At 69.0% G+C, this 57671-nt stretch carries 53 protein-coding genes and 2 pseudogenes (1 of these 55 running past the window's edge); 35 read left to right on the top strand and 20 right to left on the bottom strand.

From position 1 onward, the window contains the following. A protein-coding gene (locus VIG79_RS15345) for a dihydrofolate reductase family protein (protein ID WP_331887220.1) crosses the window boundary here: on the top strand, positions 1 to 414 show its 3' portion. 249 nt of this gene lie to the left of the window's left edge; the window shows 414 of its 663 coding nt (coding positions 250-663); the start codon falls outside the window, past its left edge; its stop codon occupies positions 412 to 414. Positions 415 to 485: 71 nt separating this feature from the next. On the opposite strand, the gene VIG79_RS15340 is transcribed toward VIG79_RS15345, so the two are convergent. Beyond that, positions 486 to 1352, bottom strand: a complete 867-nt coding sequence (locus VIG79_RS15340; RefSeq protein ID WP_331887218.1) for a GNAT family N-acetyltransferase — start codon at positions 1350 to 1352, stop codon at positions 486 to 488. Positions 1353 to 1440: 88 nt separating this feature from the next. Here VIG79_RS15340 and VIG79_RS15335 point away from each other — a divergent pair, with 88 nt between their 5' ends. From VIG79_RS15335 to VIG79_RS15325, 3 genes are all read left to right on the top strand, one after another. Then, positions 1441 to 1899, top strand: a complete 459-nt coding sequence (locus VIG79_RS15335) for a VOC family protein (protein WP_331887216.1) — start codon at positions 1441 to 1443, stop codon at positions 1897 to 1899. Continuing rightward, complete coding sequence (locus VIG79_RS15330; RefSeq protein WP_331887214.1) at positions 1896 to 2474, top strand: dihydrofolate reductase family protein; 579 nt, start codon at positions 1896 to 1898, stop codon at positions 2472 to 2474. The genes VIG79_RS15335 and VIG79_RS15330 overlap by 4 nt, the downstream gene beginning before the upstream one ends. A 188-nt stretch (positions 2475 to 2662) precedes the next feature. After that, positions 2663 to 4243, top strand: a complete 1581-nt coding sequence (locus VIG79_RS15325) for a Na+/H+ antiporter (RefSeq protein WP_331887212.1) — start codon at positions 2663 to 2665, stop codon at positions 4241 to 4243. A 132-nt stretch (positions 4244 to 4375) separates the two neighbouring features. On the opposite strand, the gene VIG79_RS15320 is transcribed toward VIG79_RS15325, so the two are convergent. Further along, a complete protein-coding gene (locus tag VIG79_RS15320) occupies positions 4376 to 4654 on the bottom strand; it encodes a GlsB/YeaQ/YmgE family stress response membrane protein (protein WP_331887210.1) in 279 nt (92 codons plus the stop codon). Positions 4655 to 4767: 113 nt separating this feature from the next. Here VIG79_RS15320 and VIG79_RS15315 point away from each other — a divergent pair, with 113 nt between their 5' ends. Then, on the top strand, positions 4768 to 5442 hold the full coding sequence (locus VIG79_RS15315; RefSeq protein ID WP_331887208.1) for a response regulator transcription factor: 675 nt from the start codon (positions 4768 to 4770) through the stop codon (positions 5440 to 5442). Positions 5443 to 5496: 54 nt separating this feature from the next. Here VIG79_RS15315 and VIG79_RS15310 read toward each other — a convergent pair whose 3' ends face one another. Further along, positions 5497 to 6669: a peptidoglycan-binding protein gene (locus tag VIG79_RS15310; RefSeq protein ID WP_331887206.1), complete on the bottom strand. Its 1173-nt coding sequence runs from the start codon at positions 6667 to 6669 to the stop codon at positions 5497 to 5499. 265 nt (positions 6670 to 6934) lie between these two features. Here VIG79_RS15310 and VIG79_RS15305 point away from each other — a divergent pair, with 265 nt between their 5' ends. From VIG79_RS15305 to VIG79_RS15285, 5 genes are all read left to right on the top strand, one after another. Next, a complete protein-coding gene (locus VIG79_RS15305) occupies positions 6935 to 7468 on the top strand; it encodes a DUF1269 domain-containing protein (protein ID WP_331887204.1) in 534 nt (177 codons plus the stop codon). 11 nt (positions 7469 to 7479) lie between these two features. Next, a complete protein-coding gene (locus VIG79_RS15300) occupies positions 7480 to 8487 on the top strand; it encodes a type I asparaginase (RefSeq protein ID WP_331887202.1) in 1008 nt (335 codons plus the stop codon). Between the two features lie 5 nt (positions 8488 to 8492). Continuing rightward, the gene (locus tag VIG79_RS15295) at positions 8493 to 9227 is read left to right on the top strand and encodes a potassium channel family protein (RefSeq protein WP_331887200.1); all 735 of its coding nucleotides are present in this window, start codon (positions 8493 to 8495) and stop codon (positions 9225 to 9227) included. 41 nt (positions 9228 to 9268) lie between these two features. Then, entirely contained in the window at positions 9269 to 9967 is a 699-nt protein-coding gene (locus tag VIG79_RS15290) for a hypothetical protein (protein WP_331887198.1), read from the top strand. 82 nt (positions 9968 to 10049) lie between these two features. After that, a complete protein-coding gene (locus tag VIG79_RS15285; RefSeq protein WP_331887196.1) occupies positions 10050 to 11753 on the top strand; it encodes a SulP family inorganic anion transporter in 1704 nt (567 codons plus the stop codon). Here VIG79_RS15285 and VIG79_RS19885 read toward each other — a convergent pair. After that, positions 11743 to 12095: pseudogene (locus tag VIG79_RS19885) on the bottom strand (M24 family metallopeptidase). The gene VIG79_RS15285 and the pseudogene VIG79_RS19885 overlap by 11 nt on opposite strands. 89 nt (positions 12096 to 12184) lie before the next feature. Here VIG79_RS19885 and VIG79_RS15275 point away from each other — a divergent pair. Beyond that, positions 12185 to 12322: a hypothetical protein gene (locus VIG79_RS15275; protein ID WP_331887192.1), complete on the top strand. Its 138-nt coding sequence runs from the start codon at positions 12185 to 12187 to the stop codon at positions 12320 to 12322. 171 nt (positions 12323 to 12493) lie between these two features. Here VIG79_RS15275 and VIG79_RS15270 read toward each other — a convergent pair whose 3' ends face one another. The 4 genes from VIG79_RS15270 to VIG79_RS15255 form a co-directional block, all read right to left on the bottom strand. Then, positions 12494 to 14026, bottom strand: a complete 1533-nt coding sequence (locus tag VIG79_RS15270; protein WP_331887190.1) for an MFS transporter — start codon at positions 14024 to 14026, stop codon at positions 12494 to 12496. Beyond that, positions 14023 to 14256, bottom strand: a complete 234-nt coding sequence (locus VIG79_RS15265) for a hypothetical protein (protein WP_331887188.1) — start codon at positions 14254 to 14256, stop codon at positions 14023 to 14025. The genes VIG79_RS15270 and VIG79_RS15265 overlap by 4 nt, the downstream gene beginning before the upstream one ends. A 693-nt stretch (positions 14257 to 14949) precedes the next feature. Further along, entirely contained in the window at positions 14950 to 15168 is a 219-nt protein-coding gene (locus VIG79_RS15260) for a hypothetical protein (protein ID WP_331887186.1), read from the bottom strand. Positions 15169 to 15351: 183 nt separating this feature from the next. After that, on the bottom strand, positions 15352 to 15549 hold the full coding sequence (locus tag VIG79_RS15255; protein ID WP_331887184.1) for a hypothetical protein: 198 nt from the start codon (positions 15547 to 15549) through the stop codon (positions 15352 to 15354). A gap of 436 nt (positions 15550 to 15985) precedes the next feature. Between VIG79_RS15255 and VIG79_RS15250 the strand changes: the two genes are divergently transcribed. From VIG79_RS15250 to VIG79_RS15235, 4 genes are all read left to right on the top strand, one after another. Then, a complete protein-coding gene (locus VIG79_RS15250; RefSeq protein WP_331887182.1) occupies positions 15986 to 18358 on the top strand; it encodes a LuxR C-terminal-related transcriptional regulator in 2373 nt (790 codons plus the stop codon). 237 nt (positions 18359 to 18595) lie between these two features. Continuing rightward, the gene (locus tag VIG79_RS15245) at positions 18596 to 18970 is read left to right on the top strand and encodes a hypothetical protein (RefSeq protein ID WP_331887180.1); all 375 of its coding nucleotides are present in this window, start codon (positions 18596 to 18598) and stop codon (positions 18968 to 18970) included. Positions 18971 to 19007: 37 nt separating this feature from the next. Beyond that, on the top strand, positions 19008 to 20447 hold the full coding sequence (locus VIG79_RS15240) for an anaerobic C4-dicarboxylate transporter family protein (RefSeq protein ID WP_331887178.1): 1440 nt from the start codon (positions 19008 to 19010) through the stop codon (positions 20445 to 20447). Between the two features lie 48 nt (positions 20448 to 20495). Then, positions 20496 to 21848, top strand: a complete 1353-nt coding sequence (locus tag VIG79_RS15235) for a M20/M25/M40 family metallo-hydrolase (protein ID WP_331887176.1) — start codon at positions 20496 to 20498, stop codon at positions 21846 to 21848. A gap of 32 nt (positions 21849 to 21880) precedes the next feature. On the opposite strand, the gene VIG79_RS15230 is transcribed toward VIG79_RS15235, so the two are convergent. Beyond that, positions 21881 to 23869, bottom strand: a complete 1989-nt coding sequence (locus VIG79_RS15230; RefSeq protein ID WP_331887174.1) for an alpha/beta-hydrolase family protein — start codon at positions 23867 to 23869, stop codon at positions 21881 to 21883. A 175-nt stretch (positions 23870 to 24044) separates the two neighbouring features. On the opposite strand from VIG79_RS15230, the gene VIG79_RS15225 reads away from it, so the two are divergent. The 3 genes from VIG79_RS15225 to VIG79_RS15215 all read left to right on the top strand — a co-directional run bounded on the left by VIG79_RS15225 (position 24045) and on the right by VIG79_RS15215 (position 27597). Beyond that, complete coding sequence (locus VIG79_RS15225; RefSeq protein WP_331887172.1) at positions 24045 to 25259, top strand: alpha/beta hydrolase; 1215 nt, start codon at positions 24045 to 24047, stop codon at positions 25257 to 25259. Between the two features lie 231 nt (positions 25260 to 25490). After that, positions 25491 to 25733, top strand: a complete 243-nt coding sequence (locus VIG79_RS15220; RefSeq protein ID WP_331887170.1) for a hypothetical protein — start codon at positions 25491 to 25493, stop codon at positions 25731 to 25733. An 88-nt stretch (positions 25734 to 25821) separates the two neighbouring features. Then, positions 25822 to 27597, top strand: coding sequence for a glycoside hydrolase family 15 protein (locus tag VIG79_RS15215; protein ID WP_331887168.1), 1776 nt, complete (start codon positions 25822 to 25824; stop codon positions 27595 to 27597). A gap of 58 nt (positions 27598 to 27655) precedes the next feature. On the opposite strand, the gene VIG79_RS15210 is transcribed toward VIG79_RS15215, so the two are convergent. Beyond that, positions 27656 to 28624: a DUF6069 family protein gene (locus VIG79_RS15210; RefSeq protein WP_331887166.1), complete on the bottom strand. Its 969-nt coding sequence runs from the start codon at positions 28622 to 28624 to the stop codon at positions 27656 to 27658. A 13-nt stretch (positions 28625 to 28637) separates the two neighbouring features. On the opposite strand from VIG79_RS15210, the gene VIG79_RS15205 reads away from it, so the two are divergent. After that, positions 28638 to 29990 carry a threonine/serine ThrE exporter family protein gene (locus VIG79_RS15205; protein WP_331887164.1) on the top strand — a complete coding sequence of 451 codons (1353 nt, stop codon included), beginning with the start codon at positions 28638 to 28640 and terminating at the stop codon, positions 29988 to 29990. Between the two features lie 66 nt (positions 29991 to 30056). Here VIG79_RS15205 and VIG79_RS15200 read toward each other — a convergent pair whose 3' ends face one another. Both VIG79_RS15200 and VIG79_RS15195 read right to left on the bottom strand, forming a co-directional pair. Then, positions 30057 to 30458 carry an SHOCT domain-containing protein gene (locus tag VIG79_RS15200; protein WP_331887162.1) on the bottom strand — a complete coding sequence of 134 codons (402 nt, stop codon included), beginning with the start codon at positions 30456 to 30458 and terminating at the stop codon, positions 30057 to 30059. A gap of 141 nt (positions 30459 to 30599) precedes the next feature. Then, on the bottom strand, positions 30600 to 32141 hold the full coding sequence (locus VIG79_RS15195) for an MFS transporter (RefSeq protein WP_414672642.1): 1542 nt from the start codon (positions 32139 to 32141) through the stop codon (positions 30600 to 30602). Between the two features lie 324 nt (positions 32142 to 32465). Here VIG79_RS15195 and VIG79_RS15190 point away from each other — a divergent pair, with 324 nt between their 5' ends. From VIG79_RS15190 to VIG79_RS15180, 4 genes are all read left to right on the top strand, one after another. Continuing rightward, positions 32466 to 32906, top strand: a complete 441-nt coding sequence (locus VIG79_RS15190; protein ID WP_331887158.1) for a DUF6325 family protein — start codon at positions 32466 to 32468, stop codon at positions 32904 to 32906. 75 nt (positions 32907 to 32981) lie between these two features. Further along, a complete protein-coding gene (locus VIG79_RS15185) occupies positions 32982 to 33257 on the top strand; it encodes an SHOCT domain-containing protein (protein WP_331887156.1) in 276 nt (91 codons plus the stop codon). Positions 33258 to 33299: 42 nt separating this feature from the next. Next, complete coding sequence (locus tag VIG79_RS19880; RefSeq protein WP_414672641.1) at positions 33300 to 33575, top strand: SHOCT domain-containing protein; 276 nt, start codon at positions 33300 to 33302, stop codon at positions 33573 to 33575. Positions 33576 to 33583: 8 nt separating this feature from the next. Beyond that, the gene (locus VIG79_RS15180; protein ID WP_331887154.1) at positions 33584 to 34033 is read left to right on the top strand and encodes a hypothetical protein; all 450 of its coding nucleotides are present in this window, start codon (positions 33584 to 33586) and stop codon (positions 34031 to 34033) included. A gap of 49 nt (positions 34034 to 34082) precedes the next feature. Here the strand turns inward: VIG79_RS15180 and VIG79_RS15175 are convergent, their stop codons facing one another. Beyond that, complete coding sequence (locus tag VIG79_RS15175; protein ID WP_331887152.1) at positions 34083 to 34562, bottom strand: hypothetical protein; 480 nt, start codon at positions 34560 to 34562, stop codon at positions 34083 to 34085. Between the two features lie 25 nt (positions 34563 to 34587). Between VIG79_RS15175 and VIG79_RS15170 the strand changes: the two genes are divergently transcribed. Next, positions 34588 to 35184, top strand: coding sequence for a hypothetical protein (locus VIG79_RS15170; protein ID WP_331887150.1), 597 nt, complete (start codon positions 34588 to 34590; stop codon positions 35182 to 35184). A gap of 135 nt (positions 35185 to 35319) precedes the next feature. After that, the gene (locus VIG79_RS15165; protein ID WP_331887148.1) at positions 35320 to 35733 is read left to right on the top strand and encodes a DUF7144 family membrane protein; all 414 of its coding nucleotides are present in this window, start codon (positions 35320 to 35322) and stop codon (positions 35731 to 35733) included. A gap of 15 nt (positions 35734 to 35748) precedes the next feature. Here VIG79_RS15165 and VIG79_RS15160 read toward each other — a convergent pair whose 3' ends face one another. The 3 genes from VIG79_RS15160 to VIG79_RS15150 all read right to left on the bottom strand — a co-directional run bounded on the left by VIG79_RS15160 (position 35749) and on the right by VIG79_RS15150 (position 38987). Further along, on the bottom strand, positions 35749 to 36573 hold the full coding sequence (locus VIG79_RS15160) for a hypothetical protein (RefSeq protein ID WP_331887146.1): 825 nt from the start codon (positions 36571 to 36573) through the stop codon (positions 35749 to 35751). Between the two features lies 1 nt (position 36574). Next, complete coding sequence (locus VIG79_RS15155) at positions 36575 to 37870, bottom strand: cation:proton antiporter (RefSeq protein WP_331887144.1); 1296 nt, start codon at positions 37868 to 37870, stop codon at positions 36575 to 36577. A gap of 127 nt (positions 37871 to 37997) precedes the next feature. Beyond that, entirely contained in the window at positions 37998 to 38987 is a 990-nt protein-coding gene (locus tag VIG79_RS15150; protein WP_331887142.1) for a YihY/virulence factor BrkB family protein, read from the bottom strand. 137 nt (positions 38988 to 39124) lie between these two features. Here VIG79_RS15150 and VIG79_RS15145 point away from each other — a divergent pair, with 137 nt between their 5' ends. Beyond that, entirely contained in the window at positions 39125 to 40642 is a 1518-nt protein-coding gene (locus tag VIG79_RS15145; protein WP_331887140.1) for an ATP-binding protein, read from the top strand. Between the two features lie 48 nt (positions 40643 to 40690). Here the strand turns inward: VIG79_RS15145 and VIG79_RS15140 are convergent, their stop codons facing one another. Further along, on the bottom strand, positions 40691 to 42424 hold the full coding sequence (locus VIG79_RS15140) for an alpha/beta hydrolase (protein ID WP_331887138.1): 1734 nt from the start codon (positions 42422 to 42424) through the stop codon (positions 40691 to 40693). A gap of 1485 nt (positions 42425 to 43909) precedes the next feature. Here VIG79_RS15140 and VIG79_RS15135 point away from each other — a divergent pair. After that, the gene (locus VIG79_RS15135; RefSeq protein WP_331887136.1) at positions 43910 to 44242 is read left to right on the top strand and encodes a hypothetical protein; all 333 of its coding nucleotides are present in this window, start codon (positions 43910 to 43912) and stop codon (positions 44240 to 44242) included. A 305-nt stretch (positions 44243 to 44547) separates the two neighbouring features. After that, positions 44548 to 44694 carry a hypothetical protein gene (locus VIG79_RS15130; protein WP_331887134.1) on the top strand — a complete coding sequence of 49 codons (147 nt, stop codon included), beginning with the start codon at positions 44548 to 44550 and terminating at the stop codon, positions 44692 to 44694. Positions 44695 to 44869: 175 nt separating this feature from the next. Here VIG79_RS15130 and VIG79_RS19875 read toward each other — a convergent pair. From VIG79_RS19875 to VIG79_RS15115, 3 genes and pseudogenes are all read right to left on the bottom strand, one after another. Further along, positions 44870 to 45073: pseudogene (locus tag VIG79_RS19875) on the bottom strand (DUF899 family protein); the annotation flags it as partial. Between the two features lie 176 nt (positions 45074 to 45249). After that, complete coding sequence (locus tag VIG79_RS15120; RefSeq protein WP_331887130.1) at positions 45250 to 45897, bottom strand: GAP family protein; 648 nt, start codon at positions 45895 to 45897, stop codon at positions 45250 to 45252. Between the two features lie 762 nt (positions 45898 to 46659). Next, the gene (locus VIG79_RS15115; protein ID WP_331887128.1) at positions 46660 to 48033 is read right to left on the bottom strand and encodes a hypothetical protein; all 1374 of its coding nucleotides are present in this window, start codon (positions 48031 to 48033) and stop codon (positions 46660 to 46662) included. An 862-nt stretch (positions 48034 to 48895) separates the two neighbouring features. Here VIG79_RS15115 and VIG79_RS15110 point away from each other — a divergent pair. The 7 genes from VIG79_RS15110 to VIG79_RS15080 all read left to right on the top strand — a co-directional run. Beyond that, positions 48896 to 49354, top strand: coding sequence for a DUF6325 family protein (locus tag VIG79_RS15110; RefSeq protein WP_331887126.1), 459 nt, complete (start codon positions 48896 to 48898; stop codon positions 49352 to 49354). A 1-nt stretch (position 49355) separates the two neighbouring features. Then, positions 49356 to 49505 (top strand): hypothetical protein, encoded by a 150-nt coding sequence (locus VIG79_RS15105; protein WP_331887124.1) that lies wholly within the window; start codon positions 49356 to 49358, stop codon positions 49503 to 49505. 715 nt (positions 49506 to 50220) lie between these two features. After that, complete coding sequence (locus tag VIG79_RS15100) at positions 50221 to 51246, top strand: 3-oxoacyl-ACP synthase III (RefSeq protein ID WP_331887122.1); 1026 nt, start codon at positions 50221 to 50223, stop codon at positions 51244 to 51246. 68 nt (positions 51247 to 51314) lie between these two features. After that, a complete protein-coding gene (locus VIG79_RS15095) occupies positions 51315 to 53816 on the top strand; it encodes an alpha/beta fold hydrolase (RefSeq protein ID WP_331887120.1) in 2502 nt (833 codons plus the stop codon). Further along, on the top strand, positions 53813 to 54853 hold the full coding sequence (locus tag VIG79_RS15090; protein ID WP_331887118.1) for an NAD-dependent epimerase/dehydratase family protein: 1041 nt from the start codon (positions 53813 to 53815) through the stop codon (positions 54851 to 54853). The genes VIG79_RS15095 and VIG79_RS15090 overlap by 4 nt, the downstream gene beginning before the upstream one ends. 251 nt (positions 54854 to 55104) lie before the next feature. Further along, on the top strand, positions 55105 to 55431 hold the full coding sequence (locus VIG79_RS15085; protein WP_331887116.1) for a family 1 glycosylhydrolase: 327 nt from the start codon (positions 55105 to 55107) through the stop codon (positions 55429 to 55431). 2 nt (positions 55432 to 55433) lie between these two features. After that, the coding region (locus tag VIG79_RS15080; protein WP_331887114.1) for a glycoside hydrolase family 3 C-terminal domain-containing protein at positions 55434 to 57671 on the top strand (2238 nt) is incomplete at its 3' end.

Here is a 57671-nt window from a genome sequence, read left to right as displayed (position 1 = left end):
TGGACCGATGACGGCTGGCGCGGATGGTGGGGTGACGAGCCCCCGTTTCGGACACCGGTGTTCGTCATGAGCCACTTCCCCCATCCGACCGTCGAGTTCGGGAACGGGACGAGCTTTCACTTCGTGGACGGCGCACCGGAGGACGTGCTGCAGCGTGCCCAGGAGGCGGCCGGCGGTCTCGACGTCCGGATCGGAGGGGGACCTTCCACGGTCCGCCAGTTCCTCGAGGCCGGACTGGTCGACTTCATGCACCTCATGATCGTGCCCATCACCCTCGGTCGCGGGGTGTCGCTGTGGGAGGGCACGGACGGTGCCGAAGCGGCCTTCGCCGTCGAGTCGATCGGCTCCCGCAGTGGCCTGACGCATCAGCTCTGGAACCGCATCGAGCCGAGGTCACCCTCCGGCCAACGCTGAGTGCTCACCACCGGGCTCGACGGACACCCGCGCCGTGAGGAACGGACCGCTCGACGTCCGGTGCCGGGAGGTCAGCGCTGGTAAGCGAAGTCGGTCACGTCAGTCAGGGGGCGGTAGCCGGCGGACGCGTACGTCGCGACGGCGGCGTGGTTCGAGCTCGGCGTCGCGACCGTCGCACTGGAGGATCCCAGGTGGTGCAGGGCTGCCGCCGCGGCGAGGCTGATGGCAGTGCCGTACCCGTGTCCGCGATGGTCCCGGTGCACGCCCACCGGCTCCAGCAGGCCGGGCCGGCCCGGACCGGCCGCCCACACCGTGACCGCCGCAACCGCGTCGTCATGATCGTCGTACCCCACCAGGCAGCGAGCCTTCCGGTATGCCGGCGACTGCGACATCGCCACCCACCGCTCCGCGGTGAACGTCGACCGGTCGAAGGCTCCCCGCTGCACCGCTACCCGGTCGCCGACCCGCTCGGTCTCGACGACCTCCACGCGTAGGTCGGGACCGTTGACCGGGTCACTCAGGTCACGGACCAGCGGCGTCCACGGATCACCGTCGACCCACCCGTGGGACCGGAGCCGCGAGCGGAACGCTGTCCCGAACCGGGCTTCGACGACGACCCTGTCCCCGCGCAGCCCGGCCCGCGTCGGGTCCTCCAGATCGCCGACCAGAGCCTGCGCAAGGTCCTCGTCAAGGTCGGCCGGCGGTGCGATCGCCATCCGGACCAGCGAGTCCCCGTCGACGAACCCGATCGCCACGGTCGTGTCGTCGGCCGTCCACACCCGCAGCGCCTCGGCCAGCGTGCCGGCCCCGAAGCGCCAGGCCCATCCCAGGTCACCTGGGTGCAGCTGGACCGGGAGACCGTCCTGCTGCCACGACGAGAGCTCCGCCACCAGCGCGTCGAGATGGTCCACCGTCGGCGTCGATATGTCGACCTGCATCCCCCCATCCAAACCGAGAGTCCGGCCTGGTGCCCACCCGTCAGCCGTAGGCCGGTGAGTTTCCTTGGTTCAGATGGTCGGTCGAGTCATGAAGGTTCTGTTTCCTGCGCTTCGGGTGGCCCACCTCGACACGTCCCTGGCGTTCTACAGGTCCGTCGGGTTCGAGGTCGTCGGTCAGGTGGGAGGAGGCGACAGCACCCGGATGGCGATGCTGGCGCTGCCCGACGAGAACGAGGTGTCGCTCGAGCTGGTCTGTTCTGGAGCCCCCGGCCCGGTGGCTCCAGGTGGTCTCGACCACCTGGCCGTCCAGGTCGACGACCTCGCGGCCACCCGAGCGGACCTGGCCGCCGCCGGAATCGACGTCGGCCCGGTCGAGGCCCCCGGCGGGCTCGACGGGCCGCATACGGCGTCACTGGTCGACCCTGACGGCTACCACCTCGAGCTCGTCCAGTGGCCCCCGGGTCACCCGACCGGGATGATGCGCGCGGACTTCGAGCCCGCGACCCGAACGCCGCCCACGGACAACACGACGGAGGTCACCAGATGACCGCGATCCGCCTCGACATGACCATGTCCCTGGACGGCTTCATCGCCGGTCCGGACGACCGGCCCGGGCAGGAGATGGGACTCGGCGGCTTCCGGCTCTTCAACTGGCTCGACGACCGCGCCGGCCCAGGTCCCAACGGTGAGGTGTACGCCGAGAGCATGGCCACCGGCGCGATCATCTCCGGCCGGCGGACGTTCGAGCTGGCCGGCCGCTGGAACGGCGACCACCACGACGGCGTCCCCATCCTCGTTCTGACCCACCACGTCGCCGACGACGACGCGCCACCAGGATCCGCACGCTTCTACACCGACGTGGGCGAGTGCGCCGCCGCGGCCCGGGAGGGCGCCGGCGGTAACGACGTGATGGTCCACGGTGCCGGAGCCGCCAGGGCGCTCATCCGGGCCGGCGAGCTCGACGAGATCGAGGTGCACGTCGTGCCCGTCCTGCTCGGCGCAGGGCGCCCGCTCTTCGCCGGCCTCGAGGACACGGCCGGACCGGTCGAACTCGAGGCGGTGCGAGTCGTGCAGGGTCGCGACGCCACTCACCTGCGCTATCGCGTCGTGCGCACCCGCTGAACCGCTCATCGAGGGACGTACGGTCAACGTCGAGCCGGCCGCCGGCCGTTGACGGGCAACCGTGACGCTAACATCGGCCGCTCGTGGCGGAATGCATCGGCCGCCGGTGAGCGCTGTAGTGGGCACGTGATCGTCAGATCTCTGATCCGGCGGGCGTACATCTGCGTCGGAAGAGCGAGGAGCGCGCCGTGCTCGGTCTGGAGATGGTCGTCGTCGTCGGCGTGGCGCTGGTGCTGTGTGGCGCTCTGGCCCAACGGTTCCCGGTAGCACCGGCGATCTCGCTGTTGGCGGTCGGAGCGCTGCTCGGATTCGTGCCGGCGCTCCGCGACGTCCAGCTGCCTCCGGAGGTCGTGCTACTGCTGTTCCTGCCGGCCCTGCTGTACTGGGAGAGCCTGACCACCTCCCTGCGGGAGATCCGCAGCAACCTGCGCGTCGTCGTCCTGACCAGCACGGTGCTGGTGGTGGCGACCGCCGCCGCCGTCGCCGCGGTCGCGCACCACCTGCTGGGCATGGGTTGGGGACCGGCATGGGTGCTGGGCGCGGCCCTCGCGCCGACCGACGCCACGGCCGTCGGTGTCCTCGCGCGCGCCCTGCCTCGCCGCACCGTGACGGTGCTGCGCGCGGAGAGCCTCGTCAACGACGGCACCGCCCTGGTGATCTACGGGATTGCCGTCGGCGTCACGGTCGGCCAACAGGATCTGGGGTTCTGGCCGGTCTCCTGGCTCCTCGTGCTGTCCTACGGCGGAGGAGTGCTGGCCGGCGGACTGGTCTGGCTGCTGAGCTCTCAGGCACGCCGCCGGATCGACGACCCCACTCTCGAGAACATCGCCGTGCTGGTCACCCCCTTCGCGGCGTTCCTGCTGGCCGACCTGGTCCATGCGTCCGGGGTGCTGGCCGTGGTGGTGTGCGGCTTGCTGATGAGCCAGACGGCGCCGCGCATCACCAGCGCCGCCGCGCGCCAGCAGATGGTGGGCTTCTGGTCGCTGGCCACGACGGTGCTGAGCAGTGCACTCTTCCTGCTGGTAGGCCTGCAGGGGCATGTGGCGGTCCGCAACCTGACGAGCACGACCTCCGTCCGCGCTCTGGTCGACATCGTGGTGGTCACCGCGGTCGTGATCGGCACGCGCTGGTTCTGGCTGTACACCACGCCCTACCTGATCCGGCTCGTGGACCGCCGGCAGGCCCAGGCGGCCCGACGGATCGGCGCGCGTCAGCGAATGGTCTCCGCCACCGCTGGGTTCAGAGGTGCGGTGTCCCTGGCCCTGGCCCTGGCCGTGCCGAACCAGCTGGACTCCGGAGCTCCCTTCCCTGACCGTGACCTCATCATCGTGATCACCTGCGGCGTCATCGTGCTTACCCTGCTCCAGGCAGTGTTCCTGCCGGGCGTCGTGCGATCGGCCCGACTCCCGGTCGACACCTCCGTGGACGAGGAGCGGCACCTGGCCGAGGTCGCGACGACCGACGCCGCATACGAGGCGATCGGGGTGACCGCCCGACATCTCGGTAGTGACGAACGCGTGGTGGACCGCGTGCGGCACGAGATCGACAAGAGACGCAAGCTGCTCGCCGCCGACGGTGCCGGCGACGACCCGGTCGTGCTGCACGACGACCAGTACACCGCGCTGCGACTGGCCCTGCTCGGTCGTGAACGCGCCACCCTCGTGCAGCTGCGGGATGAACAGCAGATCGACGACATCGTACTGCGACAGGTCCAGGCCCGTCTGGACCAGGAGGAGGTGCGGCTGAGCCGGACCTCCCCGGTCGACTGACGACCCCTGCCGCTGCGGTCCGACCGACTCGCCGAGTCTGGCCGGTCGGTTCGCCCCCTGTTGACGACCCGACCGGCCATTCCCGAGGCCCCGCCGCTGCGGCAGGGCCTGCTGAGCGCCGGACCAGCGCTGTCAGTGGGTGACGGAGCGACGTCCGCCGACACGGCTCCAGATCAGCAGCACGATGATGGCGCCGATGATGGAGCCGATGATCCCGGCCGGTTGGAGGAACCCGTCCTGGGCGTCCTTGTGGAAGAGCAGGTAGCCGAGGAATCCGCCGACGAAGGATCCGACGATCCCGATCACGATCGTCATGACGATCGACATGTCCTGACGGCCTGGCACGATCAGCCGGGCGAGGGCGCCGGCGATGAGGCCGACGATGATCATGGTGATGATGAGTCCGAGCATGGCAAGTCCTTTGGGTGGAGGACGGGGCCGGGTCGGCTGGTCCGTTGTGGTCTCACAGAACCACCCCTTAGGGCGAGTGCGGTACACCCCTAAGGGGGGTTATTGTCGGCCTCATGACCGCCCCCAGCACGCTGACACGGCCTATCACCGTGGCCCTGGTCGACGACTACGACGTGGTGGTCATGGGCGTGGCCAACATCCTGGACCAGTACCGCAACCAGGTCGTCGTGGCGGAGCTCGACACCAACCGCCCGGTCAGCGACGTCGTCGACATCGTCCTGTACGACTCGTTCGCCCAGCCGGAGTCCGACCACGACGAGATCAGCGTCCTCATCAGCAACCCGAACGCTCACCGGGTCGTCGTCTACACGTGGAACTTCGCACGTGACCTCGTCGAGGCCGCCCTGCAGCAGGGGGTCAGCGGCTATCTCTCCAAGGCGCTGCCGGCCCGTGAGCTGGTCGCCGCCCTGCGCAGCGTGCACGCCGGCGAGATCGTGGTCAGCCCGACCCCCGGTCGGTCTCGCCCGATCACCGGTCTGGACTGGCCGGGACGTGGCGAAGGCCTCTCCGACCGCGAGTCCGAGATCCTCGCGCTGATCACCCAGGGTCTCAGCAACGCCGACGTCGCCCGGCTCACCTACCTGAGCCCCAACACCGTCAAGTCCTACATCCGCACGATCTACCGCAAGATCGGCGTCGCCAGCCGCACCCAGGCGGTCCTGTGGGGGGTCCGCAACGGCTTCACCCCCGACGGCCGTCGGATCGACCACTGGCGCGGCGGCCCCTGACCCCACCGACCACCCTCAGCCCCCGGTCATCCCGGGCGCGGGACTCACGTCGCGTTACGACGTCGCCGACACGGATGCGGTGGTGCTGGACGGAGGTGGGCTACTGGCCGGAGCGGTGCTGGAGGACGACGGGGATTTCGCCTCGGCGATGGCCTTCTCCAACGCGGTGACCGTGGCAGCATCGACCGTCCCGGTCACCGGAACCCCCAGCTTGGTCTGGAACGCCTTCAACGCGTCGGTCAACGCCGGTGTCCAGTTGCCGTCCACGGGTCCGTCCCAGAACCCTGCGAGCTTGAGCGTCTGCTGCACGGCAGCCGTCGAAGCAACCGCAGTCTGGGCGGCGGCGCCGCCCTTGGCCTGCAGGTCCGCCTGCAGGGCAGCGGCGGTCGCCTTGTCCATGGTCCCCGTGACGGGCAGTCCGTGAGCCTTCTGCAATGCCTCGACGGCCTCCACCGTTGCCGGCCCGTAGACCCCGTCGACCTCACCCTTGTAGTACCCGGCGTCGCCGAGCGAGCCCTGGAGGGCCGCGGTGTAGTCGTGAACGGCGGCCTGGGCCTGCTCCTGCTGCGGGTCGGTGAGGCAGCCGGCGTCGGCGAACAGCGCCAACCACGACATCTCGAGAGCGACCGCCGCGGCGTTGAACCGCTGGGCGGCCTGGACGAGCGGGGTCTCCGGCGTGATGCCGGCCATCGCCGTCTGGAAGTCACTGTCGGCCTGCTTGACCCGGTTGGTCGTGGCGGTGGGCACGAGCGGAGCCGGCGTCGTCGTGCTCGACGTCTTCGGAGAGGCCGGCGGGGTCGACGTGTTCCCTTGAGCTTGGGCCTGGGCGACCTCGAGGGCCGTCTTCGCCGACGCGAGCTCCTGCTCGGCCGCCAGAACCTGATGATGCGCGGTGACCGCGGCCTCGGCGCCGTCGAGGGCAGTCTGCCGAGGCGCCGCCAGCTCCTGGCCGGAGCTCCTCACGTCGCCCACCGTCGGCGCCGTGGCGTTCAGGACGTCGCCGTAGCGGTCCACCGCTGTGATGTACGTCTGGCTGGCGGTGCAGAACGCCGTCGACGCCGCGGTGGCGTTCGCCTTCGCGGCCGACAACGCCGTCTCCTTCTGCGTGACCCGCGCCTGCGCAACGGCCACGGCACCGTCGCCGGAGCCGCTACTACACGCTGTGACCCCGACGATCACGGCAGCGACCGTCGCCAGCGCCCGGACCACCCCGTGGGGACGCCTCATCGGGTCACGACCACGCGGCCCGCACCGAGAGGTGTGTTCGCCATTCTCCGGCGACCCGGAAAACACGTCGTCACGACTCACCTGCCCATCACTCGGACTGCACGCCGCGGCCAGCTCGACCGCCGACCGGACACCTGCGCCGACTGTTTCGCGCCCGGCGGTCGTGCGTCGTCACCCATCGAAGATGAGGCGCCCTGTGGCGAAATGGCCAAGGCTGAACGCGGACGCGCGCCTCTCGTGTGCATCGACGAAGTGGAGGTCTTTCATGGCATTCGACACGTTCATGGTCATCGCGGGCGTCTACGCAGACGTCGAGTCCGCGGAGGCCGACTACGAGCTCGTGCAGGAGCTGCACCGCAGCGAAGGGCTCATGGACGCCTACGACGCGGCGGTCATCCACCGCCGTCCGGACGGCAAGGTGAAGATCACCAAGAAGCATGAGACCCCCACCCGGGTCGGTGGGGTGCTCGGTGGTGGAGCAGGCCTTGCTACCGGACTCGTCGTCGCGCTGTTCCCGTTCGCGGCGATCGGCGGTGGGCTGCTCCTGGCGACGACGGCTGGCGGTGCGGCTCTCGGAGCACTGGCCGGACATGCCGCCGCCGGCATGAGTCGTGAGGACCTCAAGCAGCTCGGCGAGTCCCTGGACGCTGGTGAAGCCGGTCTGGTCGTCGTTGGTGTCACGGACATGGAAGCCCGGATCGAGCAGGCGATGCGCCGTGCCGAGAAGCTGGAGAAGAAGGAGCTCAAAGCCGACACGGAGGCTCTCGAGCGCGACGCGAAGGAAGCCGCCAGCGAGTAGCGGACGCCGGAATGGGCGAGCGCGTGTTCGTGCTGCATACCGGTGGCACGATCGGGATGGTCGAGACCCCGCAGGGTCACGCTCCGGTGGCCGGCGCGCTCGGTCCGTACCTCGACTGGATCGTCGCGAACTCGGGGGGCGAGCTGGCGCCCATCTCCTTCCTGGAGCTCGACCCACCGATCGACTCGGCCAACGCGACCCCCGACGACTGGTGCACCATCGCGCGCACGCTGTTCGAGCGCCGCGAGGACCATGACGGCTTCGTCGTCCTGCACGGGACCGACACGATGGCCTACACCTCGTCGGCACTCTCGTTCCTGTTGCCCGGTTTCGGCCGCCCGGTCGTCGTCACCGGCTCCCAGATCCCGGTAGCCCGAATTCGCAGCGACGGACGGCAGAACTTCGTCGGGGCGGTGCAGGTCGCGGCCCGGTCCGACGTCGACGAGGTGACGCTGCTGTTCGGCGAGGTTCTGCTGCGGGGGAACCGGGCCACGAAGATGGACGCCTCCGGCCTCGATGCCTTCGACTCACCACGGTTTCCCCCACTCGCCGACATCGGCATCGAGATCGTGGTGCGCCGAGAGCTCGTCCGCCCGCCCGAGGAGAGTCCGAGACTCACCGCCGGGCGGCTCGGCCACGTCGCCGCCATGCGACTGTTCCCAGGATTCTCGGCATCCATCCTGGCGAACCTCTGTCGACCGCCGCTGCAGGGACTGGTCATCGAGGCGTACGGAGCCGGCAACGGACCCGCTAACGACCGGGACTTCCTGGCGGCGATCGAGACCGCCGCCGGGCAGGGAGTGGTCGTGGTGGTCGTGACCCAGTGCGTCCGCGGATCGGTGCAGCCTCGGGCCTACGCGACGGGCTCGGCGATGCTGAACGCGGGAGCAGTGCCCGGCTACGACATGACGCCGGAAGCCGCGCTGACCAAGCTCGCCGTCCTGCTCGGACAGGACCTCGACCCGGCAACGGTCGCGCAGATGATGCAGCGGGACGTTGCCGGCGAGCTGACGAGGTGACGTAAGTGGGCTCGGACGAGCGCTCCTCCGACCAGCAGCCGGCCGAGAGGCCCCAGGCCCCGGACGAGTCCGGGGACACACTTCGGATGGGGTCCCCGCGACCTTCGTTGGTGGTCCGCGGTGCCGGTCGCTACGAGGTTCTGCTCGTGCTGCTGGCGATGGTCCTCGTCCTCTCCCCGATTGTGAGCACCGCTCTCGAACCGGTGATCATCGCCCTGCTCGGCGGCGTCCTCGTCTACGCGCTGTGGACGTCGCGGGCGGCGATCGGCGTGGTGTGGGTCGCCACGGGCCTGGCGCTGGCCTGCGTCCTCTCCTCGGCGGTCGCGCCCGTCTGGATCGGCTCCTCCCGGGTGGTCTACGCCCTGGTCAGCATCACCCTCAGCATCGGTGCCATCGCGGCGATCGTGACGCACCTGACCCGCCGACGCTCGGCCACCTCGGCGACGTTGGCCGGCGCCGTCGCCATCTATCTCCTGCTGGGCCTGATCTTCGCCGACGTGTACCTGTGTCTAGCCCAGCTCTCCGGCGTCGCCTTCTTCGCGCAGACGGCGTCGCCGACCTCCGTCGCCTACCTCTACTTCAGCTACACCACCCTGACCACCGTCGGTTTCGGGGACCTGACCGCGGGCACCGACCCGGGTCGCATGCTCGCCGTGGTCGAGGCACTGATGGGCCAGCTCTACCTCGTCACCATCGTCGCCTTCATCGTCGCGACCCGACGACCCCGCACACGGTCTTGATGACCGGATAGCCCGAGTCTGACTCAGAGGAGCGACGAGAGATGAGCACGGACGAACCCGTAGCCGCACTGTTCCGCCCCTTCTGGCGAAGCCGGCGGGCAGCGGCCATCGCCGGGATCCTCTTCGGCGTGCTGCTGCTGACCGCCATGGTGATGACGCGCATCGCCCTCGCCGAGGGCAGCCTCGTCGTTCTCCAGTCGGATCCGCAGCGGCGCACGCTGATCCGGTTCAGTCTCGGGCTGGTCCCCTTCGCCGGGATCGCCTTCCTGTGGTTCATCGGTGTGATCCGCGAGCAGCTCGGCGCCGTCGAGGACCGGCTGTTCTCGACGGTGTTCTTCGGGAGCGGGCTGCTCTTCCTGGCCATGCTGTTCGTCGGCGCCATCACGTCGTCGAGCCTGCTGGACATGCTCGACCGGCCGGGTGTCGATGCAGGCCTCTGGGACTTCGGCCGGGACAACGCGCAGGGGCTCTTCGCCATCTACGCCATGCGGATGGCCGCCGTCTTCACGCTCTCGGTCAGCACGGTCGGTATGCGGGCCGCCGCCATGCCCCGGTGGGTCTCCTTCCTCGGGTACGTCGTCGCGCTGGGTCTCCTGGTCGCCTCCAACGGGCAGCCCTGGCTCCAGCTGGCCTTCCCCACCTGGGTCCTGCTGGTCAGCATCGTGATCCTTGTTCGGTCCTCGCGGTCCCCGACCACCCCGGCGACCGGGACTGCGGGCAGGGACACCCCTGACGGGTGATCCAGAAGGACGTTGCCTGTGGCAGCGTCGATCGAAGCCACAGAGGAGGACCGACCATGCGACGTGACGTTCGGCGACCGCGATGAGCACCGTGACGTCGGAGGAGGCGCCTGGACGGCTCGTCCGACTGCTACCCATCGTCGGCTGGCTGAGGACGTACGACCGGAGCTGGCTTCGCGGTGACCTGATCGCCGGCGTGACGGTCGCGGCGCTCATCGTTCCGAAGAACCTGGGGTATGCCGGCATCGCGGGGATCCCCCTGCAGAACGGTCTCTACGCCGCCGCCGCCGCCGCCATCCTCTACGCCATCTTCGGCACGTGTCGGCAGATCTCCATGGGCCCCAGCTCTGGCCTGGCCGCCGTGGCCGCCAGCGCCGTCGCCACCGCCGGGCTCACCGACCCCGGCGACATCGCCACGTTCGTAGCGGGGATCACCCTCATCTCCGGGTTGCTGTTCCTGCTTCTCGCCGTGCTGCGGATGGGGTGGATCGCCCAGTTCCTCTCCCGGGCCGTCGTGACGGGATTCCTGTTCGGGGCCGCGATCGACGTGGTGATCGGTGAGCTGCCCAAGATCACCGGCACCGACACCTCCGGATCCAACTCGTTCCAGGAGCTGGTCTCGTGGTTCGGGACGCTCGGCGACGTCCACCCCACGACGCTCGTCGTCGGCGTCGTGTCGCTCGTCGTGGTGTTCGGGATAAGGACGGTCGCGCCTCGGGTTCCAGGAGCGCTCGTCCTCGTCGTCGGTGGGCTCCTCGCGTCGTACCTGTTCGACTTCGGCGCTCGTGGCGTCTCCCTCGTCGGCGACGTCCCGAGCGGGCTCCCCACCTTCGGCATCCCCAGCCCGTCCCTGATGCTGGAGCACGCCGACACGGTCGCCGTCGCCGCGGTCGCGCTGATGCTGATCGGCTTCTCCCAGACCGCCGGCGACGCACGGGCCTTCGCGGCCAAGCACCGCTACCAGATCGACGTCAACCAGGAGTCCGTGGCCCAGTCGGCCGCCAACATCGGCTCGGGCGTCCTGCACGGCATGCCCGTCTCGACCAGCCTGTCGGCCAGCTCGCTCAACGACCACTCAGGGGCGAAGACCGGACTGGCATCGATCACCTCCGGAGTCACCGTCCTGCTGACCCTGCTGTTCCTCGCACCCCTGTTCTCACAGCTGCCCAAGCCGGTTCTCGGTGCGCTGATCATCGAGGCCGTCGTGATGGGCATGATGAACCTCCCGGAGATGCGGAGGATCTACCGCGTCCAGAAGTTCGACTTCTGGGTGGCCATCGCCGCCATCATCGGCACGCTGGCGTTCGGCGTGCTCGCGGGCGTCATCATCGGAATCGGGCTGTCGCTGCTGTGGCTCGTGGCCGTCGCCACCCATCCGCGGATGGCCGTCCTGGGACGGGAGCCCGGCACCCAGGTCTTCCGCGACGTCGTCGAGAACCCGGACGATGAGCAGATCCCCGGCGTCGTGATCCTGCGGCTCGACGGGGGGCTGTTCTTCGCCACGGCGGACGCCCTCGGTGACAGGGTCCGCACGCTGGTCCAGTCCCCCGACCTCAGGTGTGTGGTGCTCGACTGCGAGGGAATCAACTTCTTGGACTCTCAGGGGTCGGCATCGATCGACGATCTTCTCGAAATGTGCGATCAGGCGGACGTGACCCTTCGGCTCGCTCGGGTCAAGCCGGCGGTGCGCGCCACCCTGGAGCGGGAAGGGACGATCGAGCGGCTGGGCTCCGAGCATGTTCACGGCAACGTGCACCGTGCGGTGGAGGCCCAGCTCAACGCGTGACCCACGGTCCGGCGGTGCGCGGCTGGCTGACGACCTGCATCTCGTGCGGTGTCTGGTTGAGCCGGCGTCCACTGCCGTCGGGCAGGACCGTGACGATGTCCTCGATACGAATGCCGAACTGACCCGGAACGTAGATGCTCGGTTCGACCGAGAAGCACATCCCAGGCCGGACCGGTAGCGTCTCACCCTCCACCATGTACGGCGGTTCGTGGGTAGTGATCCCGATGCCGTGCCCGGTCCGGTGGACTCACGCTCCTCGTCGGTGGCCTCACCCACGTGGACGGTTCGTGTCGTGTCCGACCCGTACCCGTACTTCGGCCCTCCGAAGCCGAGCACGACCATGTCGCCGTCCTCGATGACCCGTTCGCCGATCTCGTGATGCGGTTCGCCCCGTGGGGGCCCGACCCCACCACCGTGAAGTCCAGCGGTGAATGTCCGAACTGCCGCAGCAGCCCGGCCAGATCCGCGGCGACCTCGGTCCGGCGGCCGGCGAACCGCACCTGGAGAATCTGCTCGTATGCCCGGTCGGCCGCTGCCGCGGCCGCCGCCAGCCGCTCGGGTCCCGGTGACGGGGATCAGCAACATGGCGACCGGCGCACCCGGTCAGGTACATCAGGTCCGGGCCCCGGGGTCAGCAGTAACGCCGCGAGTCCCGCTTCCCCGGCTACCTGCGCCGCTCGTGCCCGCCGCGCAGCGAAGTCCGCGACGCTGAAGGGACCGGCCCCGTCGACACGGCGTCCTCAGCCACGGGGCCTGCCTCCGTCGCGCGGTCCGCGATCCGTTGACGCAGCGTCCTGCGTCGGTGTTGCCGACGTCACCATCGTGTGCGCGACCGCGGCGGCCGAGGCGGCGGCGTCGGCCAACGTGCCCTCTGGCGGGCGGTAGCGTCCCATGATCACGGCCATGAGGACACCGGCCGCGCTGAAGACCGCCATCACCCAGGAGGCCGTTCCGAGTCCGGCTGACAACGCCTCCGACGGCGACCCTCCGGCGGCGGTCTTCGAGACCGTCACGGAGCTGTAGATCGACGCGGCGAGCGCTGTCGCCACGGCGGCGCCGACGTACCTCGCCATGTTCGAGACCCCCGATGCCTCGCCGACCTGGTTGGACGAGACGGAGGCGGTGGCCGCGGAGGACGCCGGTCCGTTCGACAGTCCCATCCCGACCGCGACGGCGATCAGCGGAAGCACGAAGGCCCCGTACCTCCAGTCGCTCTGACTGATCCCGATCACGACGAAGCCCACGGCGGTGATGGCGAACCCGGCGGCGACCACCTGCCGACCACCGAACTTCTTCGCCAACCGCGGGACGAGAGGAGCGACGATGACGAGTCCGACCGTGGCCGGGAGGGTGGCCAGCCCGGCCTGCAGCGGCGAGAAGCCCAGAGCCACCGGGTCCTGGAAGTAGAGGCTCAACAGGTACATGAGGGCGTTGATGGTGCCGGCGCCGATGAGGATCGCCATGGTGGACCCGACGAGAACGCGGTTGCGCAGCAGCGCGAGGTCGAGCAACGGGACGGCGACCCGTCGTTCGACCGCAACGAAGGCCACGCCGGCAACCACAGCTCCGACGAGACAGCCCAGCGTGGCCACCGACGTCCAGCCCCACGTACTGCCCTGGCTCAGAGCGAGGATGAACGGGGCGAGGGTGAGGGCGACCAGGACGGTTCCGGCGTAGTCGATGGACCGCGGCCGGTTGGGGTCGCGCGACTCGGTCACCGTGCGGGCGGTGATGGCGATGCACACGACAGCCACCACGGCATCGATCCAGAACAGTCCCTGCCAGCCGGTCAGACCAACGAGGAGACCGCCCACCAGGGGTCCAGCGGCGGCACCGACCGCCGCAGCGGCACCCCACAGCGAGACCGCGCGAAGCTGAGCCTCCCCCTTGTTCGCGACGGAGAGCAGGCTCAGACCGCAGGCGAGGATGGTCGAACCGGCGGCGCCCTGGATCATGCGACCGGCGATCACCATGCCTCCGGTCGTCGACAGCGCGATGAGCACGCACGACGCGACGAACAGGAGCAGTCCCAGCTGGAAGATCCGGCGGCGACCGAAGACGTCACCCAGTGAACCTGCGGTGATGATCACCGCCGCACCCACCAGGGAGTAGCCGGTGACCGCCCACTGCAGCGTCGTCACTGACATACCGGTGTCCTCGCTGATCGCCGGCAGCAGGATGCTGACCGCGGAGGTGTTGGCGTTCACGACCAGGGTGGAGAGGCAGGTGGCGGCGAGCACGCCTCCGGCTCGGGTGGTAGGTGTTGCCGTCACGGGCGCACCGCCCCCGCATACCGTTGCAGGAAGAGGGCTTCGGCCAAGGCCATGGTGGCGATCTCCGTCGGGTCGACGCTCTCGTTGGGCGCATGGATCAGACAGAGTGGTTCCTCGACGTCCATCAGCATGATCTCGGCCTGGGGAAAGGTTTCGGCGAAGACGTTGCACAGTGGGATGGAGCCGCCGTGCCCCTGGACGACCGGGTCCACACCGTACGCGTCGCGCATCGCGCTCCTCATCGGCTCGTGGTGGCCGGTACCGCGCCTTCGGCCGTGGAGTCCAGGGCTGACATCCTTGCCTCCTTCGACGTTTCCGAACCAACGGCCGGCTGGACCCGCCGATCCCGGCTCTGCCGCAAGGTGAGCTGGGCTCCCGGGGCGCGCGGACGATTTACCGTGACATCCGCGCACCGACGCAAACTCACCCGTTGCGCATGAGATGAACAGCCCCGGCGCGAGGCATCAGTGCTATGCGCTAGGGGGCCGCCGGCATCGAACATGGTCTGCGCGGTACAGGGTGTTGCCGTGCTTGCCCAAAGCCCGCGCACCGGGTTGACCGTCCGGCGGTGAAGTGACGCCCGCCTCAGTGCCGTCGGTCTGTCCTCGTCACGGCGGCGCCGGCTCGTCGCCGACGTCAACGACGTCGACGAGACCAACCCCGGGGGTCCTAGTGGGTTATGGAGAGGCTCGCCGCCAGCCTGGAGGTTGCGGGGCGGGAGAATGGTCACTCCACCACGCAACCTCGAGCTGTGGTCACCGCAACGGTTTGCGCCCACTGACGCGCGATTCGCGAGAAGGCCCGGTGATCGAAGCAGAGTCGGCAGTCACGGCAGGAGCGTCGGCGGTGCGTACCCCTGCACTACGTCCCCACGCTGCAGCGGACCGCCGGCACCAGCGAGCAATATCGGTGGTGGACCTCGCTCACCAGGTTGTCGGTGTCGGCAAGGTGGGTCCAGAGCCTGGATCATCCTGCTGGTGCGAGCAGACGGCCAGGATGTCGTGGTCCGGCAGGCCGAGGAAGCCCAGGCACCGGTCCTCGAGGGCGAGCTGGCACTCGACGAGCCGTGCGCAGGTACGGCGGACCACGACGTACGCGAGCTGCGGGGCTGGAAGGGTGCGGCGGGGGGACAGGGCTGCCATCGCGACGTACCTCAGCCGCCAAGCCGGCTTCGAGCGGGCTGTCGCCGACGTCACGATGGCCTAGCGGCCAAGAACCCGCCAGACCATGCGCCACTCGAGCGGGCCGCGGCGGCGGGAGCGGTGACCGTCAGGGCAGGGCCTGAGTGAGTCCAGGTGGCCTGGAAGCCCCTCCTGCCAACCCGGTCAGACCCGTCGAATGTCGACGAGCTCCAAGCCCAGGGCCTCAATGCGCTCGATCAGACCGTGCAAGGCCGCTTGGTCCAGTTCCCCGGACAGCACGGTCGCCGGGGGTTCAACCTCGACGGCAACGTCGGCAAATGCCTGTCGGGCGGCTGGGCCGACCTCTCCGAGCACCCGCACCTCATACACCAGTTTGGCCATGTCGACTCCGCTCTGTACGTGTAGGTAGCATGGTCCGTCGCAACCGTCACTGCGTCACCCGAGCAAGATGAGGCGTGGCGGTGCTGCCAGAAGGGGCCGGTTTTCCCTAGCCTCTTTCCATCGGACTACCTTGAATGTGCTCGCGTCATACGCTTCGAGGCCAACGAGTGACGGGTGACGACGAGTGGCGCAAGTGGCTTGGGCCCTGGGGCAGGTCAAGGTGGTACCTCCCCAGCTTCGGGTCAGGGAGGTCGAGCGGCCCCGCCTGTTGGCGATGCTGGACCGGGCGATTGAGCGTCCGGTGACGGTGATCTGCGCTGGTCCAGGTTCCGGGAAGACGGTGCTGGTCAGTCAGTGGATCCGGGCGCGCTCGCATCGGGTGGTGTGGCTGTCGCTGGACCCTGGGGATGATCGGGACTCGAGGTTCTGGACGCTGGTGCAGTTTGCGCTGCAGCAGCACGTCCCGGTTGCCGACGCGGTTTCTCCGGACCCTGGTTGGTCGCTGGCTGAGCATGCTGCGGATCAGCTGGCTGAGGCGGCCGGCGAGGCCGATGATGTCCTGGTTCTGGTCCTGGACAACGTCCATTTCCTGAGTGACCCGGAGGTGATCGCGAGCCTGGACGCGGTGTTGCGGCATCCACCGCCAAATCTGCGGGTGGTGATGACCGCTCGCAGTGACCCGATCATGCCCCTGCATCGGTATCGGCTTCAGGGGAACTTGTCGGAGATTCGGGCGGCCGAGCTGGCGATGACCATGCCGGAGGTGGGGCAGCTGCTTGCCGTGCACGACATCCGCCTTTCGGCCGAACAGGTCGAGCTGTTGGCTGAGCGAACCGAGGGATGGGTTGCGGGGCTCTGCCTGTCGGCGTTGCAGATGGAGGAAAGCTCAGACCCGCAGCGCTTGGTCACGGACCTGGCCATGGACCGGGGCAGCATCGGGGAGTACCTGATGGAGGAGGTGATCTCTGCTCAGCCGCACGCGGTCCAGGAGGTCCTCGTCCGCTCCAGTATCTGCGACCCCGTATCGGGTCCGCTGGCGGACGCCATCTGTGAGAGCGAGTTGTCGGGTTCCGCGCTGGCCGAGCTGGCGAGCACGAACGGTTTTGTGATCCCCCTGGACCATCAGGGCCGTCAGTTCCGCTACCACCCGTTGCTGCGGGAGGTGCTGCGGCACCTCCTGAACGGTAAGCCGGCGGCCGTTCAGCGCCGCGGCCAGGAGAACGCCGCCCGCTGGCACGCCGCCGACGGGAACCTCGTTGAGGCGTTGCAGCACTCGGTTGTCGCGCAGGACTGGGAGTTCTGTGCGGAGCTGCTGGCCCGCGGCGCGGCCGAGGTGCTGTTTCTGCGAGCGACCGGCCGCCCGGTCAGCGGGATCGGGCGGTTCGCCGACGCGACGCCCGATCCCGGTCACGACATCGGCCGGGACTGGGGGGTTGGGGTCCTCGCAGCGCAGGCCGCCGTGTCGGTGGCGCTCGGACGGTACGACCGTGCCCGAGGGCTGCTCGACCGTCTGGAGCGCTGCCATCTCGACCAGGGATCAGCCGTTCTGCACGCCTTCGCGAGCGTGTTGGTGGCTCGCCAGGACGGGGACGCCCAGCGCATGGATGAGGCGGCCAGCATCCTGGTCGACCACGACGGGCAAGGCGCCTTCGGGACGTTCGCCCTGTACGAGAAGGGGTCCCTGCACCTGTGGCAAGGCTCGGACACGGTTGCGGAGTCGCTGCTGCAGCAAGCCCTGAAGCAGGCGACCGCCGAGTCCCTCCACGCGATTGCCCTGCGGTGCGTAGGACGCCTGGCCATTGCGCACTGCACGGCCGGAAAGGTGACGTTGGCCGCCGAGTTCCTGAACCAGGGAGCCGCGCTGCTGCAGGCATATCCCTGGATCCCGGAGGAGTTCCGCGTCGCCTACCACCTCGGCGGGGCCGAGGCTGCCCTGATGCACGGAGACCTGGACCTGTACTCCAGGTTCCTGCGCCTGGTCGACGCCGCCTTGGCACCGGATACGGATCCGGCCCTGTCCTACCTGCAGGCGCTGATCCGGGCCACGGCTTACCAGAGCGCCGGCCGCTACGTCGAGGCCCGAGACGTCCTCCTGAACAACACCGGCAGCGAGCTTCCCGACACCTGGGTGTTGAGGATCCGCGCCGACATCCTGCTCCTGGAGCTTCAGGCACAGATGGGTAAGCCCCAGAAGAGCATCGAGCGGCTCGAGTCGCTGGCCCGGGTCAACGAGTCGACCAGCAGCCGAGGACTGCTCGGCGTCGCCCGCGCCCAGTACGCCGCCCGCGACATCGACGCCGCCAGCCAGGTGGTCCGCCGCATCGTCACCTCCCACCACGCACCACCGGTCCCGGTCCTGATCGAAGCGCTACTCCTCACCGCCGAGATCGCCACCGCCCAGGGCCACGAGACCGCCGCCGTCGAGGCGGCCACCACCGCCGTCCAGCTCGCCGCGACCGAGCAGATAGTCCTCCCGTTCATCCCCGCCGGCCCGCGCCTCCACGCGCTCCTGCACCGCCACCCCGCCCTGATCAACCTCTGGCCGGCACCCCTGGACGACGCCCCTGAACACTGGGCCCGTGACCTGCTCGCGGACCGCGAGAACAAGCAGCTGGCCGAGAACCTCACCGAGCGCGAAGTCTCCATCCTCAACTGGCTGACTACCACCATGACGATGGCGGAGATCGCCGCCGAGCTGTACGTCTCCACCAACACCGTCAAAACCCACGTCGCCGCCGTCTACCGCAAGCTCGAAGCCACCAACCGCCGAGAAGCCATCGTCCGCGGCCGCCAGCTCCACCTCATCTAACGCATACCGGGCCTCGAAGGCCTGCCGAGGGCCCGTCAGGTCATCTCACCCCCGAGGTATGACGTGGTCGAGGCGAGGACCCGCCAACGTTGTCATGACGGTGCCGTCCGAACTGGCCGGTGACCCCGAGTCCTCGGGCCGGGCTTGCACCGATTGCAGGGAGGTGCGGTGGACAGGATTGAGCCAGTGAGGACGGTCGGCCGACGCGTTGGACGTCGCCTGGTCGGGGCCGCAGTGATGACGGCCATGGTTCTCGGCATCGCCTCGTGCGGTGGGCAACAGGAGCAACGGTCCGCACAGAACCTCTGCGGCCGTTACCAGGAGCTGGTCGCCAGCGTCGACGAGGTCAAGGCGGCCGCGACCGGCACGCCGACCGCGGACGCCATCCGCCGGAGGTCCGAGGTCGCGCTGGCCAGACTTGATGAGTTGCAGGCCGTGTCGGAGGGGCGGTTCGACACCCTGATCTCGACCCTGCGAGCCGCGATCAACGACGTCAAGCAGTCAGCGGCCAACGCCGGCGCGGCAGCCGCGCAGGCGCGTGTGGAAACTCTTCAGCAGGTCGCCGAGAGCGTGGCCCCGCTGAAGCAGCGGCTTGACGTCCAGTGCAGTTGACCGGTTGAGCGCCTGGGTCTGAGGAAGGGACACGGATATGAGCGTTAGCTTCGTCCTCGAGGCACTGGTGGTCCTGGCGGCCATCATCATGGGAACCCGGGCCGGCGGCGTCGGCGTCGGGTTGTGGGGTGGCCTCGGCACGTTCGTGCTGGTCTTCGTCTTCGGTGAGGCGCCCGGGGAGCCGCCCGCTGCGGCGGTAGCCATCATCCTGGGCGTGGTCACGGCCGCCTCGATGATGCAGGCCGCCGGGGGGATCGACTGGATGGTGGCCATGGCCGCGCGGGTGATCGAGGCTCACCCGAAACAGATCACCGTCATCGCACCCCTGACCGCCTTCGCCTTCTGTGTCGGCTCAGGGACGGGCAACATCATCTACCCGTTGCTGCCGGTCATCTACGACGTCTCGTACAAGAACCACATCCGGCCGGCGCGGCCGCTGACGCTGACGGTGGTGCAGTCAGGGATGGCTCTCGCCGCATCCCCGGTGTCCGCCGCGATGGCCGCCATGCTGACGCTGACCGAGGTGGCGCCCTACAACCTCGGACTGACCCAGATCCTGGCGATCACCCTGCCGGCCTGCATCATCGGCATCGTCGTGACCGCGCTCGTGGTCAACCGCATGTGGAAGGACCTCGACGACGACCCGGACGTCCAGGAGCGCATCGCTTCTGGGGTGCTCGCCGCTCCTGAAGCCCGGCAGGATGCGGTTCCCGTCGGCGCCTCCTCAGGCAGCGCAGGGACGTCCGACACCCCGGCCGTGCCCGAGACCGGGTCGGCTCCCCCGGCCGAGCCGGCATCCAACGCCTCCGCGCTCACGTACACCAAGGAGGGCCGCAACTCGGCGTTGGTCTTCCTTCTCGGAGTGGTCGCCATCGTGGTTCTCGGCCTCTTCCCCAACCTTCGCCCGTCCTTCGAGGTCGAAGGCGAGGTGGTGTCGATCGACATGACGACCACCATCGTCCTGGTCATGTTCGTCGTCGGAACCATCATCCTGTTCGTCGGCCGCCCCGACGTGAAGACCGTTCCGGACCAGTCGGTGTTCAAGGCCGGCATGATCTCGGCCATCGCGCTGTTCGGGATCGCTTGGCTGACGGCTACGTTCATCGCCGCCCACGAGGACTACATCATCGAGACGGTCGGTGCCTGGGTGACGGACTGGCGGTTCCTCTTCGCGCTCGCCGTCTTCATCGTGGCGGCGCTCACCACCAGCCAGTCGACGGCCACCCGGACGATCGTCCCCATCGGCTTGGCCGCCGGTCTGCCCGCCGGGATCGTGACCGGTATGTGGGCCGGAGCACTCGGCGGCGTCTACACCCTGCCGGCCAACGGCACTCAGATCGCCGCCGCCAACTTCGACCTCTCGGGAACGACGAAGCTGGGCACCAAGCTGGTCGACCACAGCTTCTTCATCCCGATGCTGATCATGTCGGTCGTCACGATCGCCGTCGGAGCGTTGATCGGCGGCGTGTTCTTCTGACGCCTCACCTCCCACCCCTGCACACCTAAACCAGGAACGGATCCCGCGATGGATGTCGATGAGATCGTCAGGAAAGCCTCCGACGCGATGCCCGAGCTCGTTCGCGACCTCGGGCACCTTGTCGCCATCCCTTCCATCGCGTTCCCCGGCTACCCCGCAGAGCCGGTCGAGCGGATGGGACAGGTGACCCTGGACCTGTTCCAGAAAGCCGGCTTCCGCGACGCCCGACTCATGGAGGTCCCCAGCGGTTATCCCCCGATCTACGCCGAGCTGCCGGGACCGGAGGGCTCGCCCGTCGTCGTCCTCTACGCGCACTATGACGTGCAGCCGGCCCCGCCCGAGCAGGGGTGGAGCTCGGACCCGTGGACCCCCACCCGCAAGGCCGACGGGCGCATCTACGGACGCGGTGCCGCCGACGACATCAGCGGTCTCATCGCTCACCTCGGGACGATGCGCGTCTTCGACGGGCAGCCGCCCTGCACCGTCAAGCTGATCCTCGAGGGAATGGAGGAGACGGAGAGCAACCTGGAGGCGTTCGTCGAGGCCCATCCTGAGCTGTTCTCCTGCGACCTGTTCATCGTCTGCGACATGGGCAACCTCCGCGTCGGCGACCCCGTTTTCACCACCGCACTTCGAGGCGACGTCGCCTGCATCGTCAAGGTGAGCACGCTCCAGCATCCCTTGCACTCAGGGATCTTCGGAGGCCCCACGCCCGACGCGATGATGGCCCTCGCGCGACTGCTGGCGACGCTCCACGACGAGACGGGAGACGTGGCCGTCGAGGGGGTCACGACCGGCTCGTGGGCCGGCGAGCAGTTCAGCGAGGAAAACCTGCGCGCCAGTGCCGACGTCCTCGACGGGGTCATGCTCACCGGAAGCGGTGAGGTGGGGGACCGCCTGTGGGCCCATCCCTCGATCAACGCCATCGGCGTCGACATGATGAACATCGCCGGGTCGTCGAACGTCCTTATCCCGGAGGCCAGCGCCAAGATCTCGATGCGGATCGTCCCGGGCGCGGATCCCGTGAAGGAGCTGGACGCGCTCGTCACCCACCTGGAGACCCACGCACCGTGGGGAGCCAAGGTGGAGGTCACCCGAACCAAGGAGGCGCCCCCGTTCCGCTGTTCGACCGACGGACCGGGCTACGCCGCGGCTCGTTGGGCGTTGGAGCAGGCCTTCGGCAAGCCGGTGGGAGAGGCGGGGTCGGGCGGCTCGATACCGCTGCTGCGCACCCTCCAGCAGGCGGCGCCCAACGCCGAGTTCATCCTCTGGGGCGCGGAGGACACCGCCCTGTCCCGGATCCACGCGTCCGACGAGAGTGTGGACCCGGGCGAGATCGAGCGGCTGGTCGTGGCTCAGGCACTGCTGCTGCAGCGGCTCACCGAGACGCCGTCAGCCTGAGCCGAAGCCTGACCCTCCGGTAGGCGACGAGGCTAGGAGCCTTCCGGAGGGACCGCCGGCGTCGGTCCCTCGAAGAGCCGTTCGCGGGCTTCCTCCCGGAGGGCAAGGGCGCGCTCCACCCGGGCGAGCTGGTCCTCCGTCGCGCCCAGCCCGTAGACCTCGTTCACGAAGCGGGTCAGGTCCGGGCGGTAGTCATGCCGAGAGGCCTGGTAGACCCCGGGGGTCTGCGCGTTCTTCATGTCGATCAGCAGCTGGAAGAAGGTCGTGATCGGACGCCAGCGCATGCTGGGTGGGAGTCCCCGCGGGCTGTACGGCGGAACCTCGACGATCGGAGACCTCGGCCCCTTCAGCCAGGCGGGCTGCCGCAGCAGCAGATCCGTCCCGAACTTGGTGACGCCGTCGTTGTCGTGGCTCACCATCACGTACCGAAGGAGTCGGCGGCGCTCCACCGGCATCGCCTCGATCTGGCCGATGTCGTTCACGACGGCGACGAGCTCGTCGTCGGTGTCGGCGCGACCCCCGCGGACAACCTCGTGCATCCAGCCGCTCGAGTACGGAGTGCCCACCCAGAGGGCCCGTTCGATCCCGAGTGCTCGGAGCCCGAGCGTTCCCCAGTGGAGGAAGACGTCCTGGCTGGTGTGGGCGCCCAGGCTCTCCCCGAAGAGCACCACCTTCGGGCGTCGCTCGTTCGGCAGGTCCCGCATCCGCTCGGCGATCATGGACCACAGCAGCCGGTTCTGCTCACGGGCGTCATCGATCATGCCCAGCGACAACGGCGAGGGACGCTTGGAGTACTGGAGCGTCACCGTGGCGACGTCGCCGCGGGTCAGGTACTGGGCCGCGGCTACGGCGCAGTAGTTGACGTACCCCGTCCCGGTCGGGGACGTAAGCATGATGAGCGAGCGGTCCCACGCCGAGGTCCGGTCCATCTCGGCCAGGGCCAGCTCCGCGCGAGCCCTCGGGGTCGGTGCGTTGTCGAGGCCCACGTAGACCTGCACGGGTTCCGCGACCGCCGACATCCCCGTGACCGTGGGAATGGACAGGTCCGGCACACCGGCTGGTCGCTGGGCCAACGGCCGAGGGTGAACCGCCGTGAGTGCATGTCTCCGGCCCTCACGCCCCATGCCCTCCCAGCGAACGAGACTGGCGTCACTCCCGCTGCAGGTCGTCATGACCAACGAGCTGTCGTCACCTCCCTCGAAGACGGCCGCGTCGCTGGTCGTAGCCCTCTCGATCCGCTGCATCGCCTGTCCCCACAGGACCGACGTGACGCCTCCGACGACGGAGAGAACCACCGCGTGGCCCGACAGTCGCCAGGTGAGCGGCGAGCCTGGCAGCCGCGACGCCAAGGCTCCTCCGAGGGTCGAGGCCAGTCGCTCCTCGCCGATGGCGAGCGCGGCCACGGCGCCGGTAACCCCCAGGCCGGCACCCATCGAGCCCAGGGCCACCATCGCTCCCGGTGTCGGCGAGACCGGCCCATCGTCCTCGACACCCCGTCGCCGCTGCCACTCGATCACCGCTGCCGCGAGGGCGCCGAGCGGGATGGCGAGCGGAAACCGCGACAGCCGGCCGTCAAGGCCGAGTCGGCGGTCGATGCTTGCCGCGGCCCAGTCGCCCCCGATGACCAGGACTCCCGCCAGGCCGGTGACAGCGCTGCGCCACGCGCTCTGGCGAAGAAGGCTTCGCAGGGCGCGCTCGTCCTCGCGTATCGGGAGGGCGCGGGACAGGCCAAGCCCCAACGGGACCGCGGCCGCGTTGACGACGAGAAGCGCTGGTCGCACCTCGGTGCGACCGCTCGCCGACGTCCACGCCGAGACCACAGAGGTGAGCGCATCCTGTGTAGCGACCGTGGCGGCATACGAGAGTGCCGTCACGACGCCGGTCACCACCGCCTGGTCAGCCAACGACCGCGGGCCGAGGGAGCGCACGAACGTCTGCGGCGCCGCGGCGGACGCCACGAGCAGGGCGGTCTGCTCGGAATGCCGGCCCAGCACTGCGCTGGCCGTCTCGCCGATGGTCACGGCCTCCTGACCGGCCCAGCTCGATGCGAGCGGCGGGGGCCCCGACCTCACACGGCGTGGGCTCCATCCGGCCATCTTCGCGCCTCCCGGCTAGCGATCCGCAGTGTCCTCGTAAGCCAACGCTGTCCCTGGCCAGTGTCGAGCCGGGATGGTGCCGTCGCCTCATTCCCGGGGGGTGACCCGTGCGACCCGACACAGCCAGGACGGCGTGGTCGGCCACGACAAGCTGGTGCTGAGCGACGTGGCTCCCCCTCCCGTGTGGACGATGCACATGACGGCGGGTGGGGTCATCGTTGACGGTATGGGTCCGACCAGCGTCCCGCGTCTCCGCGTCCTTTCTCACCGACGGCATCTGGGCACCCGGCGCCGGGTCGGCCGGCCGTCGGGGCCACTCGCCGAGCACTGGACCACCGTGGGCGGCGTCGAGGTGTTCTACCGCGAGTCGATCCCGTCACCCGACGCGCAGGTGATGATGCACCTACACGGCTTCGGCCTCTCCGGGCGCTACCTGGTGCCGACGGCCGAGCGCCTCGCCGGAGAGTTCCACACCCTGGTCCCCGACCTCCCCGGGTTCGGTCGGAGCGGCCGCTCCCTCCACCCGCTCGACGTCCCCGACCTCGCCGCCGCCGCGGTCGCCTTCCTGGACGACCGGGAGCTCAAGTCGGCCACGCTCGTTGGCAACTCGATGGGCTGCCCCGTCATCTGCGAGTTCGCCCGCCAGAACCCGGACCGGATCGACCGCGCCATCCTCGTCTCGCCGGCCGGAGGACTGCACAACCAACCACTGCAGCGCGCGATCTCCCAGCTGGCCCGCGACGGGGTCCGTGAGCCGACCGCGCTGATGTCGGTCGCGGTCCCCGACTATCTGCGCTTCGGCGTTCCGAGCACCCTGCGCCTGTTCCGCGCACTGACTCAGTTCCCTGCCCTGGAGCGGCTGCTCCAGCTCGAGGTCCCGACCTTGGTGGTCGTCGGCGACCGTGACCCCCTGATGCCCTCGCCGGCACGGATCAGGGAGATCGCCAACCAGTACGACGCGTTGGCGGCGTTGGTCGTCATCGAGGGTGCCGCCCATGCCATAAATTTCAGCCACCCCGGCGAGCTCGCCAACGTCATCCGGCTCTTCATGGCCGACGAACCCATCGTGGACGACGAGAACTCTCCGGGCCGAGCCCGCGCCTACGAGTTCCACCGGGGCGCCCGTCTACCTCACCGTGACGCCCAGGACCGTGGTCCGTCAGTGGAGAAGGGTCTTCAGGAGCAGCATGAAGGCGCCGGCGGAGCCCGCGAGCAGGCCCTCCAGGCCGAGGGGCCACCCCCGCAACCCGATGCGATACCCGGCGACGAGGCCGACCCCGGTGAGGAACAGGATCGTCGCCCAGAGTCCGGCTGAGACGGCCCTGCTGAACTCGGCACCGAACGCCAGAGCGATGGCGAAGACGAGAAGCGCGGGGAACCCGCCGAAGAGAATGGTGCTGTCGTGGCGGATAGCCTTGAACAGGAGGCCGAACAGTCGTTTGCGCTGACTCAGAGTGCCGCTGAGCGCGTGGGCGTAGGCGTGGGTGAGCCAGTAGATCGCCAACACCCCCATTGCCGTGATCACCAGTCGGGTGTCGCTGGACCCATGGCTGGCCACGACAAGGATGGCGCCGACGACAACCGCCCCCTCGATGAGCTCGGAGGTGTTCCGCAGGAATGCCGGCACCCTCTCGGGAGGACGCTGTTCCTCACTGTGGACCTGCGCATCCCCGGCCTCATCGTCAACCACTCCGCAAGTATCCCCGCCTCCGCGGGACGTGGTGCAGGCATGAGCGTGACCTTCCGGGCCGCCGAGCAGGAGATCACCCGCCTCACCCGTGGAGAATGAGGCCGGGCCATTTCGGCGCATGACAGGGTCGCCGGAGAGGGCACTGACCCTCCGTGTGCTGCCGCGAGGCCCGGAGAGGACTGCGACGATGTTGATCGAGGACTACGGGCTGGTGGGAGACCTCCGGGCCGCAGCTCTGGTCAGTCGCAACGGTTCGGTCGACTGGCTGTGCCTCCCCCGCTTCGACTCCCCCTCGTGCTTCTCCGCACTGCTGGGCGACGAGCGCCATGGACGTTGGCTGGTTGCGCCCGCGGACGAGGTGCTCACGACCACGCGTCGGTATCGGCCGGACACGCTCATCCTCGACACCGAGTTCGAGACGGCCGACGGTGCCGTCCGGGTCACCGACTTCATGCCGCCACGGGGTGAGGGCCCGCCCCGCTTCATGCGCATCGTCGAAGGCCTGCGGGGCCGCGTCCCGATGCGGCTGGAGCTCGCCCTGCGACCCGACTACGGATCGATCACGCCATGGACCGAGCTGGTCCCTGACGGCGTGATGGCCACCGCGGGCGCCGACGCCTTCCGGCTCAGCACACCTCGGTCCCTCGCCGTGGACAACGGCACGGCCACCGCGGAGTTCGACGCGATCGAGGGAGCACGCGAACGCTTCACCCTGACATGGCATCCCGCCCATCGAGAGACGCCACCGGTCGAGGACGCCGACTCGGCGCTGGCCCGCACCGAGACCTGGTGGCGGGACTGGACCAGTCGTGGGCGGTACGAAGGCGCCTACCGCGCCGAGGTGATGAGGTCACTCATCGTGCTCAAAGCGATGACGTACGAGACGACGGGCGCACTGGTCGCGGCACCCACCACCTCGCTTCCGGAGGACATCGGCGGTGTGCGCAACTGGGACTACCGCTACTGCTGGTTGCGCGACTCCGTCCTCGCCCTCCAGGCGCTGATCGCGGCCGAGTACGTCGACGAAGCCATGGCCTTCCGCGACTTCCTCCTGCACACTGCCACCGGAGACCCGTCGAAGCTGCAGATCATGTATGCCATCGCCGGGGAGCGCAGGCTGACGGAGTTCGAGCTCCCGGACTTGCCCGGGTACGAAGGGTCCCGGCCCGTCCGGGTCGGCAACGCCGCATCCGAACAGTTCCAGCTGGATGTCTACGGCGAGGTCCTGAATGTGGCTTACCTCGGCGTCCAGCTGCGCGGCCGCATCGAGCTCAGGCTGTGGCCGCGATGGCGCAACGCCATCGAGTACGTCGAGACCATCTGGCGCGAGCCGGACGACGGCATCTGGGAGAGCCGGGGGCCGCGGCGTCACTACACCTACTCGAAGGTCATGGCGTGGGTGGTGTTCGACCGAGCCGTGCGGCTGGCCGAGGAGTTCGACCTCGAGTCGCCCCTGGAACGCTGGAGGCTCACCCGCGACGAGATCCACCAGGAGATCTGCGAACGGGGGTACGACCCCGAGCGCCAGACCTTCACGCAGTACTACGGCTCCAGCGAGCTGGATGCCAGTGTCCTGAACATCCCGCTCGTCGGCTTCCTACCCGGCAGCGACGAGCGCGTCACGGGCACCATCGACGCCATAGTCCGCGAGCTGGGGCGCGACGGCTTCGTCTCCCGATACTCCACCAGCGCCACCGACGACGGCCTGACGGGAGATGAAGGGCAGTTCCTGGCCTGCTCGTTCTGGCTCGTGAGTGCGTTGGCGGCCAACGGCCGGACCCCGGAAGCCAGGGTCCTGTTCGAGCGTCTCCTGGGGCTGGCGAACGACCTTGGGCTGCTGGCCGAGGAGTACGACGTGCGACGCCAACGACAGGTGGGGAACTTTCCTCAAGCCTTCAGCCACCTCACGCTCGTCCTGGCGGCACAGGCGATCACCAACGAAGAGGCTCGCGCGGGGACGTGAATGTCGAGGTGCTCCGGAGGGAACGGCAATGCGCATACCGGCTTCTGACGTAGAGGCGTCACCGTCCGGTGCGGATGACCGTCCGGGACAGCACGCCGGTCAGCAGACTGCCGATGGCGATTCCCACCACCATGTTGATCACCGCGGTGCTGACCTTCGAGGCCGTGCTGGCCTCAGCCGCGAAGGGCACGACCATCGCGGCCACGGTAGCGAGCCCGACGATCCAGCCGAAGAACAGCCGTGGACGCGGCGTGGTGGCCGTGAGGAGATGGGCTATGCCGGTCGCCACGAGGGCGGCCACGAAGGCGGTCACCGCGTAGTTGACGGCGAGGGAGCCGGTGAGGGTCAACAGGAGCGGGTGCTGCACCAGCTTGACGTCAAGGACCGAGTTGAAGAGCAGGACGCCGATGAGGGCCACCAGGGCAGCGACGCAGGCGGTGGCGGCGCCCCCCGCCCACAAGCGACGGCTGTCGATGACCGTCCCGTAGCCTCCTGCGGGACGCGGAGCTCCTGAGGTCGACATGGTGGACCCTCTCCCCTCTTCGCGACGACTCCGCTCACCGAGCGAGCAACCGGTCGTCTCGGCCATGACGAGCAGTCGGGTGACGGACGGGACCACCTGCGGGATCCTCGGCCATCCTAGGCGCCCGCGGGGCTCCACGCGGGTGCATCTGCCGCGCGTCGCGGCGGTGCTGTGGGCCGCAGCCGTGCTGGTCGTCGTGGGGTTGTGGCCGGCCCTGGCCGCGGAAGGGACCGCGACCCGCTTCGCCGCCGATACCGCCCCCGTCGCAGCCACGCCCGGGAGCTCGCCCACCCCGGCAGCGGAGACGTCCGTCACGCCCGCGACGACGTCGGTCACCACGTCCTCTACGAGTGCGACGTCGGTCCCCACGTCGGTCTCCACGTCGGTCTCCCCATCATCGACCAGCTCGTCCCCGACCAGTCGCGCTCCGAGCCCGACATCCTCGGCCAGCAGCCCTCCCGAGACACGGCCGCCCACTCCCCCAGCCAGCTCAACGAGCGCCATCCCCCTCAGCTCCGTGGTGGTCGCCCTGGCCGTCCTCGCGGTCGCGAGCATCGTCGTTTTGCGCATCGCGCGGCCGACGACCGACACCGGCCGGCCTGACGAGGGAGCCGCTGGGACCCCCGTCGGACCCGACGCCGACGTCCTCGTGGCGATGGCGGTGACGGGCGAGGCCCTCATCGACTCCGGGTTCGATGTGACGGAGGTCCAGGCCGACCTGGACAAGATGGGACGCGCCTACGGGGTGCCGAACGCCGAGATCGTCGTTCTCCCGACAGCGGTCCTCGTCTCGGCCCGCGCCGGCGGCCAGCTGAGGACCGGCGTGGTCTCGAGCGGGCGCGTCCGGCTCCGCCTCCACCAGACCGAAGAGCTGGTCGATGTCGTCCGCGGCGCTCAGGCCGGCGCCGTGGATCCGCGACGCGTGTACGACCGGATTGTGGCGATCCGGGCGCAGGCACCCCCCTTCGGCCCCAGCCTGCAGCTCGTCGGTCATGTCCTGACGACGGTCGGGCTCGCCGTCATCCTCGGCGCATCGTGGCTCGGGTTGGCGGTCTCCGCATGCCTGGGCGCTCTCGCGGGCGTCCTTCTGCTCCTGGGCAAACGGATTCCCTCGCGGTTCGAGGCCCTGATGAACGTGGCGACGTCGTTCGCGGTGGCGCTTGTGGTGCTCCTGCTCGTCCGCCTCGGCGTTCAGCTCGACGTCCTCCCCTGCCTCGTCGCTCCTCTGGTGATCCTGCTACCCGGTGCGTTGCTGACGACGTCAGTGATCGAGCTCGTGACCGGACAGATGATCTCGGGTGCCGGACGGCTGGCGGCCGGGGCCGCTCAGCTGGTGCTCCTCGGCGTGGGCATCCTCGCCGCCGCGGCCCTGGTCGGGGTTCCGGCCATCGACGTGACCGCTGCGCCCAGTCCGCTGGGTCCCGCAGGCCCCTGGGTCGCGGTGGCCGTGTTCGGGACCGGCATCGTGCTGAACCAGTGCGCCCGACCAACGTCGCTCGGCTGGATCCTGCTCGTGCTGTACGTCGCGTATGGCGCCCAGGTCCTCGGGGGTCTGGTGTTCGGAGGGGTGCTCTCGGCGTTCGTCGGGGCTGCGGCGATGACACCGCTAGCCGCCTTCGTCGCTCGACAGAAGACCGGGCCGCCGACGATCGTCAGCTTCACACCGGCCTTCTGGCTCCTGGTTCCGGGCGCCCTCGGACTGGTGGGTGTCGCGGCGTTGCTGAACGGGGACACGTCCGGCATGTCCGTCGTGACGACCACCGTCGAGACCATGGTCGCCATCGCGGTGGGCGTCATGGTCGGACGCGCCCTCTCGCTGTTCATCGCCGACCGACCGGCATCCCCCGATGCCGCAGACCCATCCGCCTGAGCCCGCACTCAGCAGGAGTGCGCCTCAGGCGGATGGGTCACCGGTCCCCCGGCAGGCCGGCCTGGGTCAGGCCAGCGCCTTGGCCTTCAGCTGGTCGAACTCGGCCTGGGTGATGGTGCCCGAGTCCAGCAACGACTTGGCTGAGGCGATCTGGTCCGCCGCGCCGGCCCCGGCAGCAGCGGGTTCCTTGCTGGCGACCGATCGGATGTAGTCCGCCTGCGCCGCCTGCATCTTCCGTTGGGCCTCGAGCGACCGCTCCGTCATGCCGCTTCCGCGGGCGATCAGATAGATCAGCGTGCCGAGGAACGGCAGGAAGATGATGAACAAGAACCACAACGTCTTCGCGACCCCGCCGAGGTCAACGCTGCGGAACAGGTCGCCGAAGATCCACCACAGCGCCATGAAGTACGCGAGGAAGATGAAGAACTCGAACATCGCCAGCAAGAACGAACCGTTAGCGTCAAACACTCGTGTGCTCCTTTTTCAGGGGCGGCGTGGGCCGCCGAATGGGCGCACGACAACAGTGCGCCGAGGTCTCGGTCGCTCACACTCTGCGGGACAGGAGAGGGCGACGGCATCACCCGTTGCGGGTGGGACGGGTGATGCCGCTCAACCGAGATCCATCCCCTCGAGGGGGGCGGCCGGTTTGATGTCCGGAAGGCGCACCATGCGGAATGAGTTCACCAAGCCACCCAAGCCGGCCAGGAGCGGCACCAGGAGGGCCACCTGAAGGGACCGGTTCCGAGCATCGTGGTTGATGGCCAGGATCTCCTCCTCGATCTGCGGTGGCTGGCCCGTGATGCGCTTGTCGAGCTCGGTGTCGCTCATGACCTCGGCGTTGGTCTGGAGCGCGGCCGCAATCTGCTGCTGCTGCGCCGCAGGTATCACGTCGCTGGCTGCGGTCATCCGCGTGAAGCTGAACGACAACGCGGCCAGCATGATCCCGCCGGCCATCGCCAGGCCGAACGAGAGGCCGAACGACCCTGCAGCCGAGTTCACTCCGGCCGCCTCGCTGATCCGCTCCTCCTCCACCGGGGCGAGGGTGTAGTTGTTCAGCTGGGACACCAGCAGGCCGAGTCCGGCGCCCGTGACGATGAGCGGGACCACGAGAAGCCAACCGCTCTCGATGCGGGGGACGAGCGGGATGATCGACGCCGTCCCGAGGCTCGCCAGCACAAAACCGGCGCGAATGATCGCGGCCGGGCGCCGGTTGCCGGCCCGCCGACCAGCCACCATCGCCGCGGCGAACATCGTGAGCGAGAGCGGTGCCAGCGACAGGCCGGCCTGCATGGCGTTGTACTCCAGGCTCATCTGGAGGAACAGCGGCAGCGCGATCATGGCGCCGCCCAACGTGATCTGTTGGAGCATCTGACCGAGCACGCCGGTCGTGAAGTTCGGGTGGCGGAACAGGCGCGGGTCGAGGAGCGTCACCCTCTGCGCGCGCAGCTGCCGGTTGAGCCACCAGGCCAGTGAACCCAGGGCGACGGCGCCCACGGCCATGAGCAGGAGGACGAACTCACCGCCCTCCTGCCAGACCAGGATCCCGAGGACCACGCCACCCATACCCACCACCGACAGGATCGCGCCGACGATGTCGATCTTGCGGGAGCCCGTGTACGCCACATCTCGGACCAGCCGGATCTGGCTCAGCACGACCGCGATGATGACGACCTCGAGCCCGAAGCCGACCCGCCAGGACAGGAACGTGGTGACGAACCCGCCGAGGAGCGGCCCGACGGCCGCCGCGATCGCCGCGGACGCACCGACCATCGCATACGCCTGCCCCTGGGCAGCCCCGGTGAAGTTCCCGTGGATCAACGACTGCATCGCCGGCAGCAGCAGGGAGGCGCCCAGACCACCGATGATCGCCCAGAAGATGACGATCGCGGTCAGGCTCTGCGCCAAGGTCATGGCCAGCGCGCCGATCGCGTAGGCCACGAGTCCGAGCACATAGGCCCGCTTGCGACCGATCAGGTCCCCGACCTTGCTGTTGATCAGGATGAACGCGGCCGAGACCAGAGCCTCGAGCGCGATGGCGGACTGGACTCCGCTGGCCGTGGTGTCCAGGTCCCGGATGACGGCAGAGATCGACACATTCATGAGCGAGGTGTCGACGACCAGGACGAACATCGCCATGGCGAGGAGGATCATCAATCGGCGGTCGCCGGGCCTGGACGGTTCGGCACCTGCCGGTGGTGGGGCATCGTGATCGGTCAAGAGGAAGCTCCCGATGGCTGCGGATGCGGCTGGGCGCCGACCTCGAGACTGCCGGGTTCCCCTCACGGATGCCTCATGCCTACGGGGTGATGTCGTGTCGGACGAGGACGACGGTGAGACGACGGGTGGCCCGGACCGCAGGGTCGGTGCACCCTTCTCACCCCGGGCGGGTGATTCCGACCGGCCTCGACGGATGACAGCGTGGCCAGTCTCACATCGGCACACCAAGCGCCAGCGCGCAAGGTCGGAGGAGCAAGAATGACCGAGCAGGACATTGGCCCGATCGACTATCTGACTCTGGAGTTCCCGAAGGCCAAGTTGACCGGGGAGGGCCTCGCGGCCCTGATCGACCTCGTGGACCGGGGGATCATCCGGATCCTCGATCTGAGGTTCGTCAAGCGGGAGGACGACGGCTCCTTCTCGGCGATCGCGATCTCCGACTTCGACGGGGACGGCACGTTGGACCTCGCGGTCTTCGAGGGCGTCGAGTCCGGCCTCCTGGATGACGACGACCTGGGCCAGGCGGCCTCCGTCATCGCACCTGGGAGCGCCGCCGGACTCCTGGTGTACGAGAACACCTGGGCCGGTCCATTCGTGTCGGCGATGCGGCGTGCGGGAGCGGACGTCGTCGCCAGTGGACGGATCCCCGCCGAGGACGTCATCGCGTTGCTCGACGTGCTCGAGGCCGCGGACAGCTAGACCGGACCAGACCGGACCAGATCGGACAGACACCGCCGAACGGCAAGGAAACGGGTTATGGGACTGATTGGTGGAATGGCTCGGACGGCCGTCGTGGCCGGTACGGCGACCGCGGTGTCCAACCGCGTGTCGCGGCGACAGGCGAACCGGTGGTCGGCGCAGCAGGAGCCGGCGCCGCCGCCGCAGCAGCAGTATCAGGAGCCGCCGCCTCCGGCGTATGCGCCGCCGCCGCCGGCCGACGACACCCCGGACATGTTGGACCAGCTGCAGAAGCTCGGTGAGCTGCGGGCTGCAGGAGTCCTCACCGAGGCTGAGTTCGCTGCGCAGAAGGCCAAGATCCTCGCGGGATAGTCGTCCGCGCTGACGTTCGCTGTGCTCTGGCAGGGAGGGTCGATGCTGCTGGTGCCGCGACAACTGCGCCGGACGGGCATGACGGGTAACGTCCCCTACTACGGGGGGCGGTTCTCGCCGGCTCAGGCGTATGCCGCCGCGCACCCCCCCGCCGGGCGGCCACCGCAACCAGCGCCCGCTGAGGCGGGCGTTGTGGCCGCCGGAGGGGGGTCGCGTCTCAGCGGGTCAGAGCAGCTTGAGGCGCTGAACCGCCTGCTGGACTCGGGGGTGCTCACCGAGGCCGAGTACCAGGAACTCCGGGCCCGGGTCACGCGCTGATGGGACCGGTGCAGGTCCTGGTGATCGGCCTCGACCAGCCGGACTTCTCCGGCGAGGTCCTGGCCGAGCTCAGCCGGCTGCGCTCGGCCGGCATCGTCCGGCTGATCGATGTTCTCGTGGTCTCGCGAGGGGACGACGGTGCCTTCGAGACGCTGGATGAACCCACCGCGATGACGCCGAGCCGGGGCGAGCTGGCAGCGGCGGTGCTGGGGTCCGGTGAGGACGAGCGTGACTCGATGGCGTCGGACGGCCCGGAGCGGCCGCGACGCCCGACCTGGTCGCTGGCCGACTCGGTCCCCACCGGGACCACTGCGGCGGTCGCGCTCATCGAGCACACGTGGGCCACCCCCCTGCGCGAGGCCATCGACCGAGTCGGCGGTGTTCCGCTGGAGGAGACCTGGCTGGCACGGGATGACGTCCTGCTCCTCGAGCGGATGATGTCCCACGACGCACCCTGATCCGGCGTCGAGACAACGCCGGACGGTCTACCCGTGCACCGCAGAAGGGTCAGCCGCCGACGGCCTGTCGCACCTGGTCCATCATCGTCTGCTCGCCCTGGCTGACCTGCTCCGCGCCGAAGCCCATGAAGCCGCCCTCCTTGGCCGCTGCAGCGGCGGCCTGTGAGGTGGACACCAACCACCCAGCGAAGGCCTCGGCCTCCTGAGGTGTGGCCTTCGCCGCGACGATGGCCTGCACCTCACGTAGCTCACCGAGGACCTGTGTGCCAAGGGCTTCGCTGTGGCTGGGCTTGTAACCCTGCAGCGGGTTGTGGCGCTGCTGGACCATGGCCTGGACGTCGAGGGCCGCGTCAGCCAACAGCTGCTCGCGGCTGGGCGGGTTGGTCGCGGACTTGAGGGCCGCCATCGACTCCTTCGCCGTCTCGAAGGGGCCACCGGGGTCGGCCAAGGTGATCGCCAGGCCGGCCACGAACGGCGCCCGGATGATCCGGGACCATTCCTCGTCAGTGAAGTCGCTCTTCGTCGTCATTGCACGATGGTGTCATCGCTCGGCGGTGACCGCGCCCGCGGGGTCGACACACGTCAGCCCCTCCCAGACCTTCTACCCCGGGATGGGGCGCCTCTCGGAGAACTCCGTCGTCAGCATCAAGAACACGTCGTTCAGCGTGACGGCGGACGTCGACGTGCCGGAGTCGGGGGCGGATGGCGTGCTCATCGCCCAGGGTGGTCGGTTCGGCGGCTGGGCGCTGTACGCGAAGGACGAGACGGCCAAGTTCGTCTACAACGTCCTCGGCATCCACGAGTTCTCCACGGTTGCCGACGAACCGGTCCCGAGCGGTCACGTCCAGATCCGGATGGAGCTCGCGTACGACGGCGGCGGCCTGGCCAAGGGTGGTGACGTGACCTTGTTCTACGACGACCGGCCGGTCGGGAACGGCCGCGTCGAGGCGACCCAGCCCATGGTCTTCTCGGCCGATGAGACGACCGACATCGGCTACGAGTCGGGTACCACCGTCACCCCGGACTACTCGGCCCGGACCAGCCGCTTCACCGGCAAGATCCACTGGGTCCGCATCGACCTCGGCGACGACAGCCACAGCCACACCATCGACCCTGAGGAGAAGCTGCGGGTCGCCATGGCGCGTCAGTAGCGGAGCACGCCGGCTGATACCTCTCCGTCGCGTGACCGACCGGTATCGGCGACTCATCCGCGGCGGATGAGTCGCCGGTCCCGGGCCGTGCCTAACGTGGCAGAACGTCCGTCATCACGAGCGCGAGGACCAACCATGGCCGAGCAGACCACTGAGCCGTACCAGCCCGAGAGTGAGACGTGGGCGTCGGGGATCGCCCAGTTCGGCGCCGTGATCATGATCTTGGTCGGCGCCTACCAGGCGCTCACCGGTGTCGTCGCGCTGGTCAGGGGCGAGTTCTTCGTGGCCAGCCCCAACTATGTCTTCCAGCTCAACACGACGACATGGGGGTGGATCCACATCATCCTCGGAGTCGTCGTGGTTGTCGCCGGCTGCGGCGTACTCGCCCGACAGACCTGGGCGGTGGTGGTCGGAGTCGTGCTCTGCGCGATCAGCGCCGTCGGCAACTTCGCGTTCGTCCCGTACTACCCGATCTGGTCGCTGTTGATCATCGCCCTGAACGTCCTGGTGATCTGGGCCCTGCTCCGGTACCGCGCGGAGAAGTCGTAACCGGGGCGGACGCCCTCAGCGAGGCTTGCCGTCGCCGTCGCAGGGTGGGGAGACCGTGATCCCCAGTGCGGGCATCTCGGACTCGACCAGGTGGAGAGCCCGTTCCATCGCGCTTGGCTTCAGTGTCCCCACGCCGGTCCCGAACGGGTGGTTGAAGAAGTTGAGCAGGAGCAATGAGCTGACCACGACCACGGTCACGCTGGCCATGAGCAGGACCTGGGTGACTGCCCGCTCCGTGGAGTCGGCGAAGAAGAGCATGTAGGTGAACAGGACGGTGGCCAACACGTAGAGGGCGACCCACATGGGTGTGGGGATGAGGCCGGGAGCGCCGTGGATCCTCGCGTTCCGAGCCAGCTCACGCTCCTGCGTCTGGCTCATCCACGTGTCGTAGGCGGACTGCTCCGCCGCGGTCTGCGGATCCACCTGTTTCAACGTCTGGAACAGCCGACCGGCCCACGGGTTGATCTGGGCGTCCAGTGCTCCGGTCTCGAGAGCCTGCCATTCGGGACCGACCACGGTGCGTCCGTAGCACACCAGCTGACCGCCGAGCTGCGAGCGCGCCGGCTCCGCAAAGAACTGAGCGGTCTCGACCTGCTGAGCGACGAGGATCGCCTCGGTCTCCGCCCCGGACCGGGCATCGTCGAAGGCCTGGTAGCCGAGGACGATGATGAACGCCAGCAACACCGAGAAGCCCGTCGCGAGAACGCCGAACACTCCGGCGGCGCGGTCTCCGTCGCTGAAGTAGCTGCCCTCCGGCGCCCGCCGGCGGACGAGGAGCATCACTGCCGACGTCGTGGCGACGACGACGAGGACGATCAACAGTCCAAGGGCGATGTTCACGTCAGCTCGTTTCACCCGCATCGGTGGCGCCCACTCGCTCAGCACGATGCCGCGGCCCACGGACCTTGGTGTTCTCGGTCATCGTCGGGTGGCTCTTGGACTGGCCGGCGAACCACGACGCATACGCGTGGGCCAGCGGGTACGCGGACAACCCGTGGGCGAAGACGGACAGCCCGACCGTGACACTGACGACGGTCTGCAGGAGAACCGACTCCGCGAGGGAGCTCTCGTCGACGACCAGCAGGACGAACACGATCGAGGCAAGGCCCCGAGGCCCGAACCAGCCGAGAAAGGCCACGGTGGTCAGACGCATTCTCATCCCGATCATGCCCAGTGCGACCGGAACCATACGGACCACGGTCAGGCTGAGCACGGCGTAGGCGACGACCGTCCAGTCGAGCCGACCCAGCGCGGGGCCGAGAAGCACAGCGCCGAACATCAGGAAGGTCAGCGCGTTGAGCAGCTGGCCGGACTGCTCGGCGAATCCGGTGGACGACTCGGCATCCCCCTTGCCGACGGCGCCGAAGGCGATCCCGGCGACGAACGCGGCGATGAAGCCGCTACCGCCGAGTGCGGCCGCCAGGGTGTAGGCGAGGATCGCGGTCGCGACCGGGACGATCTGCTGCCAGCTCGGTGTGGCCCAGCCCCGGGCGACGGCACGGCGGAGGATCCAGGCTCCGAGGACACCCGCGACGACTCCCCCAACGGCGCCGAAGCCGATCTCCTCGAGGAGTATGCGTACCGGCCCCGTGTGCGCGGCGTCCTCCTCGGCCACCGCGAGGGTGAGGAAGATGATGAGCAGCGGCACGCATACGCCGTCGTTGAGGCCGCTCTCGACGTTGAGACCCTGCCGGATCCTTGACGGCAGCTTTCGGTTGCTGATGACCGGAAGTCCGAGGGCGGCGTCAGTGGGAGCCAGGATCGTCGCCAGGGCCGCGGCGGTCCACACGTTGAGGTCGGGGAAGACCAGCAGGCCGACGAGTGTTCCGGCCACGATCGTCAACGGCAGCCCGATGCCCAGAAGCCGTAGAGGTACCGCTGCCTCGTGCCGAAGTCGGGGAAGCTTCACCCGGACCGCGTCGGTGAACAGGACGACGGCGAGGGTCACCTCGGCCAGGAGGAGTACCACGGTGTTGGCCGGGCCGACGTCGATCACGTCGAGCGCCCAGCTGCCGAGGAGCAACCCCGCGACCACGAACACCATCGCCTCGGTGACCACCGAGGTCTGCAGGCGCGCCGACACCGCGCCGTACCCGATCAGGAGCACGGCGACGATGGGCAGCAACCAGCCGCTCACGCTCACTCCTTCGCAGGTCGATGAACTGGCGGGTCAACCGTCGCCGACATTACGACCGGCGGCGTCATACAGCGGGGACGAGGTGAACCAGGCGGGTCGTGGTCGCCGGCCGCCCATCGAGACGATGTCATGGGTCGCCGTGACCGCTTTCCGGGTCAGGGCGGTCGAACCGCACCTCGATCCGCTCGACGGGAATCCGCTCCTGCACGGTCGCCAGCCAGGTGAGTGCGATGACGTCGGCCGGTGTCGGCCTCGACATGACCATCGCGCGAGGCCACAGGCCTCGGTGCCGAACGACGGCGACCTCCGCGGCGTACAGGAGCGCCTGGCTGACGAGGTACAGCAGCGTGAAGATCCCCGCCACCGTCGCGAAGCTCCCGTACACCGGGCCCGACCTCGCCACGAGCGGAGCGAGCAACCGCGCGCCGAGCCCGAGAACGAGGGTCACGACGATCGCGCCAGTTGCTGCGGGCAACACGCTTGTCCGCAGGGGAACCGGTCTGGCCACCAACAGTGCGGCCGCGGTAACGAGGACGAGGAACACCACCAGCGCCGTGGCGAGGCTGGCCCCGAGGCGCTGCAGCTCGTCGGGCAGGGCTCCGGAGGCCACGGTCAGCGCCGCGATACCCAACCCGCCGACCAGCACGACGATCACCATCAGCACGACCCTCGTGTAACGCGCGACCACGGAGAACCGAGAGCGCCGTGGCACCCCCGCCACCTGGTTGAGCGTCTCGTAGGCGGAGAACACCACACCCGTCCCGGAGAACAGGAGGCCCACGATGCCGAGGGCGAGCGGCAGTCCCGAGGAGGGCATCGCCGCCAGTGCCGTGTTCACCGTGCTCTGAAGGGCTTCAGGGAGCAGCGCTGCCACCATTTCCTCTCGCAACGTGGGCCGATTCACCAGCACGGCGGACAACAGCGACGCCGCGACCAACAGGATCGGAAAAACGCTGAGGAACCCGTAGTAGGTGATCAGGGCGGCGTGGCGCCATCCACCGTCGTCGCCGTACTTCCTGATGACGGCGAAGGGGAAGCCGAGCACCCCATGGCGTCGCTGCAGAGCATCCACCCAGGCCAGCAGGCCTTCCTGCGGCCGATTCGGCAGGCTGGGCATGTCGGCGCCTCCTCGTCCGGCCGGATTCCGCCAACGGTAGCGGCGCCCATGGCGCGGTGATCATCCCCCAGGGGTGACGTCTGTCCTCGACCTTCTGGCCATGATGAGGACCTCGCCGACCCAGAACGGGGTGCCCCATGTCCGATGGTCCGACCGTCGCCGCAGTCGAGACTCCCCCACTCGAGGCTCTGATCGACTCGTTCCGCACCAGCCGAGACACGCTCGAGCGAAGCATCCTGCCGTACGCCACCTCGGTCGACGGCCGCACCTTCGAGTTCCAGTCCTCACTCCACGGGTTGACGCTGCAGACCGGCGGCTACGTCGTCCTCGACGACGGCCGTCAGTCCCGGTTCGGACAGGTGCTCGACCTGACGGCCACCACCGAGCGTGCGTCCGTCGCCAACGTGCCGGGGCTCTCGTCGGAAGTGGTGATCCGACTGGCCTACGGCCACGGCATCGTCCTGTCCGCCGACACCGGGCCTTTCCACCAGGCGCACGTGCGGCCGGCATCCGGCGAGGAGGCGACCGCCTGGTTCGCGGAGCAGCGCCCGGCGCGCGCGGCCCTCGAGATCGGCACGATGCTGTTGGCGCCTGACGTACCGGCGACACTGGACGCGGGTGGCTTCAACCGGCACACCTTCATGTGCGGTCAGTCGGGCTCCGGCAAGACCTACTCGCTCGGCCTGGTGCTCGAGCAGCTGCTGCTTCACACCGACCTACGTCTGGTCATCCTCGACCCGAACTCGGACTATGTCCGCCTCGGTGACGCCAAGGGCGACCCGACGGGTCAGTCCGAAGCCGCCTATGGTGCCGCGGCATCGGGCGTCCAGGTCTGGGGCCGGGAGACCGAGCATCCGCTCCGCCTGATGCTGCCTGATCTCGACCACGCCGCGCAGGCCGCGGTGCTCGGCCTGGACCCGCTCGCCGACCGCGAAGAGTATGCAGCACTGTCGATGCTCGTCAGCGGCCGTCGGGAGGGCACACCGGTCCTCGGAGGTCTCGACGACCTGCTCAAGGCGGAGCAGCCCGGGGCGCGCGACTTGGGGCTGCGGGCGAACAACCTGGGCGTGCTCGACTGGTCCGTCTGGAGCCGGGGACAGGGGCGTTCGGTCACCGATGCCGTGCTGGACGACGACATCCGCTGCCTCGTGGTCGATCTGGGGTCGTTGGACACCCCGCAGGAACAGCGCGTCATCGCGCAGGCCACGTTGTCCGCGTTGTGGCGCCACCGGCACCGCCGTCAACCCGTGCTCGTCGTGATCGACGAGGCGCACAACGTCTGCCCGCGCGAGCCGGCGGACCCGATGACCCGGCTCGCCGCGGACACGGCAGCACTCATCGCCGCCGAGGGTCGCAAGTTCGGGCTCTACCTCCTCGTGTCCACGCAGCGGCCACAGAAGGTGAACGAGGAGGTCCTCACGCAGTGCGACAACCTGCTGCTGATGCGGATGAACTCAGAGGCGGACCTGGGCTACCTGCGTGAGGTCTTCTCCTTCGTGCCTGGCGGCATGGTCTATCGCGCCACCAGCTTCCGGCAGGGAGAGAGCCTCGCCGGCGGCAAGTTCTTCCCCCATGCGGGCTTCGTCCGGTTCGGGGCGCGGCAGTCGCACGAGGGCGGCGCCGACATCCCGACGGACTGGGCCGGCCTGCGCTGAGGTCGTGGCGCTGGTTCCGCAGGGGCGAGAACCAGTGCACGCGTCCGGTCAGTCATCGCCCTTCGCGATGACCTGCTTGAGGCTGTCCAGCGTCGCGGGGGTGACCCCGGCCGGCTGCATCACGGCATTCCACCCGTCGACCTGTTCGGTCGTGTACTTGTGGCCGTGTCCTCCGGGGACGCCCGTCGAGAACGGCAGGTCCGCGGTGACCTGCCAGAACGTCACGAACGGCATCCAGACCATGCCCTCGAGGACGTCCTGGCCCGGGGCGTCGCCGATCCAGTCCGGTTCGCTGAAGATCAGGTGCGGGCTCCACCACACGATGGGGTCCGACGGGTGCATCAGATAGAGCACCCTGGAGCCGTTCCACGGTTGACCCTGCGGTGGGATGGCGGAGGCGGGATCGCTCGCGAAGCGGACCGTACGGCCGTCCTTGTAGACCGGCTGGATCTCCGGGCTTCCCGCGTCGCGGTTGTCGCTGAACTCGCGGAACAAGGTGTTGAAGTTCGGTGGTCCGGCGAACAGGGTCCCAGTGGTGCGGTTGCGCAGGTCGGCCTCACCGCTGAAGGCCGTCTCGCCGCCGAACGACCCCAGGCTCTCGCCGGCGACATACAGCTTCGGGCGCTGGTCCTGGGGCAGCCGTGACCACCGGTCGTAGACCACGTCGAACAGGGTCCGGCCGGCCTCCCGGGCCTTCGACTGGTCGACCAGGTAAGAGATCCACGAGGGCAGGTACGAGTACTGGATGGCGACGGCCGCGGAGTCGCCACCGCTGAGGTACTCGAAGCTGTCGATCATGGCCGGGTCCACCCAGCCGCTGCCCGTGGTGGTGAACACGACCAGGTTGGCTCGCTGGAATCCCCCGGCGCGCTCCAGGTCGTCGACGGCCTTGGTGGCTCGTTCCTCGGTGTCAGCGGCCGTGCTCAGGCCGGCGTATGCCCGAATGGGCTCCTTCGCCGGGGCGTGGACGATGCCCTCGATGTCCGCGGCGGTGGGCCCCTTGCCGGTGAACTTGCGGCCCTGACGGCCCAGCGAGTCCCACGGGACGACGGAGCCGGGTCCGCCTGACCGCAGGCTGCTGGCGGGCTGGTTCACGCCCTCCTCGGTCATGGTGTCGCGCACCGAGAAGGTCTTGTCGGCGGCGCTCACCAGGCCGTCGAGGAGCACTCCCGTGATGACCAGGAAGGTGAGGACGACGACGAGGATCCAGCCGAGGGCGGTGGCGGCGCGCCGACCGATGAGGCGGTCGAGCCTCCTCACCGTCCAGCGGTACAGCCCACGGAGCCCCCGCCCGACGAGGATCAGCAGAGCGAAGAAGGCCGCAGCGATGAGGGGTGAGGCGATGGCGAGCGGAACGCTGTACTCGGTGATGTCCATCAACGATCGGATCTGGCTCTGCCAGTACTGACCGAGCGCGAAAAACCCCGCGAAGAGGACGATGGCGCTGATGACGAAGACCCGCCAGGCCCCGGGCCGTGGCGGCCGAGGCCCCCGGTCGGCGAAGGCGCGCCAGATCGACGCAAAGAGCACACCGAGGCCGTATCCAATGGCAGCGGTGACGCCGGTGACGATGCCCTGGATGAGGCCGTCGCGCGGCAGTAGCGATGGGGTGAACGACAGACAGGCGAACGCCAGTGCGCCCCAGCATCCTGGGATGGTCGCGTGAAGCTGCCGGCGGACCCTCCCCGGCTCGTCGCCGGAGGTTCTCGTGGGGTCCGCCACCGTGGTTGTCGGGGGAAGAACCGCCGGGGAAGACTGGTCCGGTCGGGTCGCACTCGTCATGCCGTCTCCTCTGCGCCCTCGACAGTGGCACATCGCCAGGATCGCCGGTGCACACCAACGCCTCGACTGGATGGTGTGTCTGTGCCAGCCGCCCGGACCGCCCGTCGCCAGCCCAGCTCGCGCGAGCCGACCTGCGTCGATACGGACTCAGTCGTCACGCATGGCCGATGGCGCGGTCGCCTCAATCCCAACCTGGCCTCGCCGGGTCAGGGCGTTGCCATGGCATGGCCGTATCCCTCGCCAGGGGCGACCGGGCCGGTGCTGTGCTGCAGGCTTGGTGCACGTGGCTGGTGCAGAACCACACTCCCATCACACCGGTGCCCTCCTCCTGGTCCTCGGCGCCAGAACGCTTGATGACGCAATCTCCGTTCTGGACCCCATGTGCACTCGCGCGGCTGGCACCCACCCCGTTCTCGGATGCGGCGCGGCCCTCCCCAGGAAACCCCGACATTCCATAGGGCGGCTCACCTGGCACGGGTGAGGCGAGTCGGGGTTGTGGCTCAGTGAGGGGCGGCGTGGACCACGGACCGCTGGGGTCGGCCGGCGGACGACATGGAGGTGCCGTGGTGGCGACTTTGAGCGGTGCTCTGGCCGCGCGTTCTGGCGCCTTCTGTTCGGGCGGCTGTTCTTCATCCCGCTGCTCGGCATAGCGGTCGACGTCTGCCGCGGTCAGGGGTTCGGCGGGATGGAACCCCCCCGGAACCGGTCGCAGCGCGGTTCTCGGCGGTACCGCTTGACGGTCCTTGTTGGGTGAGGTCGACGTGGTGGTGGCGCGGGCACCGGGGATTGGCCTTGGCGGGCGTCATGAGGCCATGTGCGCGCATGGGCCAACGCCGGGGGCGTGCCCGACACGGTGGACCGCCACGACCCATCTGGTTGGTCATCGAGGGTGATCGCGGCCGAGACGCTTCGCTGACGCGGTGACCCGACGGTTGCGAGCGGTCGGGTGAGGGTACGAGGGACCCTGGACGACATCCTCTGCCGTCTCGCACCTCGAAGGTGACCCGCAACGGGATCTCGCCTGCAACGCTTCAACGACGCCGAGGTTGGGAGGAATAGATGCCGGCGCGAGTCCAGTACCAGATGCACGTAATGGGGAGAGTCGGTCCCGCCGCGTGCGGGGTCTTCGCTGAGTTCGGCGTACGCGTCGAGCCCACCCCGACCGTGCTGTCGGGAGCCATGGATCAGGCAGCGCTCCACGGTCTTCTCGCTCGCGTCCGAGGTCTTGGCCTGGAGCTGGTCGATCTGCATCGGGTCAGTCCGCCCAGGATCCCGCCGAATCCATGATCGTTTTCACCGGCCATTGACGCGATCACGCCTGTGGCAACGTCTGACCGCGGATCTGATTGACACTCGGGTTGTGGTGGTTCAGGCCGCGTGGGCGCGTTGGCGGCGCTGGAGGCGATCCTCCCAACGATCCGAGCAGCTGGTGTCCCTCGAGTCCGTGGACGAAGCGTCGCGATCGCCATGTCGATTCTCGGTCGCATGGACGACGCAGCCGGCGACGACGTCGTCTCCGCCGCGGCGGGTCAGAAGCGCGCAGCCGAAAAGTCCAGGTCGCGCCAGGAGCTCGAGAAGAGCGAATCCATCCTGCGTGGCCAGCTGACGAAAACGGAGAAGGCGCTCAAGAAGGCGAAGAATCGGGCTGATCGCTGGCGGAACGAAGCACAGTCACAGAAGCGATCGGCCCTGCGGGCCCGAGCCCGGCTCGAGAAGCTCAAGCAGAAACGCCACGCGGCAGGGCCCACACGGAACCGATGCAAGTTGGCGATCCAGGGGAAGGGTCTGCACCGGGTCGACCGCGGGTCGAGCCAGTGAGCGTCGAGAGCGTCATGAGGCCGAACGAAACGTGGAGCGTCGCGCAGCTACGCGCTGAGCCTCGTACCCGAGGACTGACCGGGATGTCGAACAAGACGAAAGCCCAGCTCCTCACAGCCCTGTCCTGAGCCGTGGACCACGGGCTGATGTCGTCGAAGTCGCCCACTGGATCTGGCGATAGTCGGGCCGGGAACCGGGGCCGGCGCGCCCGGCTGAACCCTCGGGTTGGTGCTCGGAGCGTGAGGGCCGGCTATGGAGGGACGTCGTCAGTTGCGGGCTGACGGTACCGGCTCGTCGAACTCATCGTGGCGACGCATCCAGAACGAGATCGGCTCCTGCGCCCAGCCTTCCGGCACGTCCTCGCCCTCGGCCTGGCCGCCTACGGAGGCAGCCCGACGAGGCTGGTGACGCTGCCGATGTGGCTGACCATCGTGCCGTTCTGCAACAAGTAGATGCGATCGACGTCATCCCCCTCGCAGAAACACGTTGACCCAGTCGGTGGCTCCGAAGTCCGCCGTGAAGAAGTCGGATCTGATCGTGGACCAGGGCAGGTCGGTCCAGCCCATCCTCGTCGTACGCCTTCAACCGCGGTTGCGGTCTGGGGAGGACCTTCCCGAACGTGATGTCGCGAGCGTGCAGCAGGTTCAGGTCGGCCACGCCCTCGGCCCACGACGACGAACAGCCGACGCACCCGGCATCAGGCCAGCCGCTGACTCCTTCTTCGAAGAAGAACCGGTACAGGATCAGCTGGCGGCGGCCGGCGAACACGTCGGCCAACGACACGTCGCCCTGCGGCCCGGCGAAGAGGTACTCGCGCTCGACACGCGTCATCGGCATGCGTGTGCGAGCAGCCGCGAGCCGGTCGAGCTCCGCAGCAACGGCTTCCACCTGCTCCCCTCATCGAGGCCAGCGCGTGACCCCACTCGCCGGCTGTGACGACTGCCGGTGTCGCCACGGTCATGCCTTCACCCTACGAGCGCGGAGGGCACGGGGCACGAGCCGCGCTGCTACGACCTCCCCATAGCCACCAACACCAGGCCGATCATCATCATCACCGACGCCGTGACCTTCAGCCCGCTCCGGGACAACCACTCACGCCAGGTCATCAGTCGCGGCTCCATGGAGTGTGGTGAAACGAGCGTGAACACAATCGGTACGGCCACCGTCGAAGCGGACAGGGCTACGTACACCGCGAGGGCGAGCGCGCTTCTGTCCGATGTCGCCGACTCAGCACCAAGTGCCAGTCCCGCTGCGACGCCGAGCAGCATCGCCTTGGGCCGCAGTCCCATCAGGATCGCAATCCCGAAGGAGGCACCCGGCCCGTACGACCCGAGGCGCTCCAACCGCCCTCCCAATGTCGGCGCCCGGTTCTGCGACCGGCGCCAGGTGAGGATCGCACCGATGACCAGTGCGGCACCCAGGACGATCTCCGTGGTGGCCGCAAGCTGCGAACGCTCCCGTCGAGAGAGGGGCATCGCCAGGATGCCTGCTGCCGCGGCCAACGGGACCACGCCAAGGGCCAGCACCCAACCAGCCAGGAAGGGAAGGCTCGATCTTCGTCGCTGCGGCGACAGCAGAATGACGATCGTGGCCGTGATGGGGACCGAGCTGAGCGCCATCGCGATGGCAATGGCCAGCAGACTGCCCGTACCCATCAACTGATCTCCAATTAGCTGAGCATGTCACCGGCGATGTCGATCGCAGGCGAAAGGCCAAGGATGGACCCCTTCCACACCGGTCTCGGTGACCCCAGTTCCTGTGTGGTGTTCCCGCCCGTCATTCGTCGACAACGCATCCTCGCCCGAACGTGAAGGCCTGGCCTGCACCACGAGGAACAGGAAACCGCGCCGGGGCCGGAGTCGTTGGAAGGTACCTCATGCCGCCGGCGGGCCTCTTGTGCATCGTCCGCGCGCGGTTGAGGGGGGCTCGGGACGGCAATATGTGCACCCGGTTGACGTCCAGGCGAACGCCAGGGCTCCGGTGCAACAGGTGCGTGCGCAGCCCGCCGATCCCGCAGGCTGTTGCCCCCGCCGTGCTCGCCGTCATCGGAGCGGCCGTGCTGATCGCGGCACTCGCCCTGCCTCGCGACTCGACACCGACGCCGGCCAGGGTCACCCCGACGGCCCGACCGGCCGAGCACCAGCCGCGGGACCAGGCGTCCCTCCGGGTTTGACCGATGATCGACCTCGTGCTCACCATCGGCGGGCGCCAGTACCCTCGTTCATCGAGGTCCAGGCGCCATCCTCGCGGCTGCCCTGACCTCGGGGGCAGCGCACACTGTCGCCGAGCTGCGGGACGCCGGTGCGTCGGGCGAACCCGGGACGAGGTACGAGTGTGCCTTCGCTTCCAGAACGAACAGCAGAGGCGCGGCGGCCCCAAACGGTAGCGTGCCGGCGCCGCGGCTGGTACGGCGTGGCTCAGGCGGTATGTCCGGTGTGGGATGGTCGGGACACGAGCAGCACGGCGAGGAGCAGCAGCAGCGCGGCCACCGTGGTCCAGATGATCACGGTGGCGGTCAGGGGTCGAACGACCAGCAGAACCGCGGCGGCGGCGACAGCGATGCCCATATGGATGACCGCGTCGTGGGAGCCGACCCACTCCCCCACAGCGCCCGTCGTGATTCCCCTCGCGTCGCCGGCGCGCCGGACCGCGGCTGCCGCGTCACTGACGGCCTGGCGAGAGGTGGTGGCGGGCCCTGAAGGGCCGACGAACCAGGCGGTCGCCGCGATGACGAGGCCGAGGATCAGCAGGGCAACCAGAGTGCCTTGGGCGAAGACGAGGGCCTGCTCGTAGATCGCGTCCGCGGCGCCGGTGGACAGGGTCCCCGGGGCGAGCGTATTGACGAAGACCAGGTGACCGACCGCTACCGCGGCCAGGCTGAGAGCCATGACGCCGGCCAGGCACAGGGCAGCGGTGATGAGGGTTCGGCGGCGGCCCCGTGCGGTGAGCACGCCGGCCGCGAAGAGACCAAGGACCAGGATGGGGAGCCAGGTGCCAACGAAGGTCGCCGTGGCATACGCGGCACGGATCTTGGGCACGGCGTCGGTCTGGGCGATGACGATTGACTTGTCGACCGCGGGAATGCGCTCCGCCAGGGTCAGGCCGCGTGCGACCAGCCGCTGCTTGACAGCGGCGATGATCGGTGCGAGCTGGATCGAGATCTGTCCCGACTCGTCGATGGTCAGCGCCCGGTTGGGGTCCTGAAGGGTGTCCCCGGCAATGACCTGAAGACCTGAGTGTGCCGACGTCAGCGCCTGACGCCACACCGCCTCGAAGGCGTCCGACTGCACGAACCCGTCCACCGTGCTCTGGATCAGCGAGTTCACCCCCTGCACGGCAGGCTCCTGCAGCAACTGGATCGCCGACTTGGCCCGCGGGGGCAGGTCCAGGCTCGCGATCCCGGTGAACAGGTCGTCGGCGATGGCGTTGATATCCACCACGTTGTTGATCTCCGCGACCACCCGGTCCGCCACGTACTGCTGGACCCGGGGGTCGCTGGCTAGCGGGCCGAACGTGTCGAGGAAGGCCTGCTCGTTGGTCAGCTGCAGGCGCGTCCAACCGGCTACCACTGCCACCGGGGACAGGATGGTCGCCGTAGCGATGAGCAGGACCGCCACCACGCTGCGCCAACGGCCCCGGGGCCGTCGGGTGGGCAGCGGCACCGTGTCCGTGACCGTGGTACCGGCCCCGGCGGCTCCAGCCGACGCGGCGCGCAGCCGCTCGTTCTCAGCCGCCAGCACTCGCACCTGCTCGGCCAGGTCGTCCCGAGTGGGCTCGGTCGGATCACTCACAGGGTTCCTCCGGACTGCGTCAGCAAGCGACTCCGCTCGTCGAACCGGGCTCGTACCATCAGTAGAGGATCTCCGGAACCTGGCACGACGCCATCCCCCAACGGAGATGAGCGGAGTCGACGGATGGCCGGGTTACGCCGCACGTCCACCGCCATCCGATCGCCGCTCCCGCGGAACAACCACCCCGCACGTCCCTTGTCGCCAGCACGTCGGCTGGTGGCGATATCAGACGTCGACGCGCGGCACGCTCGGGGTCACAACCGAGGTTCGGCCAGTGACTCCCGAGTCGCCGTTCCAGCTACCAACGGTACGTGCACGTGGCATACGACCGGGCGGACTGGTCCCGGCATCTGTGCACGTCCGACCGCCCGGCATCGCCCGGACGGTTCCCGGGCCGTTCGGCGTGCCACCGTCGTGGACGACGTGGCGCTCGACCGTGGTCGGATCAGGCACTCCTCCAGAGCGGGAACACATAAGAGGCCCCCCACGGCTCGGGTACCTCCGCCGGTGATGATCTCGCCGGACGACCTCGGGGAACCAACCGCTCGGTCCTTCCCGCAGTGGAACACCGTCGATCGCTGCCGGGCCGAGGTCTCCGGTGCCTGCTCCGTGTACGAGAGCGGCAGAACCGCTGGGACGATCACGACGGTCGCCCCTGAATCGGGGACGAGCTCGACCCGCAGGCCGACGACGGCCCTTGAGCCTTGCCGCCGTGGTGATGAGCAACAGCTCGCGGCTCGCTGCGTCAGGGTCCAGCCGACGTCTCATCTGGTTGAGGTGATGCCCGCTGGGGGCGCTAGGAGAACGATTCCCTGGTGTAGCGCGACCGCGTGCACGGCCACAACGTCAAGGAGTGATCCCGTTGACCACGGAGACAACACTGGAAGAGCTCGGCCCCGTCGACTACCTCGTCGTCGAGTTCCCGGCGGGCCAGCAGAACTTCACCGGTGAGGCCGCAGAGGAACTCGCCCGGCTCTCGGAGTCCGGTCTGATCCGAGTGCTGGACCTTCTCATTCTCACCAAGAACGAGGACGGCTCGGTCGATGCGCTCGAGATCGACGACATTCCGGCCGTGGACCAGATCCGTGCGCTCGAGGCCGACATCGCCGAGATCCTGGCCGCCGAGGACGTCGAACTGCTGGCCGAGGCCATGGAACCCGGAAGCGTGGCAGGGGTGCTCGTGTTCGAGAACCGCTGGGCCGCCCCGTTCGCCAGCGCCACCCGCCGCGCCGGCGGACAGCTGATCGCCAACGGCCGGATCCCCATCCAGGCCATCGCTGCATCCATCGAGGCCGAGCTGGCCTCGGAAGAAGGGAACTGACATGCCTCTCCGTCCCGCACGCGCAGCACGTCGCGGCGTGATCGGCGCCCCCGTGGCCCGCACCGCCGCCACCGTCGCCACCGCCGCGGTCGTCGTCCACGGCGTCCGCCGCCGCGGCGACCGACGCGAGGACCGGCGCGACCGCCGCTGACCCCGAGCCGCTCCGGGCGTTCCTTTAGACGCAGACCGTTGTGAGGCTCCATCAGCCTCCCGTCCATGACGCGCATGTCGGGATTCCTGAGGGACGACTACTCATCCCCCGGTCGCATCGTCTCCCGCGGCGTTGGCCTCTTCGTTGCCAAGGTCAGCACCAGTGCCTCCCCGGACCACGAAGGACCTGGCCGCAGCCCAGCGCTTCCGATGGATCGCGCGCCTCGTACCTGTGCGAGCGGTTCCCCTCCAACGTCGACCTGCAGCCGGTGTCTGGTCCCTCACGCGAGGATGAGCGCGACGAGCTGAGCCGGAGGAGCGTCCCACTGGGGCGGCGAGGTCGTCGATGGTGGCGCCTTGACGTCGAAGGGGAGCCCGTCAATCCATTCCCCCACGACATCGCGGTGAGCGTCGTCGGGAAGCTCACCAGGCTGAGGGCGTTCGACCGGACGAGCCCTTGGGGACCATCGGCGAGCTAGAGCCGGCCACCCTGCCCGGGTACACCGGTGAAACGTCCCGACCGCAACCGCTGCCGGGACTAGTGACTGCGCACTGAACCCCGGGTCGGTTCACAGGCTGTACGCAGCCAGCTGGGGAGTTGGCGAATGTCGCGGCGCCCGGGGTTGAATGGGATCGAGGTTCAGGCCGCACAACGCGGGGAATGGATTATGACAACGTGGGCCCCACCCCAAGCCCGCCTGACGACTGGATTATCCATGAGTGGCAACACGATACGTCGGTTCACGAACACGACCGTGCTCGCGGTGTGCGCCATCGAGGCGCCGGACGTCGTGACGTCGGCCGAGTTCGACGAGCGCCTGGCCGGAACGTATGCCCGGGTGCGGATGCGACCTGGTCTCCTTGAGCGTCTGGTGGGGATCAGGGAGCGCCGCTGGTGGCCGGCGGGTTTCTCGTTCGTCGACGGCGCGGTCGCGGCGGGGGCGAAGGCGCTCAGTGAATGCGGTATCGACGCCTCGGACATCGGGTTGATGCTGAACACCTCGGTGAGTCGGCAGTTCCTGGAGCCGTCCACGGCCGTTGCCGTCCACCACGCGCTAGGGCTGCCGACGTCCTGCCAGAACTTCGACATCACCAACGCCTGCCTCGGGTTCGTCAACGGCATGGAGCTCGGCGCGGTGATGATCGACTCGGGTGCCCTCGACTACGTACTCGTCGTGGACGGGGAGGACAGCCGGGCCATCCACGAGGCCACCCTGTCCCGGCTCAGCGGCTCAGGCACCACCTCCGCCGACGTGATGTCCGAATTCGCTGCGCTGACGCTGGGATCCGGCGCCGTGGCGATGGTCCTCGGCCGGGCGGACCGGCATCCTGAAGGGCATCGGCTGGTGGGTGCGGTGTCCCGGGCGGGCACCGAGCATCACCTGCTCTGCGTCGGTGACAACGACATGATGCGGACCGACCTCAAGGGGCTCCTCGACGCGGGACTGCAGCTGTCCGAGGACCTGTGGAACGAGGCGTCCGCCGACTTCGGCTGGAACGAGGGAATCAGCCATTATGTGATCCACCAGATCTCCCAGGTGCACACGGACGCGCTGTGCGACCGCCTGGGGATCGACCCGGGGCGTGTGCCGCGGACCTTCCCGACCTTCGGGAACATCGGTCCCGCATCGGTGCCGTTCACGCTGGCCTGCGAGGTGGACCGGATCGACGACGGCGACCGGGTTCTCCTGATGGGGATCGGATCGGGGCTGAACGCCTCCGTCCTCGAACTCGTCTGGTGACGGCCGAGATACCGGCTCGCCTCCCGCCACTCGGACTGCCCGGGCTGGACCCGGAATGGTCGCGCCTGGTGAGTGTCCCGGACTCCGCCGGTCCTGAGGACGCCACCCATACGTGGCACGTTCTCGACAACGCGGTCGTCGACCCCCTGGGAACCCTGCTGTGTGTGCACGGGAACCCCACCTGGTCGTACCTGTGGAGAGGCCTGTTGGCGGACCCGCCAGCGGGGTGGCGCGTGATCGCTCCCGACCATCTGGGGATGGGCTGGTCCGAGCGGACCGGCCAGCCACGCACCGTGGCGCAGCGGGTCACGGACCTCGGGGACCTCACCACCGCGCTGCGAGTGAGTGGACCAGTGGTGACGGTCGGGCATGACTGGGGTGGTTCGATCTCGCTGGGATGGGCGCTGGCGCACCGCGACCAGCTCACCGGTGTGGTCCTGACCAACACCGCCGTGGCGCTGGCCGACAAGGACCACGGCCCGGCCCTGATCCGGCTCGCCCATGTCCCGCTGCTGCGGGCATGGTCGTGCGTGCGGACCGAGACCTTCGTCCGTGGGGCCGGGCTTCTCTCCCGGCCGGCACTCTCGGCGGACGTGCGCCGTGCCCTCGCCAGTCCTTACCGGACCGCGAGACGGCGGCAGGCGGTCGCCGAGTTCGTCGCGGACATCCCCTTCACTACGGACCATCCGTCTTCCGCGACCGTCGCCGGGATCGCTGAGGGCATCCGCGCCGTCAACGTGCCCGCGCTGTTCCTGTGGGGACCGCGCGACCCGGTCTTCGGGGAGCGCTACCTGGCTGACCTCCGCGACCGGCTGCCGCAAGCCCAGTTGCACCGGTACGAAGGCGCATCGCACTTGGTCACCGAGGACGCGCCGCAGTACGCCTCGGCCGTAGGACGCTGGGTCACCGACCTCAACCCGCCGAACGCATCGCCCGAACCGACGCCGGAGAGATCGAGCGAGGCGGGGAGCCGGGGCCTGTTCGCCGCGTTGGCGCAGCGGTCCGCCGACGACACCGCGGCCATCATCGAGGTCGACGGTGCCACGGTGAGCTGGCGACAGCTGGTCGCCGACGTCCACGACCTGGCGGCTGGCCTGTCCGCGGACGGCATGCGCCCCGGGGACCGGGTCGCCGTTCTGGTGCCCCCGTCGGCGGATCTGACGTTGGCGGTCTACGCCGTGTGGCGCGCCGGCGGCGTGGTCGTCGTGGCGGACAAGGGACTGGGGCTGCGGGGTATGCGTCGCGCCCTCCGCAGCGCGTCGGTACAGCACGTGGTGGGCAGCGCCCAGGGGCTGCTGGCCGCCCGAGCGATGGGGCTACCCGGGTCGCGAGTCCTGGTCGGTGACCTGCCCCGCGTGGGTGTCGCATCGCTGTCGGCCCGCTCGGTCGGGCAGCTGATGCAGGTCGGGCGGACCTCACCGCGGGCGCGGCTGCCGGCAGCCGACGCGGACTGCGCCGTGGTCTTCACCTCGGGCGCGACCGGGCCGGCAAAGGGGGTCGTCTACCGGCACCACCAGCTGGCCGCACAGCTCGAGCTACTCCGGTCCACATACGCGATCGGTCCCCAGGATCGCCTGGTCGCCGCCTTTGCTCCGTTCGCCCTGCTGGGCCCGGCCCTGGGTGTCGCCACCGTGGTCCCGAACATCGACGTGACGGCACCGCATACCCTCACCGCGGCGCTGCTCGCCGAGGCGGTCCAGGCCGCAGCCGGGACCGTGGTGTTCGCCGCACCGGCCGCCCTGCGTCGAGTCGCCTCGACGTCGTCACGGCTGTCCGCTGATCAACGAGACGTCCTGGCCTCCGTGCGTCTCCTGGTCTCCGCCGGGGCCCCAGTACCGGCTCCCTTGCTGCGTCGGGTGCTGGCCATCCTGCCCAATGCGTCCGCGCATACGCCGTATGGAATGACCGAAGCCCTTCCGGTCTCCGACATCTCGCTGGCTGAGATCGAGCAGGCCGGGCCAGGCAACGGCGTCTGTGTCGGGCTCCCCCTGGCCGGCGTCACGTTGGCCATCAGCCCGCTGTCCAGGGAGGGCCGCGCGGACGGTGCACTCACCACCAACGCGTGGGCGACGGGTGAGATCTGCGTCCAGGCCCTGCACGTCAAAGACCGCTACGACTCCTTGTGGGCGACCCAGCGCGACACCGGCCGTAACCCTGGATGGCACCGCACCGGGGACGTCGGCCACCTTGACGACGCGGGCCGGCTCTGGGTCGAAGGCCGCCTGGTCCACGTGGTGACCACGGCCGACGGCCCGGTCACCACCGTCGGTATCGAGCAGCGCATCGAGTCCCTCGACGCCGTCGCATCGGCCGCGGTCGTGGGGGTGGGGCCACCGGGCGCTCAGGTGATCGTCGTGGTCATCGTGCCCACCGCGCGACAGCGAGCGACGCGCCGGCTGGCAGCCTTCGCGCTGACCGACCACGTTCGCGACGTGGCGGGCGCGGAGGTCGCCGCCGTCCTATGCCGAACACACCTCCCGGTCGACATCAGGCACGCGTCGAAGATCGATCGCCTCGCTGTCGCCCGGTGGGCCGAGCGAGTGCTGGCCGGGTCAAGGTTGGTGCGGTGAGGGTCCTCGTCACCGGCGCGACAAGTCTGCTCGGCCGCGTCACCGCCGAGCGGCTCATCGCACGCGGCGACGAGGTCACCGTGATGCAGCGCCGACCGTCAGGGCTCGGGTGCCGCGAGGTCCTCGGCGACATCGCCGACCTCGCCGTGGTGAACCGGGCAGCCGCCGGACAGGACGTGGCGGTCCACCTGGCCGCCAAGGTCGATGTCGTCGGACCCTGGAGCGCGTATATGGAGACCAACGTCAGCGGAACGCGTCACGTACTGGCCGCCTGTCGGGGCGCCGGCGTCGGGCGGCTCGTCCACGTCTCCTCACCCTCCGTCGCTCACAGCGGGTCCGCTCTGGTGGGGGCGGGCGCCGGTCCTGCCGATCCCGAACGCGCTCGCGGGAGATATGCGCGGTCCAAGGCGATCGCGGAGCTCGAGGCGCTGGCTGCGGACTCACCCGGGCTGGCCGTCCTCGCTGTCCGTCCGCACCTCGTCTGGGGACCCGGAGACACCCAGCTGGTCGGCCGGATCGTCGAACGCGCCACCACCGGCAGGTTGCCGGTCATCGGGTCGGGCGCCGCCCTCATCGACTCGACCTATATCGACAACGCCGCGACGGCTCTGGTCGCAGCCGTCGACCGCTGCGGCCGGGTCCACGGCGAAGCACTCGTCGTCAGCAACGGCGAACCCCGGCCGGCCAGCGAGCTCATCGCGCGGATCTGCCGGGCCGCCGGCGTCCCGCAGCCGCGCCGGAAAGTGCCTCTTGCGCTCGCATGGCTCGCCGGCGCCGCCGTCGAGACCGTGTGGGCGTCAACGGGTCGGCAGAGCACGCCGCCGATCACGCGGTTCGTTGCCGAACAGCTGGCGACATCCCACTGGTTCGACCAGCGCCGCACCCGCAGCCTTCTGGCCTGGCGGCCAGAGGTGTCACTGGACCAAGGATTCACGCGACTGAGTGCGTGGTATGACAGCTCAGCGGCTGCACGGGAGTCACGTCCACCCGTCCACCGGACCTCGCCCGCAGGAGGCGCCGGGACCCCCGCTGAATAGGAGGATTTTCAACCGCAACATCAGTGGTCCGCGATCGGTGGCCTACAGGGTCTTAGCCGGGTCAGCGCGGTTGGGCAGACCGCGGGTCTGCTGCGTCCGTTCTTGTTCGGTCAACTCCGCCCAACCACCCTGGCCCGGACCCGACGACGTCGACGTCGTCCTCGAGACCGGACACCGCACCCAGATGGGCTGGCTCGTCGACCCCGCCGGCCTCACCGAGCTCCTCGTCCGCACCAGCAAGGACTACCCTGATGGTTACCGAGAACGGCGCCGCCTACCCCGACGTCATCTCCCCCGACGGACACATCCACGACGTGGAGCGCACCGAGTACATCCGACGCCACCTGACCGCCGTCCGCGACGCCATCGACGTCGGCGCCGACGTCCGCGGCTACCTCCTATGGTCCCTCCTCGACAACTTCGAATGGGCCTGGGGCTACGAACGCCGCTTCGGCATGATCCACGTCGACTACCCCACCCAACGCCGCACCACCAAAGACTCCGCCCACTTCTACGCCAACGTCATCAACGCCAACACACAGTCGCAACCATCACTTTCGAGCCAGAGGGGCCTCTGACCATGACCCTGGACATCGACACGCTGCTGACCCAGCTGACCGTCGAGGAGAAGGCGTCGCTGACCAGCGGATCCGCGTTCTGGTACACCGCACCGATCGCCCGACTCGGCATCCCCAAGATCATGGTGTCCGACGGCCCCCATGGACTGCGAGCCCAACCCGGGGACGGGGACCACGTCGGGCTTGCTGGGTCGCTGCCGGCGACGTGCTTCCCGACCGCGTCGGCGATCGCGTCGAGCTGGAACCCGGAACTGCTGCGCCGGGTCGGGGTGGCGTTGGGACGAGAGGCGCGAGCCTGCAACCTGTCCGTCATTCTCGGCCCGGGGATCAACATGAAGCGCTCGCCGCTGTGCGGGCGGAACTTCGAGTACCTCTCCGAGGACCCCTACCTGGCCGGCGAGCTCGCCGTGGGCATCATCGACGGAATCCAGTCCCAGGGCGTCGGCACGTCGGTCAAGCACTACGCGGCGAACAACCAGGAGGCCGACCGGCTCCGCGTGGACGCGCAGGTCGACGAACGAGCCCTGCGGGAGATCTACTTTCCGGCCTTCGAGCGGGTGGTCAAGGCGGCGCAGCCGTGGACGGTGATGTGCTCATACAACAGGGTCAACGGTGTGTCCTCGTCCGAGAACACCTGGCTCCTGACCACCGTCCTGCGCGAGGAGTGGGGCTTCCGGGGGGTAGTCGTCTCCGACTGGGGAGCCGTGTACCACCGGGTACCCGCACTGCTCGCCGGGCTGGACCTGGAGATGCCGCCGGCGTTGGGGCGAAGTCCTGAGTCGGTCGTCGCCGCCGTGAAGTCCGGGGAGGTGCCCGTCGACGTCCTCGACACCCGGGTCCGGGCGATGCTGGAGCTGGTCGCCAAGGGCATGCCCGTGCTGGAGATCGACGAGTCGTTCGACCAGGAGGTTCAGGACGAGCACCACGCGCTGGCCCGCGAGGCCGCCGCCGAGTCGGTGGTGCTGCTGGCCAACGATGGCACACTCCCACTGGCCCCCGGCGCCAGCATCGCCGTTGTCGGCGAGTTTGCCCGCACTCCGCGGTTCCAGGGTGCCGGGTCCTCGCAGGTCAACCCGACCCGCGTCGACACGATCCTGGACGAGCTCACCTCGGTGTACGGAGACATCCCCTTCGCCGCGGGCTTCGGGATCGGCGACACCGCTGACGACGAGACTCTGCTCGCCGAGGCCGTCAATGCCGCCACCTCCGCCGACACCGTCGTCATGGTGATCGGGCTGCCCGGTGCCGACGAGTCCGAGGGCTTCGACCGCACCCACATGAACCTGCCCGCCAACCAGCTGACGGCCCTCAAATCGGTGGCCGGCGCCAACCCCAACGTCGTCGTCGTCCTCGTGAACGGATCCACGGTCGTCCTCGGCGACGTCCGTCCCTACGCGGTGGCGTTGGTCGAAGCCTGGCTCGGCGGTCAGGCTGCCGGGGCCGCGATCGTCGACGTCCTCACCGGCCGGGTCAACCCGTCCGGACGGCTGGCCGAGAGCATCCCGCACCGGCTCGAGGACAACTCCTCCTACCTGAACTTCCCCGGTGACTCCCAGGTCGTCCGGTACGGCGAGGGTCTCTACATCGGGTACCGCGGGTACGACAAGACCAGTACGGACGTGGCGTTCCCGTTCGGGTTCGGCCTGTCGTACACGACGTTCGAGCTGTCCGACCTGACCGTCGCGACGTCGGGTTCGGTCGTTGACGGGAGTCTCGCGGCCACCGTGTCCGTCACCGTGGCCAACACCGGCTCCGTGGCGGGATCCGAGGTCGTTCAGGTCTACGTCCGCGACGACGAGTCGACCGTCGGACGGCCCGTTCGAGAGCTGAAGGGCTTCGCCAAGGTTCGTGTGAGTCCCGGCGGGTCGGAGAAGGTCACCATCGAGCTCGACCAACGAGCTTTCTCGTACTGGTCGGTCCCCCACCGCTCTTGGGTCGTCGAGCCGGGAGCGTTCACCATCGAGGTGGGAAGGAGCTCGCGGGACCTGCCCTTGGCGCGGACGGTCACGGTCGACGGCCCGTCCGTGTCGCCACCGCTGACCAAGGACTCCACCCTGCACGAGTGGATGGCCGATCCCGTCGGCCGTCAGCTCCTCGCTGAGGCCGTCGCCGCGGGCCAGCCGGCCGCCGTGATGGACGCCGAGCTCTTGAGCGTGGTTGGCACCATGCCGATGAGCACGCTCGCCAACTTCGGCGGAATGAGCCTCGACCACCAGGCATTGGACCAGGTTTCCGCCGCA

Origin of the sequence: Lapillicoccus sp. (genome assembly GCF_036559105.1) — a bacterium.
GTDB lineage: Bacteria > Actinomycetota > Actinomycetes > Actinomycetales > Dermatophilaceae > Lapillicoccus.
Note: the sequence above shows the minus strand (reverse complement) of the source record. Positions and strands in the feature narration are given on the sequence as shown.

Bases quoted from the DNA above. Each gene is read 5' to 3' on its own strand.
- VIG79_RS15340 (WP_331887218.1), bottom strand. From the start codon at position 1,352: ATGCAGGTCGACATATCGACGCCGACGGTGGACCATCTCGACGCGCTG.
- VIG79_RS15335 (WP_331887216.1), top strand. From the start codon at position 1,441: ATGAAGGTTCTGTTTCCTGCGCTTCGGGTGGCCCACCTCGACACGTCC.
- VIG79_RS15330 (WP_331887214.1), top strand. From the start codon at position 1,896: ATGACCGCGATCCGCCTCGACATGACCATGTCCCTGGACGGCTTCATC.
- VIG79_RS15320 (WP_331887210.1), bottom strand. From the start codon at position 4,654: ATGCTCGGACTCATCATCACCATGATCATCGTCGGCCTCATCGCCGGC.
- VIG79_RS15315 (WP_331887208.1), top strand. From the start codon at position 4,768: ATGACCGCCCCCAGCACGCTGACACGGCCTATCACCGTGGCCCTGGTC.
- VIG79_RS15310 (WP_331887206.1), bottom strand. From the start codon at position 6,669: ATGAGGCGTCCCCACGGGGTGGTCCGGGCGCTGGCGACGGTCGCTGCC.
- VIG79_RS15305 (WP_331887204.1), top strand. From the start codon at position 6,935: ATGGCATTCGACACGTTCATGGTCATCGCGGGCGTCTACGCAGACGTC.
- VIG79_RS15300 (WP_331887202.1), top strand. From the start codon at position 7,480: ATGGGCGAGCGCGTGTTCGTGCTGCATACCGGTGGCACGATCGGGATG.
- VIG79_RS15290 (WP_331887198.1), top strand. From the start codon at position 9,269: ATGAGCACGGACGAACCCGTAGCCGCACTGTTCCGCCCCTTCTGGCGA.
- VIG79_RS15285 (WP_331887196.1), top strand. From the start codon at position 10,050: ATGAGCACCGTGACGTCGGAGGAGGCGCCTGGACGGCTCGTCCGACTG.
- VIG79_RS15275 (WP_331887192.1), top strand. From the start codon at position 12,185: ATGTCCGAACTGCCGCAGCAGCCCGGCCAGATCCGCGGCGACCTCGGT.
- VIG79_RS15265 (WP_331887188.1), bottom strand. From the start codon at position 14,256: ATGCGCGACGCGTACGGTGTGGACCCGGTCGTCCAGGGGCACGGCGGC.
- VIG79_RS15260 (WP_331887186.1), bottom strand. From the start codon at position 15,168: ATGGCAGCCCTGTCCCCCCGCCGCACCCTTCCAGCCCCGCAGCTCGCG.
- VIG79_RS15255 (WP_331887184.1), bottom strand. From the start codon at position 15,549: ATGGCCAAACTGGTGTATGAGGTGCGGGTGCTCGGAGAGGTCGGCCCA.
- VIG79_RS15245 (WP_331887180.1), top strand. From the start codon at position 18,596: ATGACGGCCATGGTTCTCGGCATCGCCTCGTGCGGTGGGCAACAGGAG.
- VIG79_RS15240 (WP_331887178.1), top strand. From the start codon at position 19,008: ATGAGCGTTAGCTTCGTCCTCGAGGCACTGGTGGTCCTGGCGGCCATC.
- VIG79_RS15235 (WP_331887176.1), top strand. From the start codon at position 20,496: ATGGATGTCGATGAGATCGTCAGGAAAGCCTCCGACGCGATGCCCGAG.
- VIG79_RS15220 (WP_331887170.1), top strand. From the start codon at position 25,491: ATGGCTGGCCACGACAAGGATGGCGCCGACGACAACCGCCCCCTCGAT.
- VIG79_RS15215 (WP_331887168.1), top strand. From the start codon at position 25,822: ATGTTGATCGAGGACTACGGGCTGGTGGGAGACCTCCGGGCCGCAGCT.
- VIG79_RS15210 (WP_331887166.1), bottom strand. From the start codon at position 28,624: ATGGCGCTCGTTGAGCTGGCTGGGGGAGTGGGCGGCCGTGTCTCGGGA.
- VIG79_RS15195 (WP_414672642.1), bottom strand. From the start codon at position 32,141: ATGATCCTCCTCGCCATGGCGATGTTCGTCCTGGTCGTCGACACCTCG.
- VIG79_RS15190 (WP_331887158.1), top strand. From the start codon at position 32,466: ATGACCGAGCAGGACATTGGCCCGATCGACTATCTGACTCTGGAGTTC.
- VIG79_RS15185 (WP_331887156.1), top strand. From the start codon at position 32,982: ATGGCTCGGACGGCCGTCGTGGCCGGTACGGCGACCGCGGTGTCCAAC.
- VIG79_RS19880 (WP_414672641.1), top strand. From the start codon at position 33,300: ATGCTGCTGGTGCCGCGACAACTGCGCCGGACGGGCATGACGGGTAAC.
- VIG79_RS15175 (WP_331887152.1), bottom strand. From the start codon at position 34,562: ATGACGACGAAGAGCGACTTCACTGACGAGGAATGGTCCCGGATCATC.
- VIG79_RS15165 (WP_331887148.1), top strand. From the start codon at position 35,320: ATGGCCGAGCAGACCACTGAGCCGTACCAGCCCGAGAGTGAGACGTGG.
- VIG79_RS15150 (WP_331887142.1), bottom strand. From the start codon at position 38,987: ATGCCCAGCCTGCCGAATCGGCCGCAGGAAGGCCTGCTGGCCTGGGTG.
- VIG79_RS15145 (WP_331887140.1), top strand. From the start codon at position 39,125: ATGTCCGATGGTCCGACCGTCGCCGCAGTCGAGACTCCCCCACTCGAG.
- VIG79_RS15140 (WP_331887138.1), bottom strand. From the start codon at position 42,424: ATGACGAGTGCGACCCGACCGGACCAGTCTTCCCCGGCGGTTCTTCCC.
- VIG79_RS15135 (WP_331887136.1), top strand. From the start codon at position 43,910: ATGGACGACGCAGCCGGCGACGACGTCGTCTCCGCCGCGGCGGGTCAG.
- VIG79_RS15120 (WP_331887130.1), bottom strand. From the start codon at position 45,897: ATGGGTACGGGCAGTCTGCTGGCCATTGCCATCGCGATGGCGCTCAGC.
- VIG79_RS15105 (WP_331887124.1), top strand. From the start codon at position 49,356: ATGCCTCTCCGTCCCGCACGCGCAGCACGTCGCGGCGTGATCGGCGCC.
- VIG79_RS15100 (WP_331887122.1), top strand. From the start codon at position 50,221: ATGAGTGGCAACACGATACGTCGGTTCACGAACACGACCGTGCTCGCG.
- VIG79_RS15085 (WP_331887116.1), top strand. From the start codon at position 55,105: ATGGTTACCGAGAACGGCGCCGCCTACCCCGACGTCATCTCCCCCGAC.